We start from the raw sequence: 57671 nt of genomic DNA on the forward strand, positions 1-57671 counted from the left end.
CCTGGAAAAGATAGTGGTAAACCAATAAAAATCCAATTAGGAATACTTAAATAAAGTCCAATAGTGACAATTACCCAATGCCATAAATAGATAGAATAAGACCAAGAACCAATATATTGTATTGGTTTATTATCTAAAAAAACATTTTTTTGTTTGGATATAATGACTAAATAAGTGCCTAATATAGGAAGTAACGTTAAGTAGCTTGGCCATAAATGTACTTCGTTAATAAAAATAGCAGAGGAAAAAATGATAGCGATACCAAACCAAGAAAGCACTTGGTAATTTTTTTTGTTTGATAAAGGATATAAAAAGGCTACGCCACCGATTAGCATCTCCCATGCCCTAGTAGGTAGAAGGAAATAGGATGCCGTTGGTGAAATGTTACTCCATATTATACAAATAATAAAACTAATAAACGTAGTAGTAACAATGAATGCTTTGGCTTTATTTTTACCTAGAAATTTATAAACACCTAGCAAAATTAACGGATAAATAAGGTAAAACTGCCATTCTGCTGATAAAGACCAAGTATGCAGCAACCACTCTTCAGAGGAGGAAGCATCAAAATAACCTTTATCTTTTGCATAAATAAAATTAGATATAAATAACATGCTGTTAAGTATATCATTGCCGACTTGTCGATAATCGGCAGGTGAAAGGTAGTACCAACCAAAGATTAAGAGAAAAAAGCATAAGGCAGCAAGAGGTGGAATGATTCTATTCGCTCTTGATGAATAAAATACTTTAATTGAAAATGTATTATTATTAAGGCTATTAACAATAATCTTTGTCATTAAAAAACCAGAGATGACAAAGAATACATCAACACCAATAAAACCACCTGGAAGTAAATCTTCATTAAAGTGAAATAGAATTACAGCGATAACAGCAAGGGCCCTAAGCCCATTAATATCCGTTCTAAATGTCATTTTATTCTTTATTTATAATTGAAATAGTTTTTGAAATAGCTCCAAGCTCATTTTTTATAAATCCATTATAAATACATGTTAATGTAACGCGAGACTCTTTTTTTATGAGTAGTTCATTAATATACTTTTGAATATCTTTATGTGAGGAAGCTATTTTTATAGCCTCTTGGTTTAAGAGTTTTTCAACAATGTGAGTGAAATTGAAATAACTAGGCCCCATGACAACAGGAATACCAAGAGCTACAGGCTCTAATACATTATGCCCACCAACCTTATCGCCAATTAAGCTACCGCCCATAAAACAGATATCAGAAGCGCCAATCAGGGTTAGCATCTCCCCCATAGTGTCACCAAGATAAACCTGAATATCTGACGTTACAGATTGCTTTGATGTGCGTTTGGTGGTGTTAAAATCAAACGATTCACATAAATCAAAAACAGAGTTAAAACGCTCAGGGTGACGAGGCACCAAAATAAGCAAAGTCTCAGGAATACTTTTTAGTAACTCCTGATGAGCAGCTAAAATTTGCTCATCTTCACCTTTATGCGTACTGGCTGCAATCCAAATTGGGCGATTAGCTCCTAACTCCAAACGAAGTTGCTTTCCTGATTTAACAACCTCGTCAGTGATCTCAATATCAAACTTAACAGACCCAGTAACATGTACTCGCTCTTTATCAATACCTAAAGCAATAAAGCGATCTGCATCATCTTGATACTGGCAGCAAACATGCGTTAAATGCTTTCCTAGCAGGTTAAAAATTGGTTGTATTTTTTTATAGCCTAAGTAGGACTTCTCAGATAATCGGGCATTCAATACAGAAATAGGAATACCAAATTTAGCAACGGTATGCAGAGTGTTTGGCCACAGTTCCGTCTCCATAATCAGCATTTTTTTAGGCTTAGTCGCTTTTAAAAAACCATGAACCGTAAAGCAAAAATCAATCGGCATGTATCTGTGCTCAACTAAATCACCTAGCTTTTCAATCAGCTCAGCACCTGTACTTGTCGTCGTCGTCACCAATATTGGTTGTTCAGGATTCTGTTTTTTTAATGCCTTAATTATAGGTGTAGCAGCAATCGCCTCACCAACAGAAACCGCATGAATCCAAATCGGAGTTTGTGTGTTTTTTAATACAGGAGTACAACCGAAATGTTCTTTCCAGCGAGAGCCAAAAGCTAGCTTTCCTTCTTTTTTCTTGTAAAGAGAATAGAGAAGGAGAGGAGAGAGCAGAGTTATCAGTATCGTATAGAAAAACCGGATCATAGTAATTTCGATAAAACACTAGTTGGTTCTAGCTCTTTTAAGCACTTTAAGTGACCAAGTGGACACTCACGTTTAAAGCAAGGGCGACATTCAATATCTGTACTCACGATATCCACTTCCTCAGCCAACGGTGGAGTATACTTTGGTGAGGTAGAGCCATACACACCAACCACATGACAACCAACAGCAGCAGCAACGTGCATTAAACCAGAATCATTACTTACAACGGTTTTACAAGCGGCAAGTAGGTCAACTGCTTCAATTAAACTAGTGTCACCAGCAAGATTAAAGACAGATGATTGATTATCTGAATCAACAAGAGACTTAATGGCTTCTGTGGTTTCTTTATCTTTAGCTGAACCAAATAACCATACTTGATGGCCTTGGTTAATTATCTCATTAGCCACAGCTGCATAGTGCTCAACTGGCCACTGTTTTGCTGGGCCAAATTCCGCACCGGGGCATAAACCAAGTACAGGTTTATCTGTGGATAGAGAAAACTTAGTTAGGGTTGTTTGTTGAACATCAGTATCGATAGCAAGCTTAGGGCGAGGCAGGGTATCTAGCCCACCTAATGAGCTTGAATCAACCATCTCTGATTTTGGATGAGCCAAAGCAATATAGCGTTCAACCATATACTGGAACGATTTTTTATTTGAACGTAAATCGTTAAGTAAACCGTAACGCATCTCGCCTTTCCAACCGATACGCTTTGGAATACCAGCAAACCAAGGTATCAAGGCCGATTTAGCGGAATTAGGGCAGATATAAGCATGAGTATAATTATTGGCGCTAAGCTGCTTACCTAAACGGCGGCGACCAAACAAATCAAAGGCACCATGACCAAGCGGCATTTCAATTGCTTGGTTCACCTCTGGCATTCTTTCTAAAATAGGCTTACACCATGCCGGAGCCATAACATCAATAACAGCGTCAGGATGTTGTTGTTTTAGTGTGATATACAGTGATTGCGACATCACCATATCGCCAACCCATGAAGGGCCAATGATCAGTATTTTCATGATGGTTTTCTTTGGTTAATCACTAAGGCGCTCAGTATGGCGATGCCAACCGCAAAAAATAAGATGCCTGAGTGGTGTGATAGGTAGTGTTGTGTAAGAGCATAGCCTGCAACCAGTGCGACGTGTGAGGTACCCATTAAAGCCAAAAAGTAGTGTGCGTCTTTGTCTGTATTCGGTTTATCTCGTTTCAGGTTTCTTTTGAAAAAAGCAAAAGGCACCGCAAACATGATAATTAACACTGACAGACCAAGAACCCCTTTGGTTTGTAAATCTTCAAAAAATTGGTTATGAGCTCGTGAGAATGTTAAGACGGTTGAATCTATTAGTCCTTTTTCTATTTGACGTTTTTTCGCCGCTTCCACACCAGAAAATCCTTGACCAAATAGAGGCGATTCTTGTGCGCTATAAAGGGCTGACTTCCACATTTCTAAACGAGCACCAACAGAGGTTGAACTATTATCAACAGAATAATCGGATAAATCCGATTGCATGGCGTCAAAACGCGCTGAAATTTGAGGGTAAGCGGCAGTAAATACGATAGCAATAGCAAATCCCGCGGCAGCAATGATCTTTTTACTAATGAACTCTCGATTTAAAAATAAAATGACCAGAAAAATAAAAGGCGTCAGGACCCAAGCTCCACGAGCCCCTGATAATAGGGTCGCAATATAGCCTAAGCTTGTGGCAATAAAACTGAAGATGGCTAAATGTTGCTGTTGGGTGTTACGGTAATAAAAAAAGGAAATAACTGAAAATGTAGCTAATGAAGCAATAATCCCCCCAATTTGAATTGGCATATAGCCAAAAGTGTCAATAAATGCACGTCCCCCAACATAAAAACTTTGGTAGAGACTGATTAACCCCGCAATAGTCGCTCCAATGGGCGCGGCAAGAAAAATCGGTATTGGATTGGGTTTATAAGTCACTAAAAAACATAAAATGAAAGAGGCCAATACGGTTCGGCTTGGCATGTCTAGTTGACTGGTTTCTCCTCCTGAATAAAGAAGGGATACAATGGTGAGAATAAAATACCCAATCATAGCTAAGCTAATGCACTTAACATCTTTTATTTTAAAGGCCTGATAAGTTTTAGGCAGTAAGAATAAACCAAATAATGCTAATAAGATGGGTGCAACAACGTAAGAATCAGGATAGATAATTGGAGTACTGAAGAACAGAAAGCAAAGTATCGTGGCTATGAAAGGTAAGTGAATTTTTTGCATGTTTATTATGTATCCTGAAGACTAGAGACTGTAAGTTCAAGAGCAGTTGTCGTACTCTTGAACTGGATTTACGTTCTTTCTGAAACCTGAAACCTGAAACCTAGCTCTTATTAGAAGCAAAGCGGTCTAGTCTCTAGTTAGCAAAGCGTATAGTTTCTACTTATTCACAATCGCCATATACTCAGCAACACCATCAGCTACCGACTTAAACTCAACATCACAACCCGCAGCACGCAACTTCGTTAAATCCGCTTGGGTAAACTCCTGATATGCGCCTTTTAAATGCTCAGGGAACGGAATGCTTTGAACTTCGCCTTTACCGTGGTGCTTAATAACCGCATCAGCAACCGCACGGAACGGTTCAGCACGGCCAGTACCACAGTTGTAAATACCCGACACGCCATTTTCTAAGAACCAAAGATTAACTGCAGCTACATCACCTACGTAAACAAAGTCACGTTTGAACTCATCACTGCGTTCAAACAGTTTTGGATCTTCACCTGCATTCATTTGGTTATTTAAATGGAAAGCAACAGAAGCCATCGAGCCCTTATGTTGTTCACGAGGACCATACACATTGAAGTAACGGAAGCCCGTAATTTGAGATAGCGTTTCATTGTGCTCTTCAGCATCAGCCCATAGGCGACGAACATAGTTATCAAACTGCTGTTTAGAGTAACCATAAACATTTAATGCGCCTTCGTACTCACGCTCTTCAATGAAAGTATCAGTATCGCCATAAGTTGCAGCAGATGAAGCATATAAGAATGGGATTTCACGCTCGATACAAAAATGAAGCACTTCTTTCGAGTACTCATAGTTGTTCATCATGATGTATTTGCCATCCCACTCAGTCGTCGCAGAGCACGCGCCTTCGTGGAAAATCGCATCGATAGAGCCAAAGTCATCACCCGCCATGATTTGCGTAATGAAATCTTCTTTATCCATGTAATCGGTGATATCAAGATCAACTAAATTCTTGAATTTTTTGCCATCTTTTAGGTTATCAACCACTAAAATGTCGTTAATGCCGTTGTCGTTTAAAGACTTAACAATGTTGCTGCCAATCATGCCAGCGCCGCCAGTTACAATGATCATTTTGATACCACGATTTATTAAGATAATTACCGCAATTGTAGCAGAGAAGAAAGGTAGGCGCTACGCTTGAGAGCGCTTTGCTTACTTAGGGGCTTAGACGCAACAAGTTGCTAAAGAGCGCTACGCTTAAGACGGACTTCGTCCTTGAGAGGGTAGAAGAGCGGCGGTTAGTTGAATAGATAAAATAGAGCAGCGTTTTACGCTATAACCATCTTTCGTTTTCTTCTAGCAGCTTGCTGTGCCTTAAGCTAAGTACCCTCAAGGCGAAGTCGCCTTTATCTACATTTTAGATGTGACTCGAAGAGCAAGTAAATGGAGTTGATAAAATAAAGTAAAGTCATACGCTATAGGGATTTAGACGCAACAAGTTGCTAGAGAGCGCTACGCTTAAGACGGACTTCGTCCTTGAGGGGGAAGAAGATCAGCGGTAGGTTAATTGGAAAAATAAATCAATCTCACGATATATCCATCTTTTGATTTCCTTTAGCAGCTTGCTGCGTCTTAAGCGAAGCGCTCTCAAGGACGAAGTCCGTCTTTCTTCACCCTGTAAACCAAAGGACCACCAATGCCAACACAATCACAAAACTCAAATATTGACATCACCCTAAAACACCACGGCGGAAAACTCGGCGTCACCGGATCTTGCCACGAACTCCGTATCCATCGCAATGGCACCAAACACGGCATATTAATCGACTGCGGATTATTCCAAGGCAAAGACGCTAAAGATAAAAACGGCAATGACAAAAAACTCGATATCGAATTTCCTATCTCACACCTAAAAGCACTAATCCTCACCCATACCCACATAGACCATATAGGCCGATTACCTTGGTTATTAGCAAAAGGCTTCAAGCAACCCATATACTGCACACCAGCAACTGCAGAGTTAGTCCCATTAATGCTAGATGATGGCTTAAAATTGCAACTTGGACTAAACAAAGGGCAAAGAGAGCGCGTATTAGAGTTAATCAGAAAACAAATAAAACCTATCCCTTACAACCAATGGCATCGAATCTCGTTTTCTTCTGGCTCTTGTTCTAAATCTTCTCGCTCTGTCCTGAAAGCGAAGCGTCCTGAACCCTTAAACCTGCTCTTAAGGTTCCAACCCGCAGGTCATATTCTTGGTTCCGCTTATGTCGAAATCAAACTCCCCAATAACGAAATCATCGTATTCTCAGGTGACTTAGGCCCATCAAATACCCCATTATTACCTGATCCAATTTCACCAAAACGTGCGGACTTATTAGTAATAGAAAGTACTTACGGTAATAAACTTCACGACAGTGTAGAAACCAGAGCCAAAAGATTGCAACAGATAATAGAACACTCACTGCAAGATGGCGGCGCAATCATCATTCCTGCATTTTCAGTAGGTCGAACCCAAGAGCTGCTGTTTGATATAGAACACTTAATCCATCACAACAAAATCGATTCAAAAATCCCAATCATCTTAGATTCGCCACTCGCCAACAAAGTGACTAAGCAATACCGCCGCTTCAAAAAGCTGTGGAGTAAAGAAGCCAAAACCAAACTCAATAACCAACGTCATCCACTTAACTTCGAACAATGTATCACCATCGAAAGCCATAAAGAGCACATTCAAGTTGTCAACCGTTTAAAAAGCACCGCTGAGCCCTGCATAATAGTCGCTGCCAGCGGTATGTGCGCCGGAGGCCGAGTCATGAATTACCTAGAAGCGTTATTACCAGATAAACGCACCGATATTATTCTTGCTGGTTACCAAGCCCATGGAACTCTAGGCCGGGATCTACAAAACCAAAAGCAAACCGTCTGGATAGATAATCAACCCGTCGAAGTAAACGCACAAATCCACACGATGTCAGGCTATTCAGCTCACGCCGATCAAGCAGATTTAATTAAGTTTGTTGATGGGATTGAGGTGGGGAGGAAAGAGGTGGTTGTAGTGCATGGGGAGCGCGAAGCGCGGGAGGCTCTTGAAAAGATATTAGACGCAACAAGTTGCTAGAGAGCGCTGCGCTTGAGACGGACTTCGTCCTTGAGAGGGTAGAAGAGCTGCGGAGAGTTAATTGGAAAAATAAATCAATCTCACCGATATAACTATCTTTTGATTTCCTCTAGCAGCTTGCTGCGTCTTAAGCGAAGCGCTCTCAAGGCGAAGCCGTCTTTGTTTTAGATTTTAGGTATTCCTAGAAAAAATATGAGCAGAATTAGTAAAATAGTTATCCAAAATATACAAGGAATTAAAAATGATTTTAAGGTTTGAGAGATTAGATGTTTGGAAGCGTTCTTGCCGTTTGTCGTGTGATGTATACAAACTAATGGTTAATGTAAAAGATTACGGATTTAGAGATCAAATTACTCGATCGGGTCTATCTATTCCCTCAAATATTGCGGAGGGGCAAGAGCGAGATAGTTTGAAGGAGCAGGCTCGATTTTTCAGTTATGCAAAGGGCTCTGCAGCAGAGCTAATAACTCAAATATTCATTGGTATTGAAATCGGTTATATACCAAAAGCGAGAGGGTTAGAGTTAATTGCTGAAACGAAAGAAATAATAGCGATTATTAAACAATTAATTAAAAATAAGCGCGGATAAGGCTTTTGACTTCCTCAAGCGGAGCGTCTCAAGGACGAAGTCCGTCTTAAGGGAGCTTGCGACCGCTCTTCACCCTAATTAACATTTCAGTTATACTTCCACCTCGACATTTCTCAAGTCAAACCATTAACATAAGGCGCACGTTTCCATGAAAACAAAAGACAGAATAATCCTCGGTGCCTTAACCCTTTTCAACCAAAACGGTGAACGCAATATCACCACCAACCACATCGCCGCACACCTTGAGATCAGCCCAGGCAACCTTTATTACCACTTCCGAAATAAAGAAGAGATCATTAATAGTATTTTTGATAACTACGCGCTCGATCTAAAAACACGCTTTAAACCAATGGCAGAAGAAGACCAATCGAACATGCCTAGCGTGCAAATCATGCTGAGTTACTTAGATTCGATTTTTGAGTTGATGTGGAACTATCGATTCTTCTACGCTAACTTACCGGATATCTTAAGCAGAGATGAAAAACTAAAACAAAAATATACTCAAGCTCAGCTTACACTACACGATAACTTAATAGCGATCATGAATAATTTTCGTGATTCTGGTTTAATCGCACTCGAAGATGATGAGCTACAAGCGTTAACTAAAACTTTGCACTTAGTAGCCTCTTGTTGGATTAATTATCAGACAGCCCTGCTTTCTGACAAAGAGATAACAGAAAATATTATTTATCAAGGCATGTTACAGATGCTAAATGTAGTTAGACCAATGGCAACAGAGCAGGGTAGAGAACAGATATTGGCATTGGAAGCACATTATAGAAGCAGAGTCGCAGCAAGCTGCTAAGACGGCTACGCCTTGAGAGCGTTTCACTTAAGACGCAACAAGTTGCTTGAGGAGATCAAAAGAAATGGAACAAGATACTTTTCCTAGCTCTTGCTCTTCTCAAGCGTAGCGTCTCAAGGACGAAGTCCGTCTTAAGCGAAGCGCCCTCAAGCAATTTATTGCGTCTACTTTTAGAATATCTAGCTATGTACACTAGTATATAATTTTTTAACAAAAACAAAATTTGGAAAAATATGAACAATCAATCACCACAACAGTATCAGCAATACCCTCAGCCACCCTCATTTCAGAATGATGAGATAGACCTTAAAGAACTATTTATGGAGCTATGGGCCGGGAAATTATGTATAATTGGTTTAACAGTGCTATTTGCCGCAGGCGCAACAGTATTTGCCCTAAGTCAACCAAATGTATATGAGACAAAAGCCGTATTAGCTGTTGATGCAGATCCATATTCTGTAGGTTTAAATATTGGACCAGAAGAAAATGACGCTTTAAGCGCTATTACTGGAAAAGAAGTAAAACAGCGTATAGAGAAAATTACGGATGCAACGTTTTCTCAATTAAACGCTTTATCTTTTAGTAAAGAAAAAAGAGGGGTTAATATTACCGTTTCACAACAAGGTCAAGATCCTAGTTTGATCTTCGCTAATGTTCAGGTATTTACTCAAAACATCAATAAAACATTAGTAGAGTTAGAATTAGAGAAAGCTGAACTTGCATTGTTACCATTGCAAGAACTAATTAAAACAACTGATAGCGTAGCGGTTAAAGGTGTTTTATCAGAAAATGCCGCTCAGCAATTATTTAAGATTGCATTACTAAAAAGCCCAAGCACAGAGCTTATTCACGTAATCCAAGAACCCGTGAAAGCAACGAGCCACATTAAACCAAAACGTGCATTGATTGTAGTGTTGGGTACATTGCTTGGTGGAATGCTAGGCGTGGCTATTGTTTTAGTTAGATTTGCGTTTAGAAAAGAAGAGTAGGATCAGGGCTCTTCGCTGCGAGAGCCGAGGATGGACTTCGTTATCGAGGGGTGAAGAGTGAGTAAAACAGTAGATTTACAAAGTAATTTTTGTTGATTTTTTGAGAAGAAGTAAAGATGAATTGTATCTGAAAAATGAGTATAATAAGTTTTTATTTCTCTTCCTAATATATAACTAAATACTATACGCCTTGGGTATGCGTTAGAACCTATGGGCGGTAGCGTGTCTGGAACCTTTCGATTATTAATTGGACCAAAAGAAAATACTAAGAGCTAGGGAAAGAGCAGGAACAAATGTGATGGGTATGTTCATGCGATTTTCATAGAGTACCATTTAAATTCTCAAGAAATTCTAAATTAAATTTTAAGATATAGACATTATGAATAAAAAAAGAATCTTAACGGTTTTTGGTACTCGCCCAGAAGCTATCAAAATGGCACCATTAGTTCATGCATTAGCAAATGATGAACGTTTTGAGGCAAAAGTGTGTGTGACGGCTCAGCATCGTGAAATGCTAGATCAAGTCTTAGAACTTTTTGAAATTACACCAGATTATGACCTTGATCTTATGAAAGAAGGTCAAACGCTTAACGATATAACGGCTCGTATTTTGCTGGAAATTAAGCCTGTATTACAAGAGTTTAAACCTGATGTAGTGTTAGTACATGGCGATACAGCGACGACATTTGCAACGAGCTTAGCTGCATATTATGAACAAATTGATGTCGGTCATGTGGAGGCTGGTCTTAGAACTGGAAATATATACTCACCATGGCCAGAAGAGGCGAATCGTCGGCTTACGGGGGTATTAACTCGATACCACTTTGCACCAACAGAAACATCTGAACAAAATTTAATAAAAGAAAATTTTAATTCACAGAGTGTCTCAGTAACAGGCAACACGGTTATTGATGCTTTGTTGATGGTTAAAAAGAAGATAGACAATAATACTGACTTAAAAAGGGAATTAGCAAGTCAGTTTCCATTTTTAAATTCTACAAAGAAATTAATTCTAGTCACAGGGCACCGCCGTGAAAGTTTTGGAGGTGGTTTTGAGCGTATTTGTGAGGCATTAGCAATTACAGCTAAGCAGCATCCTAATGTTCAGATACTTTATCCTATGCATTTGAATCCAAATGTACGCGAACCTGTAAATAGAATTTTAAGTCACATTGAAAATATATATCTAATTGAGCCTCAACAATATTTGCCATTTATTTATTTAATGGATCGCTCTGATATTATTTTGACTGATTCTGGTGGCATTCAAGAAGAGGCGCCATCTTTAGGTAAGCCCGTTTTAGTTATGCGAGATACAACGGAGCGTCCTGAGGCTGTTGCTGCAGGAACGGTAAGCTTAGTTGGAACCGATGTTGAGAAGATAGTAAAAGCTTTAGATACATTGCTCATGAATGAAGATGAATATAAGAAAATGAGCTTTGCACATAATCCGTATGGCGATGGTCAAGCTTGCCTACGTATTTTAAATGAATTAGCAAAATAAGAAATTTGATTATTTTTAGGTAGTAGATATGTCATTTGAAACAATTTCAGTTGTCGGGTTAGGTTACATCGGTTTACCTACCGCAGCTATGTTCGCTTCTCGCAAGAAGAAGGTTATCGGTGTTGATGTTAATCAGTACGCTGTTGATACGATTAATCAAGGTAAAATTCATATTGTTGAACCTGATTTAGATATGATCGTAAGTGCTGCGGTTACTGAAGGTTATTTGAAAGCAGTAACAACGCCCGAACCAGCAGATGCATTTTTAATTGCTGTACCAACACCATTTTTACCGTGTGAAGAGGATAATATCCCTGCACCTGATTTGTCTTACATTGAAGCGGCGAGTAAAGCTATAGCCCCAGCCTTAAAAAAAGGCGATTTGGTTATTCTAGAATCGACATCCCCTGTTGGCGCAACGGAAAAAATGGCAGCTTGGCTTGCTGAAGCTAGAAGTGATTTGAGCTTTCCTCAACAAGCGGGTGAGAGCGCTGATATTAATATTGCTCATTGTCCAGAGCGAGTATTACCTGGGCATGTGGTTCGGGAGTTGGTTGAAAATGATCGTGTGATTGGCGGTTTAACACCAAAATGCTCACAACGTTCAGTTGAGTTATACAAAGCATTCGTTTTAGGTGAATGTGTTATTACTAATGCTCGTACAGCTGAAATGGCTAAGTTAACAGAAAATAGCTCGCGTGATGTTCAAATTGCTTTTGCAAATGAATTATCAATTATCTGCGATAAATTAGATATTAATGTATGGGAATTGATTTCTTTAGCTAATCGCCATCCTCGTGTGAATATTTTACAACCAGGTCCTGGTGTTGGTGGGCATTGTATCGCAGTGGACCCATGGTTTATTGTTTCTAAAACGCCAGAAGAAGCTCAGATTATTCATACGGCTCGTAAAGTGAATGATGGGAAACCTGAGTGGGTAATTAATAAAGTTAAATTTGCCATTGCTGATTTTCTTCAAGAAAATCCAGAGAAAACAGTTAAAGACGTGACAGTTGCTTGTTATGGTTTAGCTTTTAAACCTGATATTGATGATTTAAGAGAAAGTCCGGCAATGTTCATTACTCAAAGAATTGCTGAAATGCACAACGGTAAAGTATTAACTGTTGAACCTAATATTTCAAAAATCCCAAGTCATTTACATAATGTTGATTTAGTTGAATTTGATATAGCAAGAAAAGACGCGGATATTCATGTGATGTTAGTTGATCATAAGGAATTTAAAAAAGGTTCTTCAATGGTGTCTAAAGTGACTATTGATACAAAGGGAATCTGGTAAATGAATATTTGTATTGTTGGTGCTGGATGGTATGGGTGCCATATTGCATCATCTTTATTAAAGCAAGGTCATGATGTTGTGATTTTTGAAAAATCAAAATCGACAATATCTGGAGCTTCTAAAAAAAATCAAAATAGATTACATCTTGGCTTTCACTATCCAAGAAATCATGAAACAAGAGTTCAATCTAAAAATGGTTTTAATTGGTTTATTGAACACTATGGCCAGCTTTGTAGTTATGTAGATGAAAATATCTATGCGGTAGCTAAAAAAGACAGCTATATCGATTTTGAAACTTTTAAGCTTATTATGGAAGGGACGAAATTAGATTTTACAGAAATTGAGCGTTCAGAGTTTCTCAAGAGGGGGCTAAACCCAGATGTAATAGAAGGGGCTATTTTATGTCAGGAAATGGTGATTAATAATAGCATTGCAACAAAATACTTTGATGACATCCTTTCAAAACATCTTAAATTAGATACTTATGTAGACTTAAAGAATGAAGCGGTTATTAAGTCACTGAAAGATAATTTTGATTACATTATTGATTGTACATGGGGTACATCGGGCACTTTACAAGATGAAGAAATCTTCTATGAGCCATGTGTTTATTTTTACTATAAAACTCAGAAAGAAAAGCGAATCGCTATTACAGTAATGGATGGTGAGTTTTGTTCTTTGTACCCATACTATGACGATATATATACACTAACATCGGTGAAAAATACACCTTTGGGTCAGTTTTCTAGTATCAATGATGCCATCGTTGAATTAAATAACGTAAAACAAAATCGTACTTTAGTTTCAGAAAAAAGAGATAAGTTCGAAGAAGAAATCAAAAGCTTTTATCCTAACTTTAATAATGAATTTGAATTTGTAGGCCCTGAGTTTTCAATGAAAACCAAGATTAAGAGTTCAACTGATTATCGAGGCTGTTTTGTGAAAAAAACGGATAAGCTTATATCGATTTTCTCAGGCAAGATAGATACACTTTATATTGCAGAGAAAAAAATTCAAGAAATTATATCGAGAGAGAATTAATGAGAGTTCTAGTTTCATGCTCAAGCCGAGTAGATCAAGGTTCCGGAATACTTGCATACTCTAAAAATTTGGTTGAGTGCTATTTGAATTCTGGATATGAAGTCGCTTTTGTTTTTGAATCATCAGAGAATCATGAATGGTGTCAGAGAGAAAAACTTACTATATATGAAACCAATTCTTCTGAAGACGATAAAACTGAAACTCAAAATTTGATAAAGTTTATTGAAAGCTATAATCCTGATGTAGTAATTAATAATGATCATTGCTATCTTCAAGCTTTAGCTCCTGTCATTAAAGTCCCGTTTTTGTTTGTACTTCATCTAGGGGCGACTTCTATTTTATCCTTAGCTAAGATAAATCAAGATTATGTTGATGCTTATATAGCGATAACATCGGACATGAAGTTTGATTTTCAGAAGCTTGGTATAAAGTCACACAAAATTCATGTTGTATTAAATGGGCTAAACGCTCCATTTTATGAGAAGCATCAGTCGAACAATGAAGAAATGCATATCCTTTTCTCTGGCGAGAATACAAGAAGAAAAGGCGCAGATAAGTTTATCAAGATGATTAACACAAATAAATTTGATAATTGCGTTTTTCATTGGACTGGCGGAAGTAAAGTTAAAGATAAATATGAAGCTCAGCTGAACCGAAATAATAAAGTTGTTATTTATGATCGCTTGGCTAAAAAAGAATTTTATGAACTGATGTATTCATGTGATGTTTTCCTAATGCCTTCGAGAAATGAAGGTTTACCTATCGCATTATTAGAGGCTATGGGGCATGGATTAGTTCCTATTGCATCAAACGCTCGTGGGGCAATGAAAGAAGTAATTTGTCACAGTGAAAACGGTTATCTATGTGATATTAGTAAGTGGGAATCTGAAGCTGCTGATTTAATGCACTATTTAACTATTAACACTAAGCATTTAGATAGTATGAAAAAACAGTCACTTTTGATGGCAAATCAAAATTATCTAAATGGTATGTATGCGAGTAAGATTTTGGGGGTGGCTAATTCAATTAACAAGGTAGATACGTTAGAGGAGGTTGAGTGTTATTACTGTTGGCATCGTCCTAGCTCTTCTGGTGTTACCAATCTGATTGTTCGCTTGTCTAACTCATTCAAAATTAGGACTGGCTTGATTCTACCTTATAAAGGGAGACGTTGAGAGTGAAAAAGGTTTTGGTTATTGGAGCTTCCTCTTATCTTTCTCAAAGTTTAGCTAGTAAATTAGACCATTGTGATGTGAGCTTTATTGGTAGAAAAACACCAGAAAAGTTAAATGCTCTTAATTTATCTAGCGAATATATAAAAGAAACGATTTCTCTTAATAAAGATATCTACATATTCAATTTGGGGTTGATTCAACCTAAAACCATCTTTGAACAGTCGAGTGAAGAGATTGAACGCTCAATGCGAATTAATCTTCTTTTTGTTGTAAAGTGCTCTGAATATATATTAGATAATAATAGTAAAGCCAAGGTACTTATTATTGGTTCTGAGTCTGGAAAAAAAGGGTCATATGATACGACCTACTTTTTGGCTAAAGCAGGACTAAGGGCTTATGTTAAAGAAAGATACTTATCCAGCCAATATCAGCAATTACTACTTTTTTCACCGTCAACGATTGGGGATTCTGCAATGACGCTTAATCGTAATGATAAAGAAAGATTAAACGAGTATATGCTTAATCATCCGAAGAAACGTTTCTTATGTAATGACGAATTAGCGACTATTATGAGTCAATTTATTAAGGATGATTTTTCTTATATAACTAATACGGAAATAGAAATTAACGGCGGAAAATTCGCTAGAATGAAATATTAGTAGGGTGTTGATTTTATAAAATGGAAAAAAAACAATTATATATTAATTTGGCGTCAAGTGTTTTTTCTTTTTTTGTCTCGTTTGTTATAACGTTTTTCCTGACTCCATATATTATTAATAATATAGGCAAGGAAGCATATTCTTTTTTTCCTATATCAAATAGCATTTTAAATTGCTTTTTTATTGTCTCTATCGCGTTAAATGCGATGCTTGCAAGAAATATATCCATTGTTCGAAGCCGTGGAGATCCTGAGTCTGCATTAAGATATTTTTCTTCTGGTTTTTACTCAAATATAATTCTGATATTGCTATTTGCTCCTTTAATGTCTTTATTTGTTTATTTTGTTGATGTGTTTCTACAAGTACCAACAAAATTGCTTACTGATGTCAGGCTTATGTTTGCATTTGTATTTATGTCAATGCTTATTGGTCTAATAGGAAGTGTTTACAGTATTGCTACTTATACTGAAAACAGATTAGATTTACGTTCTTTAGGCGAGATTATTAGGGGAGGGGTAAGGATTTTTTTGTTTCTCGCTCTTTTTTATTATTTTGAACCCTCGCTATATTTTATTGGTTTGATATCGTTTCTATTAAGTATCTACTTATTAGTATTTAATAAATATATTTCATATCGTTTGGCCCCAGAACTAAAAGTGAACTATTCTAAGTTTGATTTTAGTAAGATAAAAGAGTTATTAGCATCAGGTAGTTGGGTTTCAATAAATACTCTTGGCGCAACATTACTTACCGGTGTTGCTTTGGTATTAACGAACCGATTTATTAGCGTAGAATCTGGTGGTGATGTGGCAATTAGCCTTATGTTACCTGTGTTTATTACGAGTTTTATTTCAACAATGGCATCGGTATTACAGCCTTGGCTAACAAAAGTATATGCATCGAAATCTACGGGTGAGTTTGTAGAGGAAGTTGTATCCGCCCAAAAATTACTAAGTTTGCTTACAACTACACCAATAGTTCTTCTTATCATATTTTCTCCTAGTATATTTAAATTATGGATCCCTGGGGAATACTCAAATGTTCTTGATGGTCTATCTATTCTCTTTCTTTTTCCTATATTAATTCATGGGAATATGTGGATTTATTTTAATCATGGTTTTATCACCGGGAGAATGAAAGAGCAGTCTTTTATTTTACTATTAATGAGTATTATTGTTTGTGGTGTAAGTTTAGTGTTTGTATTACTAGGTGGAAAAAATATATATATAATTCCTCTGATGACAGCTATTGCATCAGTTTTATATTATCTATTTTTTATTCCTATCCAAGTGATTGGTCGAACGGGTGCAAGTATTAAAGAAATTTATTCCCCAATAATAATATCACTCATTTTTTCTGTATTATTTGTCTATTTAAGTCATCTTTTTTTTGATTTTTTCTATGTTGGGAAGTGGATAGGGCTTTTATTTACATTAGTCGTGGTAGGGGTGGTTTTTATCACGATTCATATGTTTTTACTCTTTAACGTTAGAAGCTTAGTTGCCTTTAAGAAAAAAAGATTTGGTTAAATTCTGATATTTATAGAAATAATTAAATCGTTGGTTTTATAAATATATCAATTAGTCTGGCAATCATGTGCTTAGATAGCAAAATTTGGAGATTTTATGTATTTGACAGGTGATTTTGTCAATCCTCAACAAAATGATGTAGTTGAACAGCACTGTAATTTTAATATTTCTCATTCATCCTCTCATGAGATTACTACTAAATTGTATGAAGACGATGATGTTTGTATATACCTCCAAGGAGATGTTTATAAATTAGGATGTGATAAAATAGATTTTTCTTATTTGGCGAATGAAATTTCTCTTATTAATGAGTTGTCTGTTAAGTCATTAAGTGAAATTTTTTATGATGTTGATGGCTATTTTACTTTAGTTTTAGTTGATAAGAAAAAAAGTGAATTATATCTTGTTACCGATAGATATGGGCTTTGGCCTCTTTATACGTATCGAGTCGATAATAACATTAGAGCTTGGTCTACGTTATTGGGGAAAATCAAGGAATGTGACTCTAATTTAGATATTGATAAAGATGCGGTCCTTTCTTTTTTAAATCATTCTTATTTTCTTGGTAATAATACTCTTTATAAAAATGTATCAAGGGTAGAGCCGTCAAAAATCATAAAAATTAGTCAAGATGGTAATATAATTAATGAGTGCCAATACTGGACTTGGAGCGAGATTAAGCCTCGGGAGTTGGACTTTGATAAAGCTGTCGATGAGCTTTATATACACTTCATTAATGCTGTTGAATCTCATTTAGATAGTGGTAAAAAATATTGTCTGACACTTAGTGGTGGTCTTGATTCTAGAGCGCTCTTGGCTGCAGCATGCCGAATTGGAAAGTATGATATTACGTGCTTGTCTTTTGGTTACCCTGAATCTCAAGATGTGAAAATAGCAAGTAAAGTATGTAAAACCCTTAATGTGACACATCAAGTTTCTATTATTGATAGTAATAATTGGTATAAAGATAGGGAGAAAGGCGTTTTTAACACTAGTGGAATGTATAGCTTTTTACATATGCATGGTCTTAATCCTATCGATGAGATAGCCGCAATTAGTACTCAAGTTATTAATGGATATCTTGGTGATATGGTATTAGGTGGTGGTTATTTAGATAAGAAAGATGGTCGATTTTTATCTGTTAAAGAACTAGCTCAAAAAAAATACGGTAAGTTCGCTGAAAGTATAGATTTTAATAACGAATTTGTTAAATGCGATAGCAGTGATCCGTTTTTTATTCTTTATCGAGGTGTTCGTTTCACATCGATGGGCAGCGATATCGTGAATGATCGTGTTGTGAATGTGAAACCATTTATGGACAACAAGTTACTCGAGTTTGTTTATAGTATTAATGATGAATACCGCTACAATGGAAAACTATATCACACCATGTTGCTTAAGTATTTTCCTGATGTTTTTTCTACTATCCCTTGGCAAACCACAGGTAAAGTGATTACAGGAGCAGATCCTGATGGTGGCGTTGAGAAATTTTGGCTTAGCATTAGACCTAAATTAGTTTCAATGATTCGACAGTCTCGATGGAATGCTCGTATTACGGCGTTGTATTCAAAAGTTAAAAATACCCAGGTTTTTGTCGATTATGCGGATTGGGTTAATAAACCTGAGTTCCGAATGTTAGTTGAAAATGTGATTAATAAAGATTCTGCGGTTATGTCTATTTTAGGAAAGAAAGAAATCAATAATATACTGAAAAAAGCGTATACGGACAGAAATGTTGAGCCTCTAGGTTGTTTGCTTAGTCTTGAGATCTATCTATCTAAAATAGATTTGAATGGCGATGCTATTCTTCGCTAGATATTTGTTCTTGAATAAATAAGAGGTGAGAGCAAGGTATGAAGCAACAATTAGTATTTTTGTTATCTAAATTAATTAAAAAGGTACAACTTCCCTCTATTAGGGCTGGAAGCATTGATGTAACCGCCAAGGTTTGTTCAGCTTCGAATTTATTGAATGTAAATCTTGGGCGATATTCATATGTTGGAAATAACTGTGTAATCGTTCACGCAAATATTGGTGCGTTTAGCTCGATTGCAGATAATGTTGCTATTGGTAATGCTGCTCATCCACTTGATAGGGTAAGTAGTTCACCAGTTTTCCATGAAGGTAAAAACATACTTAATAAAAATTTTACTGAATTTCCATTTGAACCTTATCAAGAGACTATTATCGGTAATGATGTTTGGGTTGGTTGTAACGCGCTCATTAAGAGTGGTGTGACTATCGGTCATGGAGCGGTTATCGGTATGGGAGCTGTTGTCACAAAGAATGTAGGGCCTTATGAAGTATGGGGAGGAAATCCAGCAAAACTTATTAAGAAGCGTTTTGATGATAAGACAATTTGTCAACTCTTAGAGTATTGTTGGTGGGACCTAACAGATGCAGAAATTAGCGATAAAGCCAAATATTTTGATGATCCTAAGTTTCTTTTGGAAAAGGTGAAATAACATGAAAGTAGTAATGGTAAAATATTTTTTCGATACAGAAGCAAATTATCAGATTACAGAAATGGCTAAGGCATGGCCAAAGGAACATGAGTTAGTCATAATTACATCAAAGTATCTTGATTATGTGCATAAGCTTTATGATGAGTCACAAGAGTTGAGAGACCGTGTTTTTGAAGCTAAATATGGTGTGACGATTGTACGATTGGATTGTTGGTTTAGGTTGGGCTCGAGAGTTTTTTTTAAAGGGCTCAAGCCAACCGTTGAGAGTTTTTCGCCTGATGTTTTGTTTATGCACGGTATTGGTGATTTTAATGATGTGCTATATCTATATGGTCGTAATAAATATTTAACGTTTCGTGATTGCCATATGTCTTGGATCGCTTCCAAGAATCGCTTTGCAAAACTTTACTACAAATTCTATTCGATATTCTTTGCTCCAATCATTAATAAGTTTCATAAGTATGAGCTTGTATATGCATTAGGTTTAGAGGAAAAAGAATATATTAAGGCAATTGGTATCAATGATGACAGAATCGCTATGCTTCCTCATGGGTATAACAAGAATGCTTATTATTCATCTATTCAGCTTCGTAAATCATTTAGAGAAAGCCTAGGAGTGGCAGATGATGAACTGCTAGTTGCTTATACTGGTAAGTTTGATTATGCAAAATCACCAGATGTGAGTTTAGATATATATGAATCTTTAGGGGACGAGTTTATTGAAGAGAATAAATTGAAATTTGTTTTTATTGGGCCTGCTAATAATACGTATTTTGATGAAGTTTTCATGGATAAGCTTAATCGTTTAGAGTTTAAGAATAGAGTAACTATCTTACCAGCAGTATCTGCAGATGAGCTTGTTGAAGTTTACAACGGAGCAGATTTATGTTTATGGCCTAGAGAAACAACATTGAGTTCGATTCATGCTCAAGTTTGTGGCCGACCAGTTATTATGGAAAACCATGTTTCTAACTTGGAAAGAGTAGTGGATAGGTCTTTTCTGTTTGAGAAAGGATCTTTAGATGATGCGGTACACAAATTAATTAGTTGCATCGAAGATGTAAAGCATGGGCATGTTGTTAATGTTAATAAATTGCATGGAAGAGAATATAATAGGCAAGTAGAGGTGATGATTAATAGTTGGCAAGTTATTATTGATGAAAGAAAACGTAATGCGTCTAAATTATAGTTAGGAAGTTAAATATACATGAGTAGCAACGTGAAACGATTGAATAGAAATAGTCTTTTTAAGAAATCAACTATTTTTATATTCAGCATGTTTTTGATTCTTACACTGCTGTCTGAATACATAGGATTTATGACGAAAAAAGTTGGAGGTGATCTAATATCTTTGAATTTGGACTTTGATTTTAACCGTTCATTATTGATCTATGTAATGTATTTTTCCTTGACTGTTGCTTGTTTTTTGTTTGTGATTTATTGGTCAAAGATTATAACTCCATTAGTAATAGTTTCATCGAATGGTACATTAATCCATCTTGTTTTTCTGTTGATTGCAATTTTTTATTTTGTTTCGATAAATATATTTGGAGTTGGGTCAATTGTTGATGGCAGAGTGAATAGTCGGTTGGTAGAGTTAGTGTATGCCCTTTTACAACCAGTTTTCTTGTTGCCTATATATTTTTTGTACTTTTTCGGAAGAGGTAAGTTGTTATATTTGTTCTCCCTATTTATATATATTATCGCTGTTCTTTTTTCTGGTTTTTCGAATTATTTTATTCTTATATTGCCATTGTTTTTGAGTGTTTTCTTTAAATGTGGTAGAATATTTCAGTTTGGTTTTGTTGTTTTAGGTTTTTTATTGCTTCCTTTGCTCAGAATTGTTAAGTATTGTTTTGTTCATAATCAAAGTTTTAATTATTTTATATCAATGTTGACTTTTGATAATTTAATTGCTTTTGGGCGGGTTATGGTGGATAGGTTTTCTTATCTTCATAATGTTCAATATATGATGGGTAATGCCTCTCAATTTTTATCTTCATATGAATCGTTATCACTACATCCTTTTTTTTCGAACTATATAGGTTCAAAAATATATTCGGCATTCATTAACGATCCTAATGCAGTGGGAAATATTAATAACTTATATAATTATATAATCCTTGGTAGTTGGGGATCCAATACGTATGCGCCGCTATTGTCGCAAATGTTAATCGACCCACTTGGTGCGATTGTTGTTTTTATATTTTATGTTTTTATATTTATGTTTGTTAGTTTGTTGTTGTCTTTTATTTCAGCTGAAAGATGGTTAAGGGTTTATTTGACTATAGTTCCTTTAATATTATATTGTCTTCCTGGCTTCTATTGGGCATATATGAATTTAATTCAATCGATAGTTTTGTTTTTTTTAATTGTTGTTTTGTTTAAAGCATTGAGTGTGCTATTCAATATAAAAACACTACGAAAACCGGAGCGATTGTCTGAAGTGTGATAGTTTTTGTAGAGATATGCTTTCCATCTAGAAACTATGGTTCATTTGTTGATTGTGGAAATTAACGCGAATATGATAGTAGAATGGTTGTCGAGTAAAGAAAGTCTAGCGTAATGTGTTGCATTTCAATATAAGACTTTGCAGTTTGTTGGTATTATTAATACAGTGAGAGGTATATGTTTTCAAATAAAATTCTTTTGATTACTGGTGGTACGGGTTCGTTTGGTAATGCCGTTCTTGACCGCTTTTTAGAAACAGATATTCAAGAAATACGTATTTTTTCTCGTGATGAGAAAAAGCAAGATGATATGCGTAAAAAATATAACTCACCTAAGTTGAAGTTCTATATCGGTGATGTACGAGACTATAACTCAATTCTATCTGCTACTCGTGGTGTTGATTTCGTTTATCATGCAGCTGCTCTAAAACAAGTTCCATCTTGTGAGTTTCATCCGATGGAAGCGGTGAAAACAAATGTCTTAGGTACTGAAAATGTACTTGAAGCTTGTATTGCGAATGAAGTTTCCCGTGTTGTGTGTTTAAGCACTGATAAAGCTGTGTATCCAATTAATGCTATGGGTATTTCAAAAGCGATGATGGAAAAAGTCATTGTTGCAAAATCACGTAATGTTGACTCTAGTAAAACTGTTATATCAGCAACTCGTTATGGTAATGTGATGGCCTCTCGTGGTTCTGTTATCCCATTGTTCTTACGACAAATAATGAATGGCGATGCCATTACCATTACAGACCCTAATATGACTCGTTTTATGATGACATTAAATGATGCTGTAGATCTTGTTTTACATGCATTTATTCATGGTATAAATGGTGATATTTTTGTTCAAAAAGCACCAGCGGCTACAATTGATGTTTTAGTTCAAGCGTTAAAAACCATTACGTCAAAACCTGGTCACGAAGTTAATGTGATTGGCACTCGTCACGGTGAAAAACTATATGAAGCGTTATGTAGCCGTGAGGAGATGTTTGTAGCAGAAGACCAAGGGGGTTATTATCGTATACCTTCAGATAATCGAGATCTTAACTATTCACAATACGTAGAAGAAGGTGAACAAGATTTAGCGTATATTGAAGATTATAATTCTCATAATACAGATCGTTTAGATGTAGATGGTATGATTAAATTACTTCATAAATTAGATTTTATTGCTGATATTGAAGCGGGCAGTTTAATCGTTCCTGAAGGTGTATAATGAAAATTCTTGTAACAGGTGCGAACGGCTTTATTGGTAAGAATCTCTGCTTTCAACTAGAAGAGCAGGGCTTTACTGATATTATTAAAATAGAACGTAGCAATTCTGCTGAAGAGTTAAATGAAGCATTAGAGTCAGCTGATTTTATTTATCATTTAGCGGGCATTAATCGTCCAGAAAACGATGATGAGTTTAAACTCGGTAATGCTGATCTAACGTCTTATATTATTTCTAAATTAAAAGAGTTAAATCGAACAACTCCAATACTTTTAACGTCTTCAATTCAAGCGGAGCAATTGAACGCTTATGGGGTAAGTAAGGCCTTAGCTGAAGATGCGTTGAATAGCTATGCTGAGCTGTCGGGAGCAAAAGTTTATATTTATCGTCTGCCTAATGTTTTTGGTAAGTGGTGTCGTCCTAATTACAACTCCGTAGTCGCTACATTTTGTCATAATGTTGTGAATGATTTACCTCTGACAATTAATGACCCATCAGCGAAAGTGAACTTAGTTTATATTGATACTGTTTGTGAGCACTTTATTCATCATTTAAGTAATGATGAGCAAAGTGGGGAACAATCAATTAAACCGATTTACCCGACAACGGTTGGTGATATTGCTACTGCACTGGAATTATTTAAAGCGAGTAAAACATCGTTAGTAACAGAAAATGTAGGCACTGGTTTCTTACGAGCATTGTATTCTACTTATATCAGTTATTACTCTCCTGAGCAGTTCTCATACACCGTGCCAGCATATACAGACCCTCGTGGTTCTTTCTGTGAATTATTAAAAACGAAAGATGCCGGTCAATTTTCGTTTTTTACTGCACATCCAGGTATTACTCGCGGCGGACATTATCATCATACAAAGAATGAAAAATTTCTGGTAATTAAAGGTGAGGCTAAATTCCGTTTCGAGCATATAGCTACGGGGGAATGCTATGAGTTGGATGTGACGGGTGAAGATTATAAGGTTGTTGAAACTGTACCTGGTTGGACTCATGATGTAACAAATATCGGAGAGTCTGAACTTATTGTTATGTTATGGGCAAATGAGATCTTTGATCGAGAAAAACCAGATACGTTTACGAAACCACTGTAGGAATAAAAAATGAAAAAATTAAAAGTAATGTCAGTGGTAGGTACTCGCCCTGAGATTATCCGCCTTTCGCGAGTCTTAGCAAAGCTTGATGAGCATTGTGAACATATTTTGGTTCATACGGGGCAAAATTATGATTTTGAATTAAATGAAGTTTTCTTTAATGATTTAGGTGTACGTAAGCCGGATTATTTTTTAGATGCTGCAGGTAAAAATGCGGCTGAAACTATTGGCCAGGTGATTATTAAAGTTGATCAAGCCTTAGAAGAAATTCAGCCTGATGCGATGTTAGTGTTAGGAGATACGAACTCTTGTTTGTCGGCTATTCCTGCAAAACGACGTAAGGTTCCAATTTTCCATATGGAAGCGGGGAATCGTTGTTTTGATCAGCGTGTACCAGAAGAGACTAACCGACGTATTGTTGATCATACGGCTGATATTAATTTAACTTATAGCAGTATTGCTCGTGATTATCTTTTAGCTGAGGGTTTACCTGCTGATCGTGTCATCAAAACGGGCAGTCCTATGTTTGAAGTATTAAATCATTATATGCCCCAAATAGATGCATCTGATGTATTATCTCGTCTAGCTTTAAAACAAGGTCAGTTTTTTGTCGTTAGTGCACACCGTGAAGAGAATGTCGATTCACCAAAGCAGTTAGCCAAATTGGCAGAATCACTTAATCGTGTTGCTGAGCATTATAATCTTCCGGTAATTGTTTCTACGCACCCTCGAACTCGTAATAGAATTGAATCTCAAGGTATTGAATTTCATAAAAATATACAGTTGCTTAAACCATTAGGTTTTCATGATTATAATCACCTTCAGAAAAACGCTAAGGTTGTATTATCCGATAGTGGAACCATTAATGAAGAATCTTCTATTATGAACTTCCCAGCATTAAACTTGCGTGAGGCACATGAACGTCCTGAAGGGATGGAAGAAGCATCAGTAATGATGGTGGGGTTAAGTGTTGAGCGTGTAATGCAAGCTCTGCAAATATTAGAATCTCAACCAAGTGGGAATGAGCGCTTACTGCGTCCTGTATATGATTATAGTATGCCAAACGTGTCTGATAAAATGGTAAGAATAATTCATTCTTACACAGATTACGTTAAACGTGTTGTTTGGAAAGAATATTAAAGAAATTATGGGCTTAAATAGCCCATAATTTTTATCTGGAGCTTTTGTGAAAATTCTTGTTGTTAGTCAGTATTTTTGGCCTGAAAATTTTAGAATTAATGATTTATGTGTCGCCTTAAAAGATCGTGGTCATGAGATAACAGTATTTACTGGACAACCTAACTATCCTTCTGGTGTTCTATTTGATGAGTATAAAAAAGAGCCTGCAGCATTTAGTTACTTTCATGATATGCCTATCATCCGAACTCCTATTTATACTCGTAAAAAGGGCAGTATAAATTTATTACTAAATTATCTGTCGTTTGTATTATCGGGCTCACTCTATGGTCCATTAAAGCTAAAGGGTGAAGAGTTTGATGTCATTCTTGTTTGTCAGTTAAGTCCTGTAACTGCTGCAATTCCTGCTATTTCTTTTAAATGCATTAAAAACATACCAATTGTAATGTGGTCTTTAGATCTATGGCCAGAATCATTAGAGGCGGTAGGGATGATTAAATCTAAAAAAGCATTAAATATAGTAGGTAGCTTAGTCTCATGGATATATAAGCGTTGTGATGTGATTTTGGGTCAATCTGAATCTTATTTAAATGCCGTTCGTCGACGTAGTAGCGTTAATACTAAATTAAAGCTTTTTCCTAATTGGGCTGAGGACCAATTTAATATTTGCGGTGAAAGAGATAAGAAGGCTTCTGTACTGACGATTCTTTTTGCTGGGAATATTGGAGATGCTCAGGATTTTGAGTCTATTGTTGAATGCGCTAAATTTTTGAAAGAAAGTAAGGTTAGTGTTGTTTTTTCAATTGTTGGCAATGGGCGTAAGTTTAATTGGCTTCAATCTGAAATAAAAAAACACCAATTAGATGATTTGTTTGTGTTACATGGACAGCATCCTTTGGATATGATGCCAGCTTTTTATTCAAAAGCTGATGTTGCATTAGTCTCTTTAAAGCCAAATGATATTTTTGAACGAACAATACCTGGGAAGATACAATCGTATATGTTGTCGTCTTTGCCTATTTTGGCAATGCTTGATGGTGAAGGAAAAAAACTAATCGATATTGCTAATTGTGGTTTAAGCTGTTCTGCAAGTGATGCTTATTCGCTATATGAAAATATTAAAAAAATTAGCGAAATGCCATCATCTGAAAGGCTGGCTCTAGGTTTAAATGGTAAAAATTATGCGAATTCCTTTTTTAGTAAAGACAAATTGGTTACGCGATTAGAACAAATTTTAAATGATGTCTTAAAGGTTAATTAGTATGAATATTTTATTGTCTGGCGCTACTGGTTTTATAGGGCGTCAGGTGTTACTTCAAGATAAAATGGATTGTATTTCTTGTTGTATAGTCAGGTCATCGCATAAAGATGACTTAACTCGTGAAACATTTGTTGTTGATGATATTAATAAGAATACATTTTGGAATAATGCATTTAATAATATTGATGTAGTGATACACCTTGCTGGTATCGCTCATAATAAATCAGACAGTTTGAATGCTATACTTGAGACTAATACGTTAGGCACATTAAAACTTGCAAGGGATGCGGTGAATAGTGGAGTCACACGATTTGTTTTTGTTAGTACAGCTTCTATTGATGAAAATAAAAGCGTATTTTCAGCGCAAACTAAATCGAAATATGATGCTGAAGTTGGCCTAAAAAAAATAGCAGAAGAGACGGGGTTAGAAGTGGTTATCGTTAGACCAACTTTGGTTTATGGCTCTAATGCTCCTGGGAATTTTGGGTCATTGACTCGTTTAGTAAATAAAATACCAGTGCTTCCATTTGGTTTAGTAAACAATAAGCGTGACTTTATTTCGGTTCAAAATCTCGCAGACTTATTGATTACTTGTGCAAGTGAACCAAAGGCTGCGGGGCATACTTTTTTGGCTTCTGATGGGCAAGCTGTATCTACCAAAGATTTTACTAATGCAATTGCAAAAGGTTTAAATAAACCAATTATTCAGTTACCTATCCCTGTTTGGCTCATGAGATTGGCAGGAAAATTACTTGGTAAGTCTGTAATGGTCGAGCAACTTGTAGGAAATCTAGAGGTTGATTCATCAAATGCGCAAGAAGTGTTAGAATGGGTTCCTCCTTATACAATGCAGCAAGCAATGCATTCACTTTTAGAGAATAATTAATGATACGTATTTTGGATTTTCTAGCCGCTTTCTTTGGTCTGCTTTTTTTGTGGCCAGTTCTGTTGATTGTGATTATGATCGGCATGTTTGACACTGGTTCGCCTATCTTCATTCAAGAACGTGTAGGGCGTAATAAAAAACCATTCAAACTGATTAAGTTCCGCACTATGTCAGTTGAAACCAAATCAGTGGCTAGTCACTTAGCGAATAATGCTTCAATTACAAAGTTAGGTAACTTTCTACGTAAAACTAAAATTGATGAATTACCGCAACTAATTAATGTCGTTAAAGGTGAAATGAGCTTGGTTGGTCCTCGTCCAAATTTATTTAATCAAGAAGAGTTAATTAAAGAGCGTGATGCATTAGGTGTTTATGATGTTTTACCGGGTGTGACTGGTTTAGCTCAAGTTCAAAATATCGATATGTCTACACCACAATTGTTAGCTAAAACTGACAAGCAGATGATTGATAGCCTAACCATTAAAGATTACTTTAAATACATCATAATGACAGCGACAGGCAGTGGCTCGGGTGATGCAGTAAAATAATTTGCGTAAAACAAATTTAAAATCCCAGAAAAGTGATCTATTCACTATAACTTCTGGGATTTTTTGTATCTAATCCGTATCATCCACTTTGCTGATTTTTCTTATAAAAATATAACCGGTTTATTATGTCTAATTTAAACGTCATTTGGTCACTTCCTCGCTATAAAAAACGCTTAATCAGCTTATTGATTGATTTCTTCTTTATCTGTATTTCATTTTATGGTGCTTATTGGGTCCGTATTGGGAAGTTTCAAGCATTACCTTCAGTTGAGGGATTATATGTATTGGTTAGTGCTGTTATTTTAACGTTACTTATTTTTACTAAGCTTGGTCTATATCGAGCTGTATTAAGGTACCTAGGTTTACATGTACTAGCCTTAGTAGGTGTCGGTACGGCTATATCTGCAGTTGCAATGGCTGGATTGGCTTTTTGGTTTGATGCAGCAATACCTCGCTCAGTTCCTATTATCTACGGTGCATTTTTAGCGATTAGTGTTGGCGGTAGCCGCCTTATTGTTCGTAGCTTGGTTGCTCAATCCTCAAATAAAACAGGTAATCCCGTATTAATTTATGGTGCGGGTAGTGCTGGTCGGCAGTTAGCGTTAGCGCTTCGTCAATCTGATAGTCATAAAGTGGTTGGTTTTATTGATGAAGATAAAACACTACAAAACACCATGATGATGGGTTTGTATGTTTACACCGCTGCGTGTGCAGAAAAAGTAATAATAAAGCATGATGTTAAACAGATATTACTAGCGATACCAAGTGCGTCTCGTCGCCGCCGTAAAGAGGTGATTAATACTATTTCATTATTACCTGTTGAGATACTGACGGTTCCTGATATGTCCGATATTGTTGCAGGTAATGCAAGTATTGATGAGTTAAAAGATGTCTCTATTGATGATCTCTTAGGTCGTGATCCCGTTGCTCCACAGCAAGCCTTAATGGAAGCAAACATTAAAGATAAAGTGGTTATGGTAACAGGGGCGGGGGGCTCTATTGGCTCTGAGCTGTGTCGTCAGATTGTTCGTAACAAACCTAAAGCGTTAGTCTTATTTGAGTTATCTGAATTTGGCTTATATCAGATTGATAGAGAGCTATCTTTGCTTGTTGAGGCAGAAGGTTTAGATATTCAAATTATTCCTCTGCTTGGTTCGGTTCAACGTATTAACCGTTTATCAAAAGTAATGGGAAGCTTTAAAGTTCAAACCATTTATCATGCCGCTGCCTATAAACACGTACCATTAGTTGAATATAACGTAGTTGAAGGGGTTCGTAATAACATCTTTGGTACTAACTACACAGCGCGTGCTGCCATTGAAGCAAAAGTGGAGTCGTTTGTTTTAATCTCAACGGATAAAGCGGTACGCCCAACTAATGTAATGGGCACGACTAAGCGTATGGCGGAGTTAGGTTTGCAAGCGTTGGCAGACCAGCAAAATATGATCCGTGCAAAAGATGCAGCAGCAGGGACACGTTTTTGTATGGTGCGTTTTGGTAATGTATTAGGCTCATCTGGCTCTGTTGTACCGGTATTTAAGCGTCAAATTGAAAACCGAGAACCAATCACAGTTACGCATGAAGAGATCACACGTTTCTTTATGACGATTCCTGAAGCGGCACAATTGGTTATTCAAGCGGGTGCGATGGGCAAGGGCGGTGATGTGTTTGTTCTTGATATGGGTGAATCGGTTAAGATTGTGGATTTAGCTAAGAACTTAATTCACCTTTCTGGTTTGGAAGTAAAAGATGAATCAAACCCATACGGTGATATTGAGATTAAATACACAGGCCTACGTCCTGGTGAAAAGTTATATGAAGAGTTATTGATAGGTGACAATGTCGATTCAACCGCACATGAGCGGATCATGACGGCACAAGAAGACTTTTTGTCTCTTGATGAATACAATGTATTGTTGGATAAGCTAGATACGGCGTGTCATGATTTTGACCATGAAGCGATACGTCAGCTGTTATTAGATGCGCCGACTGGTTTTACGCCAGTTGATGGGATTGGTGATTTGGTGTGGAAGGCTGAGCAAGAATAGGACGCTTCGCTGCGAGGAAGAGAAAAATCGAGGATTCAGGTTTCAGGAAGATCAAAAGCGATTACCCCTGAAACCTCTGCGCGTAGCGTCCTGAAACCTAGTTTTTTCGTTTTTATAACCAACCCCTCCCAGCCTCCCCTTATATTGATATTTTTAGCCAAGTGACTAATGCTGATAAAGGGGAGGAGCCAAAAGCGGCTGCGGCACTTGCTTTTGCTTCCATCACCAAACTTGCTATGCTTTTATCCATATTTAGCCATGTTAGATTATTCATCAGTCAGTGAAAGTCGTGGAGGTGGGATGAAAGAGCAAGTTAAAAAACTCATTGAAGAGATAAATAGAATTCACAAAGAGTTTTCAGAGTCTTGCTTTGATCAGGGGATGTTTGAGCAAGTGAAGCTATCTAGGACAATCTCGAACGTTCCTGTCTCTCATATCTATAAATACCGCTTAGTGCTTCATGAAAGCATCAATGATTATCTTATGACTTCCCATATTGAGTTGAAATACTTTTATCGAGTAAAAACAAGAGAAAGTATCGATGATAAAATTGCGCGTTATAGTGAGCGCGACAATCGGTACCCGGTGAACAATTGGCTCAATGATATCTTTGGGGCAAGGATTATCTTAACCAAGCCCGAGATCGAAGAGGTGATGGAAGAGCTGGATAACTGGCAAGATGAACTTGGGTTGAAAAACTGGTATTTGCGCGATAAGGAAGGCTATAAAGGACTTTACCTCTATTTTAAGAATAGAAGTAACTTTTACTTTCCGTGGGAGCTTCAAATTTGGGATAAAGACGATTTGAGGTCGAATGTCGAAAACCATGAGAAGTTTAAGCGAAGCTTTATGTAAGGTTCATCACGGCTACACTGCGAGACTAGAAACGATACGCTGCGCTGACTAGAGACGATAAAAGCAAAAGCGGGTACAGCGTTTGCTTTTGATCTTATAGGAGCGAAGCGGTCTCGTTTCTAGTTAGCGAAGCGTATAGTATCCGTATTTTATTCTTCAATAGATTTTAGTGAGATCGTTGTGATTACAGCGAGTAATATACTGTTCCCTCCCCTTAGTAAGGGGAGGGTTAGGGAGGGGTAATTTCGATAAAGGTAGAATCGAGTGCATAGTTAACTTGATTTACGCGCTGTTCGTTCTTGACCCCCTCCCAGCCTCCCCCTTAGTAAGGGGGAGGAGCTAAGATCAAAAGCGATCACTTCTGAATTCTGCCAGCGTAGCGTCCTGAAGCCTATTTTTTGCTCTTTAATTAACCACAGTATATACTCATATTTACCTGTTTATTCTTACAGTAGGCTTAGCATGACGTATCTCACCGACAAATACCTCAATCCGTTTACAGACTTTGGTTTTAAAAAGCTGTTTGGCTCTGAGGCGAATAAAACCATCCTTATTGATTTTTTAAATACCTTATTAGAAGGCGAAGAGTCCACCATTGTTGATCTTACTTTTATCTCTAATGAGCAGTTAGGTAAGCAAATGGTCGATCGTCGAGCGGTGTTTGATATTTACTGTGAAAACGAGAAAGGCGAGAAGTTTATTGTTGAGTTACAGAAATCCAAGCAAAATTTCTTTAAAGATCGCAGTGTGTTTTATTCGTCATTTCCTATTCAAGAGCAGGGACAAAAGGGTAATTGGAACTTTGAATTAAAGGCCATTTATACCATCGCTATTTTGGATTTTGTCTTTGATGAAGATAAGGAAGACAAAGAAAAGTACTTTTACAAAGTGAAGTTATCAGATGTAGATACCAATAAGGTGTTCTACGATAAGCTCACCTTTATTTACCTTGAGATGCCCAAATTTACCAAGCCGTTAGGGGAGTTGAATACGCATTTTGAGCGTTGGATGTATGTGTTTAAGAATTTGGATTCATTGCAAGCGTACCCTGAGTCACTCACCAATGGTATTTTCAAATCTTTCTTTGCGGAAGCCGAATTAGCACAATTGCCGTTAGATAAACAAAGAGAATATGAGAACAGTTTGAAGTATTACCGTGATTTAAATAATGTAATAGATACCGCGTTTGATGATGGTAAGGAGCTAGGTAAGGCCGAGGGTATAGAGCAAGGTAAGGCTGAAGGGGAATATAATAAATCAGTCGAGATAGCTAAGAATCTGTTGAGTTTGTTAGACAATGAGACAATAGCTGCAAACACGGGTTTGAGTGTCGATATTATTCAGAGTTTGAGAAAGTAAACTCAGTAAGAATAGATCGGAAGCGGGATTCTGAGCTCAGGGAGAGCAAAAGCGAGTACACCTGAAGCCTCTGCGCGTAGCGTCCTGAAACCTAGTTTTTTATAACCAACCCCTCCCAACCTCCCCTTATATTGATATTTTCAGCCAAGTGATTAGTTCGATAAAGGGGAGGAGCTAAGATCAAAAGCGATCACTTCTTAATTCTGCCAGCGAAGCGATCTGAGCTCTAGCTTTTGCTTTCCTCAAGCGTAGCGTCTCAAGGACGAAGTCCGTCTTAAGCGTAGCGCCCTCAAACAACTTGTTGTGTCTGTCTCTTTATAGTTTCTAATATCCATCTTAAATTGCTACAGTGATGGCAATTAAATGAAAAGGTACTATAATATTGTTACTATAGTAACAGTTGGGTTTTATATGCTATCTCTTCATACCGCTTTTGATGTTCAACTTGAGTTAAAAGATTTTATTAAACAACGTCGTAAACAACAAAAACTCAGTGTGGAAGTATTAGCTAAGTGCTCTGGCGTGCCTTATAGCACCATTCGAAAATTTGAAAATACTGGGAATATCTCTTTAAGGCAGTTTCTAATGTTGCTTGAAAGTGTTGGTAGCCTTAACGATATACACAATTTAACAAAGCCATCTAATCAAGAACCGACGAGCATTGAAGAGGTATTAAGAAATGCTTAACACATCTTTAATCGTAAAAAGAACGTTTGCAGATGGGCATCAAGAAAAGTTAGGTCAACTTGCTGAAAATAAAACAGGTATTTACTTTCAGTACGATGAGGCGTATCTAAATCAACATGGGTCTTCAATCGCGCCTTTTAATATCAGAGCAGATCTTAGTTTACAAAAAGCGCCGAGACAGCCACATTATGGACTTCACGGTGTATTTGGTGACAGTCTACCTGATGGGTGGGGGCTGTACTTAATGGATCGAATGTTCAGGAATAATGGCTTCAATCCTCAAATGGTTACCGCGTTAGAAAGACTCGCTTATGTTGGAGACCAATGCTTAGGTGCTCTTTCTTATGAGCCTGAAATGGCATTAGCTGATTCAAGTTCAAGAGATATAGAATTAATCACATTAGGTAAAGAAGCGGTTAAAGAGTTCGAAGGCACAGAATCCTATCTTATTGCACATCTAATGAATGCTGGTGGTTCAGGCGGGGCACGACCAAAACTAAATGTAACTAAATGCAGTGACGGTCAATACTCAACATTACCAAATGCAAAAGGTGAAAAACTCCTCATTAAGCTAACGTCTGATAAGTTTGACTTAAAACATTCAGAAAGCTTAGTTGAATATGCCTATATGAAAATGGCAAGAAACGTAGGGATTGAAGTACCTAATTTTGAATTGGTTGACGCGAGTAATGGTCAATTTTGGTTGCAACAAACACGCTTTGATTGCACGCCAAATGGCGGCCGGCAGCATATGATATCTGCATGTGGTTTGTTGGACGCGCCTTTTAGGGAGCCATCTTTAGATTATGTCGATTTAATAAAAGCAACACGCCAACTTTGTGGTGTTCAAGAAGCACAAAAATTAGTAAAAAGAGCATTGTTTAATTACATCACAGTTAATCAGGATGATCACAGCAAGAACTTTGCTTTTCTCGCTAACGATAATGATAATTGGAGGTTATCGCCATTTTACGACATTGTTTATAGTCCTTCCCCTTATAAAGAACACATGACTTCGTTTAATGGTAATGGTCGGCTACCAACAACTAAAGCGTTAGAATTAATGGCAGGGCATGCAGGTTATGCGAATGTCACACCTCTGATAAATATGATTGAAGAGATCTATCATGAGACTCGGGATTTTAAACAAGAGGCATTAAATCTCGGTATATCAAACGCGTTAATTTCGACGATTGATTCACATATATCTCAGCAATACCGCCAATTCAATAATTGAGGCGAGGAAGATCTCTTGCTTTTGATTTTATAGGAGCGAAGCGGTCTAGCTTCTAGTTAGCGAAGCGTATAGTCTTAAATCATTTATAACCAACCCCCTCTAACTCCCCCTTGTATTGACTCTATCTATCTCATTATTTTAGTGTTTAAGGGGGAGAACCTTCTTTGGTGCTGTTCGTTCAGCGAGTACCCCTGAAACCTCTGCGCGTAGCGTCCTGAAGCCTATTTTTTGCTCTTTAATTAACCACAGTATATACTCATATTTACCTGTTTATTCTTACAGTAGGCTTAGCATGACGTATCTCACCGACAAATACCTCAATCCGTTTACAGACTTTGGCTTCAAAAAGCTGTTTGGCTCTGAGGCGAATAAAACCATCCTTATTGATTTTTTAAATACCTTATTAGAAGGCGAAGAGTCCACCATTGTTGATCTTACTTTTATCTCTAATGAGCAGTTAGGTAAGCAAATGGTCGATCGTCGAGCGGTGTTTGATATTTACTGTGAAAACGAGAAAGGCGAGAAAGGCGAGAAGTTTATTGTTGAGTTACAGAAATCCAAGCAAAATTTCTTTAAAGATCGCAGTGTGTTTTATTCGTCATTTCCTATTCAAGAGCAGGGACAAAAGGGCAATTGGAACTTTGAATTAAAGGCCATTTACACCATCGCCATTTTGGATTTTGTGTTTGATGAAGATAAGGAAGACAAAGAAAAGTATTTTTACAAAGTGAAGTTATCAGATGTAGATACCAATAAGGTGTTCTACGATAAGCTTACTTTTATTTACCTTGAAATGCCCAAATTTACCAAGCCGTTAGCGGAGTTGAATACGCATTTTGAGCGTTGGATGTATGTGTTTAAGAATTTGGATTCATTGCAAGCGTATCCTGAGTCACTCACCAATGGTATTTTCAAATCTTTCTTTGCGGAAGCCGAATTAGCACAATTGCCGTTAGATAAACAAAGAGAATATGAGAACAGTTTGAAGTATTACCGTGATTTAAATAATGTAATAGATACCGCGTTTGATGATGGTAAGGAGCTAGGTAAGGCTGAAGGGGAATATAATAAATCAGTCGAGATAGCTAAGAATCTGTTGAGTTTGTTAGACAATGAGACAATAGCTGCAAACACGGGTTTGAGTGTCGATATTATTCAGAGTTTGAGAAAGTAAACTCAGTAAGAATAGATCGGAAGCGGGATTCTGAGCTCAGGGAGAGCAAAAGCGAGTACACCTGAAGCCTCTGCGGGTAGCGTATAGTCTCTGTATTTTATTCTTCCATAAATTTCAGTGAGATCGTTGTGATTACAGCGAGTAATATACTGTTCCCTCCCCTTAGTAAGGGGAGGGTTAGGGAGGGGTAATTTCGATAAAGGTAGAATCGAGTTCATAGTTAACTTGATTTATGCGCTGTTCGTTCTTGACCCCCTCCCAGCCTCCCCCTTAGTAAGGGGGAGGAGCAAAGATTAAAAGCGATCACTTCTGAATTCTGCCAGTGAAGCGATCTGAGCACTGCTTTTGCTCTCCTCAAGCGTAGCGTCTCAAGGACGAAGTCCGTCTTAAGCGTAGCGCTCTAAACTCTGTTATAGTATCCAAATAAACAACAATAATGGATTGAGTATGATTGATTCTATCGTTAGTTTGGCCAAAATGGATGAGAGTATTGAACTTGTATGGCTATATGGCTCACGCGCTCAAGGCACGCATCATCAAGAGAGTGATTTTGATTTAGCGGTGGCATTTAATGATCATTCGTTATCTACTTTTGCTTTGCGAACTCGTCCTGAGTGTTTGGCCATAGAATGGGCTGAGCATTTGAACCTACCCTTAGATAAAGTCAGTATCGTAGATATTAATCACATACCGATAGCTCTTGCATTTAATGTCATTGAGTACGGGAAACTGATTTATAACAATAATCCTCTTCTGTTTTATAAAGAGCAGAACCGCATTAGTTCAATGTTTGAACATCAATTAATTGAAAGCAAAAGAAGTGCATCGTATGAATAAAGGCCTTGAACTATATCTAGCGGAAGTTGAGTCTCATAAAGCAAAATACCTTAAAGAGTTAAATGAACTTCGTTTTGATCTTAATCAGTCGACCTTAAAAAGTCGTGATTATTTAGCTGCTGAGCGCTTATTGCAGGTTTTTACTGAAATGTGCATTGGGTTATCTAAGCATATGGTAAAGAAAATCCAAAATAAAAGCCCAACGGAAGCCTATCAATCATTTTCTTTGCTAAAAGAGCATGGCCTAATTTCTAGTGATGAGCTGCGTACGTGGAAACAGATTATTGGTATGCGTAATGGCTTGGTGCATGATTATTTAAATATTGATTTACTGATTGTTGAAGATATTTTGCGTGAAGGCCATTATCAAGCTCTCGCCGATTTTACGGAGAAGGCGATTACTTTTTTATTGTCTGAGTAGAGATGTAAGAGCAGAGTTCAGAAGTGATCGTTGTGAAACTAGATATTATGCGCTGTGTTTATTTGATACTGTGAGATTAAAAGCGAGCCCCCCTGAAACCTCTGCGCGTAGCGTATAGTCTCTGTATTTTATTCTTCCATAAATTTCAGTGAGATCGTTGTGATTACAGCGAGTAATATACTGTTCCCTCCCCTTAGTAAGGGGAGGGTTAGGGAGGGGTAATTTCGATAAAGGTAGAATCGAGTTCATAGTTAACTTGATTTACGCGCTGTTCGTTCTTGACCCCCTCCCAGCCTCCCCCTTAGTAAGGGGGAGGAGCTACATTGTGAACGTGGTAATTTTAACGATCACTTCTGAATTCTGCCAGCGAAGCGGTCTCGTTTCTAGTTAGCGCAGCGTATAGTTTCTTGTTATAGCCTATTTATTGATCAAGATTTTAAGGTGTACTTATGAATGAAACAGTAAATGAAACAGGGTTATTTGATTCTTATTGGGCCATTCTTGATACACAGATAGCAACAAGTGCGGATATTTATCAAGTTGAAAAGAATTTAGAAAAAAGAATTGAATCAAATTCAAATAAAATTTTAGCGGTAATAGCGATTGCCGTTGCTTTTTTAGCTTTATTTTTAAGCTAATTTTAAAGAAATAATTTCGAACGTTCCCAGCCTCCCTTTCAGATTCGTGGCTTTTATTCAAATTTTAAGTATTTAATTTTCTTAGACGTCGATTAAAGGTAGAGTGTTGTCATCATTCTCAACCGTATCGCAGCTATGACTACTGTAATTCTTTCTTCTTTAACGACCACGCAATCTACGAAAACCAAAAAGAGTAAGCTTAATCAACTATGGAGCGATGTTGAGAAAAAGCGGCAACGTAATCAACGCTATCAAGCTAAATTAGATGATTTTTATCACTACTTCAAAACGTCCACAGAAGAGCAAGAGCAAGAAGTTTGCTTTGCAACTGAGAAGTGGATCCATCATTTGTTTTCTTTTATCCCACGTAAAACAATTAAAGGGGCGCAACGTGAAGCGCTGTACGATTGGATACAAGAAGAGTTGGCCATTTTAGAGGCGAACCCATTCAATACAGTTAACACGACAGAGTTACGTGATACTTTTACTGAAGCGCTTATGGCTGATTCATCAAACCAACCTGAAACAGATTCGATTACAGATGAGGAGCTAGGTCATTTCCGTGAAGAGATGTCTATGATGCTCGGTCATGATCTTGATCTCAGTGATGAAGAGCTATTGGAGATGGTTAAGGAACCCCAGAAGTTTCATGATTATCTACAAGAATTAATAGCCGAAAAAATGGAAGATGAACACTCAGAAGGAGAGGACGATATTGATTGGGGAGCGGATGATTTTTTCTCTGAAGGGAATGGCCAAGCAAATGTTGACTCGTCACATAATGAGAGCAGTAAAGCGTTTTTCAGCGATAAACAGATAACGAAGCTCTATCGCCAATTGGCAAAGCAGCTGCATCCTGATAGAGAAATGGACGAAGTTAAGAAGTCAGAAAAAAGCATTTTAATGCAGCAGTTATCACAAACCAAGAAAGAGAAAGATGTGATCGCCTTGCTATTGATGGCTCAGCAGTATCTTCCTAATCATGAGATGGTGATGGATAAAGATATGATTGAGCGTTTGCAAGCGACGCTCAAAGAAAAAATTAGGCAATTAAATATCGAGCATCAAGAACTTCAATATGGTAATGATTTAAAGAGTGTTATTTGGCAAAAATTTGGTGGTGGTAGCAAAGCGGCTCGTGAAAAAGAGTTAAGACAGTACCGAGATACGTTACTGAGAGAAACGAAAGCGTTATTTGAAAAGTGCCAAGAGATAAAAACAGTTAAACAATTACAGTTGCATTTAAAAGATCGAGCTAATGCTTCTCGTTTTGAGGCTCAACTTTTGAGAATGGACCCTTCAGAATTATTTGGTTTCGATGACGATTGGTTTTAGTTTATCTGTATTAACTATGCCGATCTTATGACTATAATGTTTAAGGGAGAGAGGATAGCTCTTCCCGTTCTTCAAAAGGATTTTCATGAACTACGACATCTTCAACGGTGACGCTGACGGCATCATCGCACTTCTTCAACTTCGCTTGGCTACTCCTCAAGAATCTACCTTAATCACTGGCGTTAAGCGTGACATTAACTTAGTGACTAAAGTGGATGCCAAAACGGGGGATAACCTCACCGTACTAGACATATCAATGGAAAAGAACATGGTAGCTCTAGAGCTCGCTTTAAGTTCTGGCGCTGAAGTATTTTATGCTGATCACCATCGTGCGGGTGATATTCCTGAGCACGAGAATCTATCTGCTCATATCGATTTAGATGCCAATACCTGTACCGCGCTAATTGTTGATAAGCTATTAAATGGCCAGTTCCATGAGTGGGCAATTACTGCGGCTTATGGCGATAACTTAATTGCTAAAGCGGATGAGTTGGCAAGTGTTGCCGGTTTATCTTGTGAGCAAAAGTCACAGCTAAAAGAGTTGGGTACATTAATCAACTATAATGGTTATGGAGCGAAGGTGGACGATCTGCATTTTGATCCTGCTGCTTTATACCAAGCGTTATTACAATACTCATCACCTTTTGATGTGATTGCCGACAAAACATCGCCTTTTTACCAACTTCAAACAGCCTATCAATCGGATATGGATAATGCGTTGGCGATTGAAGCGCAGCACAAAAGTGAGAAACTGGGGTTGTTTGAGTTACCAAATGAGGCATGGGCACGTCGTATTAGCGGTGTTTATGGTAATCTTTTAGCAAATCAAAATCCTGATTCAGCTCATGCGGTATTAACGCAAAATGCGGATGGCACGTATATGGTATCTCTTCGTGCGCCATTGAATAATAAGCAAGGAGCAGGAGAGATCTGTAGTTCGTTTGCAACCGGTGGTGGACGTGAAGCGGCAGCGGGAATTAATGCGTTGCCGAAAGAGAAAATTGCTGAGTTTATTACGGTGGTTGAGGGGAAATATTAAGAGCAGAATTCAGATCGGTCGCAAGCTCCCTTACAGGGCTCAGGGGTGATCGTGGTTGTAGCAACGATCACAATACAGTTCCCTCCCCTTGATAAGGGGAGGGTTAGGGAGGGGTTGTTTCGATGAAGATAAATCGAGTGCATAGTTAACTTGATTTAGACGCTGTTAGTTCTTGACCCCCTCCCAGCCTCCCCCTTAGTAAGGGGGAGGAGCTAAAAGTCAAAAGCGATCAGCTCTAATTTTCTCTTGAACTCCTCAAGCGAAGCGATCTTCTTTCTATCATTAAAAATTTAAAACGGAGAAAAACAATGAACATATTAGTCACTGGCGGAATGGGTTACATCGGTAGCCACACATGTGTACAAATGATTGAAGCGGGCTTAACGCCGATCATTCTAGATAACTTATACAACAGTAAAGAAGTGGTGCTTGATCGCATTGAAGCTTTGGTTGGCGTGAAGCCTAAATTTTATCAAGGTGATATTCGTGATCCTCAAATCTTAGAAACCATCTTTGCTGAAAACCAAATCGATAGCGTGATCCACTTTGCTGGTTTAAAAGCGGTGGGTGAGTCGGTTGAAAAACCAATCATGTATTACGATAACAATGTATCGGGTACCTTGGTGTTAGTTGAAGAGATGCGTAAAGCGGGCGTGAACAGTATTGTATTTAGTTCATCTGCAACGGTTTATGGTGATCCTGCATCAACACCGATCCGTGAAGATTTCCCTACATCAGCAACCAACCCTTATGGCCGCAGTAAGCTGATGGTAGAAGAGTGTTTAACGGATATTCAAAAAGCACATCCTGAAATGAGTGTGACGCTGCTTCGTTACTTTAACCCTGTAGGCTCTCATAAATCAGGCACTATGGGTGAAGACCCACAAGGTATCCCAAATAACTTGATGCCATTTATCTCTCAAGTGGCTGTCGGCCGTCGTGAGTTTTTATCTGTATTTGGTAATGATTACCCAACGGTTGATGGTACGGGCGTTCGTGATTATATTCATGTGGTGGATTTAGCGGATGGCCACTTAGCTGCACTAAAATACAAAGGCCAACAAGCGGGTCTACATATTTATAACCTAGGTACGGGTAATGGTAATAGCGTGCTTCAAATGGTTGCAGCGTTTGAGAAGGCCTCTGGTGCGAAAGTGCCATATAAGCTTGTCGATCGTCGTCCTGGTGATATTGCCGAGTGTTGGGCTGACCCTGCTAAGGCGCGTGAAGAGTTGAAGTGGGAGGCGAAGTTGTCTCTTGATGATATGACAGAGGATACGTGGCGCTGGCAGTCGAATAATCCAAAGGGGTATTAAGTAAAGGCAGGGTTCAGATCGGTCGCAAGCTAAGCGTCCTGAAACCTAAGTTCTGCACTTGCTTTTGATCTTCTTTACGTCTATTTGTTCAAAGTTTATACTGATGATAATTCCATATTCTTAAAGGTTAATCTATGCCATTACTGATCCCTGAAACTGATTTTTCAGATCAGCTGAGAAGGCCCAGCACGAATAAAGCGGCTGCAAAAAAGTTTTTAGCTAAATATCCAAAACCTTATCATTTAGAAGGTTTTATCATACCTGAAGGCTATCGCTTTGTGACTAATAAGAAAGGCAAACAGATACGATTAATCGATAAAACAGATAGCAGTAATCCTCGTATAATCTATGCCGTTAATATTGAATTATCAGATAAAAAAATAGGCCAACGCTCTTGTACGCAAGTTATGGTTTGGTCTGATCCTGTAGAAGAAGAGCTTACTATCGGGTTACCTAAGAAAGTATTTTCGGCACTGCTTGAAGAATATGTAATCATGATTAGTGATGAAGAGCAAACCAATGATGGTAAGCGATTTTGGGAACGAAGATTAATCCAGTCTTTAAAAAATGGTCATTTTGTTTATTTTTATGATTCTTTTCAGTTGGGTTCGCAGCTTATCCAGATAAATACAGTGGATGAGTTTCTTGAAGAGTATGAACCCTTAGGTTGGGGGCAAGATAATGAGCATAAAGGTAAGATGTTTATTATTAGCAAAATGAAGATTTAAGACTAGACTCTGCGCGAAGCGTCCTGAAACCTAAGATCAAAAAATGCCCACAGGCGACAAACCTGTGGGCATTTTATTATGCATTTGCTCTTATAGAAGCGAAGCGGTCTCGTTTCTAGTCAGCAAAGCGTATAGTTCTATTTAAAAAGAATCTCACCAGACATCTCAGCAGGAATTGCTGTATCAGTCAGAGCTAGCATTGTAGGAGCTAGATCAGACAGTTTACCGCCTTCTTTAAACTCAACCGCTTTGCTACCTACGTAGATAAGAGGGACAGGAAGGTTAGTGTGAGCAGTGTGAACGCCGCCTGTTTCAGGGTCGATCATCATTTCAGCGTTACCGTGGTCAGCTGTGATAAGTAGTTGACCATCGACTTCTTTGATAGCGTCAACCACTTTACCGATACACTCATCTAGAGATTCAACCGCTTTAACTGCTGCATCGTATACGCCAGTGTGGCCAACCATGTCACAGTTAGGGAAGTTACAAACGATAGCGTCGTATTTACCAGATTTGATAGCTGCTACTAATTTCTCAGTTAGCTCAGGTGCGCTCATTTCAGGTTGTAGATCGTAAGTCGCTACTTTTGGAGAAGCAACCAGTTGACGCTCTTCACCTTCAAACTCGTCTTCGATGCCGCCATTGAAGAAGAAAGTAACGTGTGCGTATTTTTCAGTTTCAGAAATACGTAGTTGAGTTTTACCTTCTTTAGATAACCACTCACCATATGTGTTTTCTAGAGACGCAGGCGCGAATGCACAAAGAAGAGGGATGTTTGCTGCGTATTGAGTCAGCATAACAAAATCGATTGCTGGGAATACGTTACGAGCAAAACCATCGAAATCAGGAACGAATGCACGTGTGATTTCACGAGCACGGTCAGCACGGTAGTTCATGAAGATAACTGCATCGCCATCAACGATTGCTGCTGATTCTTCACCTTCTGCTTTGATTTCAGTTGCTTGTACAAACTCATCGTTCTCTTCACGAGCGTAAGCCGCTTCAAGACCTTCAACGGCTGTTGCAAAAGTGAATTCTGCTTTTGCTTCTGTCATTAAATCGTAAGATTTTTGTACGCGATCCCAGTTGTTGTCACGGTCCATTGCGTAGTAACGACCAATTAGAGAAGCAACACGGCCTTTACCTAATTTAGCGAATAGCTCTTGGAAGTTTTTCAGAGAGTTTTCAGCTGAACGTGGTGGTGTATCACGGCCGTCTAGGAAGCAGTGTAGGTAGATTTTTTCTGCGCCACGTGCCGCTGCCATTTCTACTGCTGCGTAGATGTGATCTTCATGAGAGTGAACGCCACCTGGAGACATAAGCCCCATGATGTGTACTGCTTTGTCAGCTTTAACTGCTTTGTCGATAGCGTTAACTAGCGTTTCGTTTTGTTGGAACTCACCATCAGAGATTGCTTTAGTGATGCGAGTAAGATCTTGATATACAACACGACCAGCGCCGATGTTAGTGTGACCTACTTCAGAGTTACCCATTTGACCATCAGGTAGACCAACGTCCATACCTGAAGCTGAAATTAGTGTGTTTGGTTGAGTAGCCATTAGGCCATCAAGAACCGGAGTATTTGCGTTTGTGATTGCGTTATCTGCTTGAGCTTCACGGTGACCGTAACCATCAAGAATAACTAGAGCCATAGGCTTTTTAGCTGACATAAAGGTGTTCCTCGTCAATAACTTAATAAATTCGAATAAATAACTTTGTGTAATTTTACTACAAAGTTTGAAAATGGGCTAGGGGAAGAGCAGGAGGCTTCGCCTTGAGAGCGCTTCGCTTAAGACGCAACAAGTTGCTTGAAGAGGATAAAAAAGCCAGAGTTCAGATCGCTTCGCTTGCAGAATTCAGAGGTGATCGTGGTGGCTACAGCGTTCGCTAAGTATAGTCTCTAGCCTTAACTTAATGTATAATTTTAAATCAATAACACTCATATTCTTCACTATTTAAAATAGAGGTTTATATGCAAAAAGTAGAATTATTTAATACTCATACTTTTATTAAAGCGCTCGTTAAATCTGGTATGGAAGAAAAGACAGCGGAAGTGCTAGCTGAAAACCAACTTGCAATGCTAGAAACTCAAATATCTACAAAGGCAGATATGTATGATGTAAAAGCACATATGACGGATGAGTTATCTACGATTAAAAAAGATTTGGATTGGATAAAAAAGCTGATGCTGGGTATTGGTGTGACGGTATTAATTGCTTCGCTAAAATATATTTTTTCGTAATTAAAGAGCAGAGCTCGCTACGCTTGCAGGTTTAAGGGGTGATCGTAGTGGTTACAGTGATCGCAATACAGTACCTCCTCTTGATGGGTTTATTGTTGAGATTGGAAATAATGTAAATATTGCATAACCAACCCCCTCTAACTCCCCCTTGTGTCGGCTATATCAATCTCATAATCATCAACGTTCAAAGGGGGAGAACCATCTTTGTCGTTACAATTACAGCGACCAGCTCTGAATCTTATTCTTTTGAACTTGAACTCCTCAAGCGAAGCGTCTCAAGGACGTAGTCCGTCTTAAGCGCAGCGCTCTGCTCTTCCTAGCTCTCCGCCTTTCCTCGCCCCTTGAGCGTAGCGTCCTCGAATATCGTTCCTGATCGTAAATACCAAAACGCACTTATCCCACCCATCACATTCCCAATCGCAATCCCTACAAACAATCCTTCCATACCGTAGAAATGACTGCCAATCCACGCCGTTGGCAAAGTAAACACAAACAACCTCATGAAACTCCAACTGAAAGAATGTAACGGTTTTTGCATTGCATTTAGGCTGCTCACAAGCACCATCACAATGCCTTGGAATCCATAACTGAATGGTACACAGATTAAGTACATCCATAAGCCATGTTGTACGGCATCATCTTGGCTAAATAGATGGGATAACGGAATGCTCAGCGGAACAATCAAAATATAGAGAAATAGTTGGAATAATACAGAGAACTTCATCGCTAAGAAGATGGCTTCTTTCACTCGCTCTGGCTGTTTGGCCCCAAGGTTTTGAGCTACAAAGGGACTTAATGAAGACGTAAGTGCCATTATCACCAACAACATTAATGACTCGACTCGTTGTGCTGCTCCATAAGAGGCGACCGCAACCGTACCTTGGCTGGCAAGCATCATCATTAAAATGGCTCCAGAGATAGGGTTTAATGCGTTTGATAGCGCAGCCGGTGAACCGATTTTTAATATCTGATGCCAATCTTGTTTTATCTCTGATGGCTTTGGTGGTGCAAGTAATTTTACTTTTCGGGTGAGTACGTAAAAAGAGGCGCATAAAGCACCAAACCAACTGATGCCACTGGCAATCGCAGCGCCTTGAATCCCTAACTCAGGAAAAGGTCCATAACCAAAGATAAGCAATGGGTCGAGTACGCCATTGATCAACCCTGCCAGCATCATGATTTTTGCCGGAGTGGTGGTATCGCCCGTTGCGCGAATGGCACTGTTACTCGACATTGGAATAACCAGCAGCGGAATAGTGAGATACCAAATAGACATATATTCATGAATAAGAGGCAGCAGTTTGTCTTCTGCACCTAATAATCGAAATAGAGGATCTATGGTAAAAAAACCGATGCTACAAGCAATGAGAATAAGAATGACGGCTAAGATTAATCCGTGTGTCGTTAATTGAGCAGCGTGCTTGCTGTTACCTTGTCCGAGCAAGCGCCCAATCGAGGCAGATAAACCAACCCCAATGCCCATGGTAATGCAGTTGACCGCAAAGGTAACCGGGAAGGTAAAACTCACCGCGGCAAGGGCGTCTGTACCAAGCAGTGATATGAAAAAAGTATCCACCAAGTTGAATAGTAGAATAGCAACCATGCCAAAGACCATAGGCGTCGTGAGTTTACGAAGCACATCGCTGATAGGTTGAGTGAGTAACCCGTGTTTATCGACCATGGTTTTCTCGAGTGGTGGTGGGATGGGTAGTGTAGCAGTAAGAGCAGAGGCGCAACAAGTTGCTTAAGGTTAAAGGGCGCTTCGCTTAAGGAGGACTTCGTCCCAGAGGAGAGCATAGAGCAGAGTTCAGATCGCTACGCTTGCAGATTTCAGAGGTGAATGCTTTTGATTTTAGCTCCTCCCCCTTACTAAGGGGGAGGCTGGGAGGGGGTCAAGAACTTGCAGCGTATAAATTAAGTTAACTATGTATTCGATTTTACCTTCAGCGCAATAACCCCTCCCTAACCCTCCCCTTAGTAAAGGGAGGGGACAGTGCACATTCGCTGTAATCACAACGGTCGCCTCTGAGATCTGCTTTTGATCTTCCTGAAAGCTGAATCCTTGCTTTTGATATTCTCAAGCGAAGCGTCTCAAGGACGAAGTCCGTCTAAAGCGCAGCGCTCTGCTTTTCTCTGCTCTTTCCTTCAAAAATTTAGCCCTAAACCCTTGCAATCCCCCCCTAAAAACCCCATTAATAAACCAAAGCCAAAACATGGCACTTTATTCTTAAATGGAAAATTATCAGGAGAGACGACCAATGAATATCCGTCCTTTACATGACCGTGTGATCGTTGAACGCCAAGAAGTTGAATCAAAATCTGCAGGTGGCATCGTGCTAACTGGCTCAGCGGCTGAAAAATCAACGCGCGGTACTGTTCTAGCTGTTGGCAAAGGCCGCATCCTAGAGAATGGTTCTGTACAACCATTAGACGTAAAAGTTGGCGATTCAGTGATCTTTGCAGAAGGCAATATCAAAGCAGAGAAGATCGAAGGCAAAGAAGTGCTGATCATGTCTGAATTTAACATCCTAGCGATTGTTGAATAATAAACGATATTAAGAAAAGAATTTAAAAAGGAAATTAAAGATGGCTGCTAAAGACGTTAAATTTGGTAACGACGCACGAATCAAAATGCTAGAAGGTGTAAACGTTCTGGCTGACGCGGTAAAAGTAACATTAGGTCCTAAAGGTCGTAACGTTGTTTTAGATAAATCATTTGGCGCACCAACTATCACTAAAGATGGTGTTTCTGTTGCACGTGAAATCGAGCTTGAAGACAAGTTCCAAAACATGGGCGCACAAATGGTTAAAGAAGTGGCATCGCAAGCGAATGACGCGGCGGGCGACGGTACAACAACTGCAACGGTTCTTGCTCAAGCTATCATTACTGAAGGCTTAAAAGCGGTTGCTGCTGGCATGAACCCAATGGATCTTAAGCGTGGTATCGATAAAGCAGTTATTGCTGCAGTTGAAGAACTAAAAGCGCTTTCTGTTCCATGTGCAGATACTAAAGCGATTGCACAAGTAGGTACTATCTCTGCAAACTCTGATTCAACAGTAGGTAACTTAATTGCAGAAGCAATGGATAAAGTAGGCCGTGATGGTGTTATCACAGTTGAAGAAGGCCAAGCGCTGCAAGACGAATTAGACGTTGTTGAAGGTATGCAGTTTGACCGTGGTTACCTATCTCCATATTTCGTAAACAACCAAGAAGCGGGTTCTGTAGATCTAGAAAGCCCATTCATCTTATTGGTTGATAAAAAAGTATCAAACATCCGTGAATTGCTTCCAACGCTAGAAGCCGTAGCGAAAGCATCTCGTCCTCTTCTTATCATCGCTGAAGATGTAGAAGGTGAAGCGCTTGCTACTCTAGTTGTGAACAACATGCGTGGTATCGTTAAAGTTGCTGCGGTTAAAGCACCTGGTTTTGGTGACCGTCGTAAAGCTATGCTACAAGACATCGCGGTTCTAACTGCGGGTTCTGTAATTTCTGAAGAGATTGGTCTAGAGCTTGAAAAAGTCGTTCTTGAAGATCTTGGTCAAGCTAAGCGTGTAACTATCACGAAAGAAACAACAACTATCATTGATGGTTCTGGTGAAGAGACAATCATCTCTGGCCGTGTTTCTCAAATTCGTCAACAAATCGAAGACGCAACATCTGACTACGATAAAGAAAAACTTCAAGAGCGTGTAGCTAAACTGGCTGGCGGTGTTGCAGTAATCAAAGTGGGTGCGGCGACTGAAGTTGAGATGAAAGAGAAGAAAGACCGTGTTGAAGATGCACTTCACGCCACTCGCGCTGCGGTTGAAGAGGGTGTTGTTGCTGGTGGTGGTGTTGCACTTATTCGCGCTGCATCTAAAGTTGCTGGCCTTGAAGGCGACAACGAAGAGCAAAACGTAGGTATCCGTGTAGCACTTCGTGCAATGGAAGCGCCTATCCGTCAAATCACTAAGAATGCGGGCGAAGAAGATTCAGTTGTTGCTAACAACGTTCGTGCTGGTGAAGGTAACTACGGTTATAACGCAGCAACTGGCGAGTACGGCGACATGATCGAGATGGGTATTCTTGACCCAACTAAAGTAACGCGTTCTGCACTTCAGTTCGCTGCATCTGTTGCGGGTCTTATGATCACAACAGAAGCGATGGTTACTGATAAGCCACAAGACTCAGGTTCTGCAATGTCAGATATGGGTGGCATGGGCGGAATGGGTGGTATGGGCGGCATGATGTAATCATCCCCATAAACCAATTCGCTTTATCGCGTTATGTGTTTGAAGAGCCGAGGCAGATATGTCTCGGTTTTTTTATGCGTGTTTTAAGAGCACCCCCTCCCAGCCTCCCCCTTATTAAGGGGGAGGAGCCGATTGCAGTTGTTGTAATTTCAGCGATCACAATACAGTCCCCTCCCTTTACTAAGGGGAGGGTTAGGGAGGGGTTATTGCGATGATGGTAGAAGTTATTCCGATTTTAATTGTTCTATATGCATTAAAATATATTCGAGGACACTATCAATATTACTCATGACATCCTGGTTTGTGAAGCGCAATACTGACATACCAAGATTGTGCATATATTCATTTCGAATAGCATCGTAGTTTTCAGCTTCGGGGGTAAAGTGACTATCACCATCGAGTTCAATGACTAATTTATATTCAGCATTATAAAAATCACAAACATACCGACTAATACCATATTGGCGTCGAAATTTTACATTGAGTTGATTTCGTCGAAGTTTATTCCACAATATACGTTCTGCAGTTGGTACATCAGATCTCAGCTTTTGCCTGAGTGTTTTGTGTTTTGATTTATTATAAATAAGTGTCATTAGAATTCAGGTTTACTTAGTAAATGCTATAAACCATAGAAGTTCTAAATGGTAAAAGATAATGAAGAGTAAAGAGTTTCGATAGAGTTCAAAATTCGTATTTCTGCTCTTATAGCCTCTAGAGCGAAGCGTTCTAGTTAGCGCAGCGTGTAGTACAAAACAAAAAAAGACCACAGGCTAATTAAACCCTGTGGTCTTTTTATTCTCAAGGACGAAGTCCGTCTAAAGCGAAGCGCTCTTAAGCAACTTGCTTGCGTCTTCGTTCTTTAATTAAGCTTTTGCTTTAGCTGCTGCTTTAGCGATAGCTGCAAAGCTTTTCGCGTCAAGCGCTGCGCCGCCAACTAGAGCACCATCGATGTCTGGTTGTGCGAAGTAAGCTTCAGCGTTTTCAGGCTTAACAGAACCGCCGTATTGGATAACAACGTTCTTAGCAACTTCTTCAGATTTCTCAGCAATGTGAGCACGGATTTGAGCGTGGATGCGTTGTGCATCTTCAGCTGTAGCCGCTTTACCAGTACCGATAGCCCAGATTGGTTCGTAAGCGATGATAGCGCCTTCAAGAGCTTCAACGCCTTGAGTGTTGATTACAGCGTCAAGTTGACGTGCACATACTGCAACCGTTTCGCCAGCTTCGTTTTGTGCTTCAGATTCACCGATACAAAGAACAGGAGTTAGACCGTTCTCTTTTAGGAATGCGAATTTCTTAGCAACAAACTCGTCAGATTCAGCGTGGTATTCACGACGCTCAGAGTGACCGATGATGATGTGAGTTGCACCGAACTCTTTAAGCATAGCTGGAGACATGTCGCCAGTGAATGCACCGCTGTTGTTTAGATCAGTGTTTTGAGCACCTAGGATGATTGCGCTGCCAGCTTCAGTAAGTGTACGCTCAGCAAGGTCAACGAAAAGTGCTGGTGGAGCAACTGCAACGTCTACGCCTGTAACGCCTTCAAGTTCAGCATTAAGACCGTTTAGTAGTTCAACAACCATTTCTTTGCTGCCGTTTAGTTTCCAGTTACCCATAACTACAGGATGACGCATAGGATTCTCTCCAATTCAAATTAATGTAAAAAACTTGCGTAAAAATATAACAGATTTTACGACAGATTTAGTGTCTAAAATCATTTTTATGCATAATTTTAGCGCTTTTATTTCGAAGTGCGAAAGATTATTAACTGAATAGATGAGATTTTCGCTCGTTCTTAAGTGTGATTCATTAGGCACTTTTATATTGAGGAGATTGTAACTTACGCGCTTTCACTGAATGATGGAAAAATAATCATTCATTTAACGCAGTATGAAAAGGAAGTAATAATGCCGCACTTAATCATGGAATATTCAAACTCAGCTGAGGATCGTTTAAATACGCAGGGGTTGTTAGAAGATCTGCATCAGGTGGCGATAGAGTCAGAGTTGTTTTCAGTTAATGATGTGAAGTCTCGTGCGATCCGCGTTCATTCTTGGTTGGTGGGTGATAAGGGTAACAGTGCTGATTTTATTCATATAACGGTAGAGTTATTATCGGGAAGAACGCCAGAGCAGAAGCGAGAATTAAGTCGCGGATTAATGGATGTATTAGTAGAGCAAGCCAATCACATTGATAGTTTAACCATCAATGTGAGAGATATGGAGCAAGAGAGCTTTCAAAAAGTAGGATAGAAAACAAAACAAACCCTCTTTTAATGCTTCGTATTATTTGATGAGCGATTATTGGCATTTGGAAATTGAATGACATCTGCCGCTTGATGCTCATCAATGGGTTTATTTAATGAATCAGCAAAACGAACAAACTGCTTACCGAGCTCTCTCCCTAATAAGATGTTGATGTGATTTGGGTTATTGCCTCGTTCGATGATTCGTTCGATGTGACTTTGTTGTGCCAGCAGTGGTCCTTGATGTTCTTCTGGTAAACTGTCAATAAACTCCATACTCAGTTGATGGCGTAATGCTTCTAGTTGCTCTGGGGATCTTTCCGCTAAGGCTTTGAGCTCATCAAATGAGGGGATTTCTATATGATGATATGAATGCGGCATTGGCTAACTCCTTGTCTTTCTGTATCAATAGATTCAGCTTAGTTGGGGTTTTATTATTTTGAGAAAGTGGAATAGGGGATATTGAAACTTTGTCTCACTTTTGAGAGTAAAGAGCAGAATTCAGATCGCTTCGCTTAAAGGGTTCAGAGGTGGTTGCTTTTGGTTACAGCGAACGAAATACAGTTCCTCCCCTTGATTGATATATTGTTGAGTTTAGTGATGTTGATATAAGGGGAGGCTAGGAGGGGTTGTAAGTGATGAATCTTGGTTTATCTAAATAACATAAATATGGTGTAACCAACCCCCTCTAACTCCCCCTTATATTGACTATGTCTATCTCATAACCCTAACGATTAAGGGGGAGAACTGTTCTTTGCTACTCTAACCACAGCAATCATATTCTGAATTTAGTACTCGCTTTTACACTTATAGTTTCTAATTAGCGCTGCGTATAGTCTCTAGTTATGTATAAGCAACCCCCTCTAGCTCCCCCTTGTATTGACTGTATCGATCTCATAGCAATAGTGATTAAGGGGGAGAACCGTTCTTTGTCGCTGTAACCACAATGAGTATCTCTGAAACCTGAACTCCCTAAAACAAAAAAGACCACAGGCTAATTAAACTCTGTGGTCTTCTTATTCTCAAGAACGAAGTTCGCCTTAAGCGAAGCGCCCTCAAGCAACTTGTTGCGTCTAGCTCTTAGCCCTTAAAGAATAATATCTCTAACTTCTTTGTCTTTACGCTCTAAGTAGTGAATCGACTTAATACGACGGATCGTACGACAACGACCACGAATAAGCAGCGTTTCAGTTGTCGCGATATTACCTTGGCGAGTGATGCCTTCTAATAGGTCGCCTTTAGTGATGCCCGTTGCTGCGAAAACAACATCATCACTACGAGCCATATCGCTCATCTTTAAGATAACGTTCGCTTTAACGCCCATTTCTTCACAGCGTTTTAGTTCTTCTTCACCGTGAATGCGGTTTTCTTCAGTATCGCCTTTTACTTCATGACGAGGAAGAAGACGCGCTTGCATGTCACCATCTAAAGCACGAATTACCGCAGCAGAAACCACACCTTCAGGTGCGCCGCCGATGCAGTACATTACGTCAACTTCGCTATCTGGCATACAAGTTAAAATAGAGGCGGCAACATCACCATCTGGCACAGCAAAAACACGAACACCCATTTTCTGCATGTTTGCGATTACTTCGTCATGACGAGGCTTAGCTAGTGTTGTTACAACCAAAGTATCTAATGGCTTACCTAATGCTTTTGCAATGTTTACTAGGTTCTCTTCTAGAGGTAGTGCTAAATCGATAGCGCCTTTTGCACCAGGGCCAACAACCAGTTTTTCCATGTACATATCAGGGGCTTTTAAGAAGCTACCTTTTTCACCCGCAGCTAATACAGCAAGTGCGTTTGATTGGCCCATCGCAGTCATACGAGTGCCTTCAATTGGGTCAACAGCGATATCTACAGCATCACCACCTGTACCTACGTTTTCACCGATGTATAGCATAGGCGCATCATCGATCTCACCTTCACCAATAACAATTTCACCACTGATGTCAGTCTTGTTCAGGAGTGTACGCATTACTTCAACGGCAGCACCATCAGCCGCGTTCTTATCACCGCGGCCAAGCCATTTGTAACCCGCTAATGCGGCACCTTCAGTAACTCGAGAAAAAGCCATTGCTAAATCGCGTTTCATAATTGCTCCGAATAAATCGATGAATAAGTAAAAATCGCGAGGATTTTAGCATAACAAAAAGGGAAACGTTTGCTTTTTGAGTAAAGATTCGATTTTTTTAGAATTCATCCGTTTGATTTATAGAAGAGAAGCCGTGCTTTAACTCAAATAATGAATTGAAAAATCTAGTTTTAGTATGAAGTTCGTTTTAATCTTAAGAAAGAACGTCAGATGTTGGTAAAATGTGCCGTTTTTTTGTTCAAATGATGCATTTTCAGTAATAACACTATGGCAGAATTGCATTTGCTGAGTAGAATAGAAAACATGTTTGTAGTGAGTAGTTAATTCGCTGCATATTCAATGACGAATACAGTTAAGGTGGCAGGAATGTCTTTAGAAATATTAGAACAACTAGAAGCTAAAGTTCAAATGGCAGTAGATACAATCGCACTGCTACAAATGGAAGTTGAAGAATTAAAAGAAACGAACGCAACGCTAACTCAAGATCTTGAGCAAGCAAATAACGGTCGTTCTGAAGTTGAGCAAGAAGCTCAGCGTGCACGTGATGAGCAAGCGCAATTTGAAGCTCGTATCCGTGGTCTGTTAGGTAAGATGGACGAAGTAGAGTAATTCTATTTTTTGAGTCGTAATTCTTCCATCTTCTGTGTTGTCGGTGCTCACTTATTATCATAAGCTCCGCGCCTCCGCCTTAAAGATGAAAGATTTACTTATCAAAAATTGAGAATTGGTTCGCGAAAGAATTTGAAACCGTAGGTGTGAAAGCATCTGCGGTTTTTTTATGCTAGAAGCTATACGCTGCGCTGACTGGAGACTATAAGAGCAAAAAGCGAGGGGTCAGGTCTCAGGTTTCAGGAGGAAATACAGTGTTGCTTTGGCTTTTAGCTCCTCCCCCTTAGTAAGGGGGAGGCTGGGAGGGGGTCAAGAACTTACAGCGTATAAATAAAGTTAACTATTAACTCAATTCAACCTTTATCGGAACAACCCCTCCCTAACCCTCCCCTTATTAAGGGGAGGAGACTGTGTATTTATCGCTGTAATCACAACGATCACCCCTGAATCCAGCAAGGGAGCTTGCGACCGATCTGAACTCTCTCTTCTAACCTCTAAAGGCGAAGCCGTCTGCTCTACACTTCTTCCTCACCCATCTCTTCTAACGGCTCTTGAGAAATAATAATCCCAGTCGAATCCGCATACAGATGATCTTCAGGTAAGAAAGTCACGCTACCAAAGTTAACCGCGACATCCACTTCACCAATGTTCTGTTTTGCAGCACCAACAGGAATAGAGGCTAGAGCTTGAATACCAATATTAATTTCTTCTAGATAATCCACTTCACGAATACAACCGTAGATAACCAAGCCTTCCCAACCATTGTGAGCGGCTTTTGCTGCTAAGTCGGCATCGATCAATGCACGACGTAATGAACCGCCACCATCGACTAATAGTACTCGGCCTTCGCCTTTTTCATCGAGAACGCGGCTAATTAAGCCATTATCTTCAAAACATTTGATGGTCGTAATTTGGCCAGAGAAAGAGGTTTTTGCACCAAAGTGACTAAACATAGGTTCAACAACATCTACAAGGTCTAAATAAATGTCGCAAAGGGCTGAAGTATTATATTCCATGATGATGTCTACCTTTTGGTTGGTGTTAATAGCTTTTAGTAATGACTTAATATACGTGCTTAATAAGTCATTACTATGATGGGTAACAAGTTATGCGAACTTTATGACACTAGACCTCATTCAATATATTGAAGTTCACGTTATATTGATAAATATAGGCCAACAGAGAAGAAGATATTAGTGAATAACGCACATTGCACCACGGTTCCCATCATTGGTCGGATGGCTTCGCCATTAGGCGCGCGCAGTACAGAAATTACATGATAAAGCGCGAATGGGCCTGCTAATAAAAATAACCAACCTACCAGTGAGTGAATTTGGGTGGCACTAAAAATGGCTAGGCAGAGAAAAGCTAACGCCATTAATACCGCGTGATATTTACGTCCCCAGTCACCGCCCATACGAACCACTAATGTCATTTTTCCACACGCTTCGTCGTTCTCAATGTCACGCAGGTTATTGATGTTTAATACAGCGACCGCTAATAAACCACAAGCGATAGCAGGTAAGAAAAGTGCTGAAGAGAGATGACCAGTGTGCAGATAATAAGTACCTGCGACACCCAATAAACCAAAGAAAATGAATACTGAAATATCACCCAAACCACGATAGCCATAAGGTTTATCACCCATGGTGTAGGCAATAGCAGCGCCTATCGCAAGCAACCCAAGAGCAATAAAGCCAATGATATCCATGGTTTGATGTAGCGAAGAAAAGACTAAAACTAGGCCACTAATAATGGTGAGTACAATATTAATACCAATCGCTTTTTTCATCGTCTCCTGAGTAACAAGACCTGATTGCATGGCGCGTTGTGGACCAAGACGATCATCATTATCGGTGCCTTTTACGGCATCACCATAATCATTAGCAAGGTTAGATAAGATTTGTAATAAGGTTGCAGTAACAAATGCCATGAGAGTGATGGTAGCTGAGGCGTGGTTGTTCCAATACGCTAATGCAGAGCCTGTCATAATAGAAGCAAGCGCAAGCGGTAAGGTTTTTGGACGAGCAGCACTGAGCCAAATAGCAAAAGGAGAAGTTTTCATAGCATCGCAAAAATAGTGAATAGAGCCTCTATTATTCACTATTTTTGGAAGAACCCCAAATTTGAAGAGAAAAAGGGAATATCAGTGAAATAAGTTAGCCGATTTTCCCTGTATCAATGAGTTGCTGTAATAGAGGACGAATAATTAATTCCATCGCAAAACTCATCTTTCCACCAGGAACTACAAGCGTGTTATGACGAGACATGAAAGAGCCATCAATCATGGCAAGTAGATAAGGAAAGTCTACATTGCGGATGCCTCGAAAACGGATCACCACAAAGCTCTCATCTAAACTTGGAATGCCTTTGGCATTGAGTGGATTTGAAGTATCAACCGTAGGAACACGCTGAAAGTTAATATGCGTACGAGAAAACTGTGGCGTGATGTAGTTGAGGTAATCGTCCATTGAGCGAACAATTGAATCCATTACTGCTTCTCGTGAATGCCCACGATCACGCGTATCTCGAACGAATTTTTGAATCCATTCCAAGTTTACAATCGGCACCATACCTATCAGTAAATCGACGTGCTGCGATACATCAATATCACCATCCATGACACCACCATGCAGCCCTTCATAAAATAGAACATCGGTATTATCTGGAAGATCTTGCCATGGAGTAAAAGTGCCCGGCATTTGATTAAAAGGAACGGCTTCATCAAAGGTGTGAAGATAGCGGCGATATTGTCCTGTGCCATCTAAACCATATTGGCGGAAGAATTGTTCTAGAGCCGGAAAGTCATTCGCTTGAGGTCCAAAGTAGCTGATGTGCTTACCTTGTTCTTTGGCTTTACGGATCTCAACATCCATTTCAGGACGCGTAAATCGATGAAAGCTATCCCCTTCAAGCCATGATGCTTTGATATTCATCATGTTGAACATTTTACGAAAGGCTTCAGAAGTTGTTGTAGTGCCTGCTCCGGATGAACCGGTAACGGCGATAATTGGATGTTTTGCGGACATGACAAACCCTGTCTGTGATTCTTGGCATCAAAGCCTAATGGCCAAGATGTTATAACAGGGTTGCATTAAATGATACGTTATCGTTTGAAATTTGTGATTGATTGAAAATGATTATTCAAATTCATGATTGGTGAGATTAGGATTAAAACGGGCTTTGGTTTGAATATCGACCGTTTCATGTAATTCTGAAAAAACCACCATCGCTTCACCATTTTTTAGCAATACTTTTATTTGGTCTACTTTTTCTTGATGGCTTATCTCAATTTCACCGTAATCCGTTCCTTCACGAAGAACAAATTCGGAGATCAAATTTTCTAGTGTGTCTGGTGCAATGTCTTGCCAAGGAATGATCATACTGCTTATCTCATCCATTTAATGAATAGCCATGAGTGGCGTTGAAATTATAGAACGTGTTGGAACCACTGATTTACCGTCGTCTCTAACCAGAAGTTTGGTTTGGTTAATGAACCATTAATAAAACCAACGTGGCCACCATGCTCTGTCAGTTGATAGTGTACACAGTTAGGCAAGGGATGAGTAGGGATCACGGCTTCTGTCATGAATGGATCGTCTTTAGAGTGAATGATCCGAGTTGGAATGTCGATGTTTTCTAAAAACTGTAAACCGCTGCATTGTTGATAATAGTCTTGCGCATTTTCATAACCGTGCATTGGGGCTGTGAGTAAATTATCAAATTGCAGTAAATCAGGAATGGCAGCGATCATCTCTTTATTTAAGCCAACAATCGCCTTTCGGCTGCCATTGATTTTTTTTATGCTATTGGTTTTCAATGAGCGTAATAAGTAGCTCTGATAAATTCGTGAGAACCCTTGCTGAATACGCTCCGAGCACGCACTTAAATCAAGAGGGGCTGAGATAACCGTTGCGGCATTGAGTAAGGTGTTAGTACGATATTTGGCGAGATAATTAACCAACATATTGCCACCAAGAGAGATCCCAGTTGCGACTTTGGTTCGTTCAGGGAAACGGTTATCAAGCATTTGGATAAAGAAGCGTGCGTCTTCGGTTTCACCAGAATGATAGGCTCTGGCTAAACGGTTTGGTACATCACTGCATCCTCGAAAGTGCATCATGACACCAAGCCAGCCTTGTTGTTTAGCGGCCGCGAGTAACCCATTTGCATACGGGCTTTCGAAACTGCCTTCTAATCCATGAAACAAGATGAAGAGTGGTTTATTCCCTGCTTTATTTGGGTTTTCACTCCATGCAAGATCAACAAAATCCCCATCAGGTAATTCAAGACGCTGCCAATAGGCATTAAACAGTGGATTTCTGCGTATCAATCGTGGCAGAAGCGTTTGAATATGAGCGTTGGATAAGCCCTGTGCTGGTGTGAA

54 protein-coding genes and 1 pseudogene (1 of these 55 running past the window's edge) are annotated in these 57671 nt (G+C 38.8%); 39 read left to right on the top strand and 16 right to left on the bottom strand.

Annotation, left to right across the window (positions count from 1 at the left end; translation table 11 throughout):
* From PVK70_RS12765 to rfaD, 5 genes are all read right to left on the bottom strand, one after another.
* On the bottom strand, positions 1–932 hold a 932-nt coding region (locus PVK70_RS12765), incomplete at its 3' end, for an acyltransferase family protein (protein ID WP_274441522.1).
* A gap of 1 nt (position 933) precedes the next feature.
* On the bottom strand, positions 934–2199 hold the full coding sequence (gene waaA, locus PVK70_RS12770) for a lipid IV(A) 3-deoxy-D-manno-octulosonic acid transferase (RefSeq protein WP_130049157.1): 1266 nt from the start codon (positions 2197–2199) through the stop codon (positions 934–936).
* Positions 2196–3221, bottom strand: coding sequence for a lipopolysaccharide heptosyltransferase II (gene waaF, locus PVK70_RS12775; protein WP_130049156.1), 1026 nt, complete (start codon positions 3219–3221; stop codon positions 2196–2198). Before waaF ends, waaA begins: the two co-directional genes overlap by 4 nt.
* Positions 3218–4444: an O-antigen ligase family protein gene (locus PVK70_RS12780; protein WP_130049155.1), complete on the bottom strand. Its 1227-nt coding sequence runs from the start codon at positions 4442–4444 to the stop codon at positions 3218–3220. Before PVK70_RS12780 ends, waaF begins: the two co-directional genes overlap by 4 nt.
* Before the next feature lie 156 nt (positions 4445–4600).
* Positions 4601–5542 carry an ADP-glyceromanno-heptose 6-epimerase gene (gene rfaD, locus PVK70_RS12785; protein WP_130049154.1) on the bottom strand — a complete coding sequence of 314 codons (942 nt, stop codon included), beginning with the start codon at positions 5540–5542 and terminating at the stop codon, positions 4601–4603.
* Between the two features lie 565 nt (positions 5543–6107).
* Here rfaD and PVK70_RS12790 point away from each other — a divergent pair.
* The 34 genes and pseudogenes from PVK70_RS12790 to PVK70_RS12950 all read left to right on the top strand — a co-directional run bounded on the left by PVK70_RS12790 (position 6108) and on the right by PVK70_RS12950 (position 41860).
* Positions 6108–7532 (top strand): MBL fold metallo-hydrolase RNA specificity domain-containing protein, encoded by a 1425-nt coding sequence (locus tag PVK70_RS12790; RefSeq protein ID WP_130049153.1) that lies wholly within the window; start codon positions 6108–6110, stop codon positions 7530–7532.
* A gap of 241 nt (positions 7533–7773) precedes the next feature.
* Positions 7774–8121: a four helix bundle protein gene (locus tag PVK70_RS12795; protein ID WP_130049152.1), complete on the top strand. Its 348-nt coding sequence runs from the start codon at positions 7774–7776 to the stop codon at positions 8119–8121.
* A 148-nt stretch (positions 8122–8269) separates the two neighbouring features.
* Positions 8270–8926, top strand: coding sequence for a TetR/AcrR family transcriptional regulator (locus PVK70_RS12800; protein ID WP_130049151.1), 657 nt, complete (start codon positions 8270–8272; stop codon positions 8924–8926).
* 233 nt (positions 8927–9159) lie between these two features.
* Positions 9160–9369: pseudogene (locus PVK70_RS19110) on the top strand (Wzz/FepE/Etk N-terminal domain-containing protein); the annotation flags it as partial.
* Positions 9370–9657: 288 nt separating this feature from the next.
* Complete coding sequence (locus PVK70_RS19115; protein ID WP_422836543.1) at positions 9658–9915, top strand: GNVR domain-containing protein; 258 nt, start codon at positions 9658–9660, stop codon at positions 9913–9915.
* Positions 9916–10294: 379 nt separating this feature from the next.
* On the top strand, positions 10295–11419 hold the full coding sequence (wecB, locus tag PVK70_RS12810) for a non-hydrolyzing UDP-N-acetylglucosamine 2-epimerase (RefSeq protein WP_130049149.1): 1125 nt from the start codon (positions 10295–10297) through the stop codon (positions 11417–11419).
* Positions 11420–11447: 28 nt separating this feature from the next.
* A complete protein-coding gene (wecC, locus tag PVK70_RS12815) occupies positions 11448–12716 on the top strand; it encodes a UDP-N-acetyl-D-mannosamine dehydrogenase (protein ID WP_130049148.1) in 1269 nt (422 codons plus the stop codon).
* Positions 12717–13757, top strand: coding sequence for an FAD-dependent oxidoreductase (locus PVK70_RS12820; RefSeq protein WP_130049147.1), 1041 nt, complete (start codon positions 12717–12719; stop codon positions 13755–13757).
* Positions 13757–14932, top strand: coding sequence for a glycosyltransferase family 4 protein (locus tag PVK70_RS12825; protein ID WP_274441531.1), 1176 nt, complete (start codon positions 13757–13759; stop codon positions 14930–14932). Before PVK70_RS12820 ends, PVK70_RS12825 begins: the two co-directional genes overlap by 1 nt.
* Before the next feature lie 2 nt (positions 14933–14934).
* Positions 14935–15591 carry an SDR family NAD(P)-dependent oxidoreductase gene (locus PVK70_RS12830; RefSeq protein ID WP_165367203.1) on the top strand — a complete coding sequence of 219 codons (657 nt, stop codon included), beginning with the start codon at positions 14935–14937 and terminating at the stop codon, positions 15589–15591.
* A gap of 20 nt (positions 15592–15611) precedes the next feature.
* Complete coding sequence (locus tag PVK70_RS12835; RefSeq protein WP_274441533.1) at positions 15612–17120, top strand: lipopolysaccharide biosynthesis protein; 1509 nt, start codon at positions 15612–15614, stop codon at positions 17118–17120.
* A gap of 96 nt (positions 17121–17216) precedes the next feature.
* Positions 17217–18935: an asparagine synthase-related protein gene (locus PVK70_RS12840; protein WP_130071966.1), complete on the top strand. Its 1719-nt coding sequence runs from the start codon at positions 17217–17219 to the stop codon at positions 18933–18935.
* 38 nt (positions 18936–18973) lie between these two features.
* A complete protein-coding gene (locus PVK70_RS12845; RefSeq protein WP_130049141.1) occupies positions 18974–19585 on the top strand; it encodes a CatB-related O-acetyltransferase in 612 nt (203 codons plus the stop codon).
* A 1-nt stretch (position 19586) separates the two neighbouring features.
* Positions 19587–20774: a glycosyltransferase gene (locus PVK70_RS12850; protein ID WP_130049140.1), complete on the top strand. Its 1188-nt coding sequence runs from the start codon at positions 19587–19589 to the stop codon at positions 20772–20774.
* Between the two features lie 18 nt (positions 20775–20792).
* On the top strand, positions 20793–22037 hold the full coding sequence (gene wzy / locus PVK70_RS12855; RefSeq protein WP_274441535.1) for an oligosaccharide repeat unit polymerase: 1245 nt from the start codon (positions 20793–20795) through the stop codon (positions 22035–22037).
* Positions 22038–22213: 176 nt separating this feature from the next.
* Positions 22214–23251, top strand: a complete 1038-nt coding sequence (locus PVK70_RS12860) for a polysaccharide biosynthesis protein (RefSeq protein ID WP_130049138.1) — start codon at positions 22214–22216, stop codon at positions 23249–23251.
* The gene (gene wbjC / locus PVK70_RS12865) at positions 23251–24354 is read left to right on the top strand and encodes a UDP-2-acetamido-2,6-beta-L-arabino-hexul-4-ose reductase (RefSeq protein ID WP_130049137.1); all 1104 of its coding nucleotides are present in this window, start codon (positions 23251–23253) and stop codon (positions 24352–24354) included. Before PVK70_RS12860 ends, wbjC begins: the two co-directional genes overlap by 1 nt.
* A 9-nt stretch (positions 24355–24363) precedes the next feature.
* A complete protein-coding gene (gene wecB / locus PVK70_RS12870) occupies positions 24364–25494 on the top strand; it encodes a non-hydrolyzing UDP-N-acetylglucosamine 2-epimerase (protein WP_130049136.1) in 1131 nt (376 codons plus the stop codon).
* A gap of 46 nt (positions 25495–25540) precedes the next feature.
* The gene (locus tag PVK70_RS12875) at positions 25541–26752 is read left to right on the top strand and encodes a glycosyltransferase family 4 protein (RefSeq protein WP_130049135.1); all 1212 of its coding nucleotides are present in this window, start codon (positions 25541–25543) and stop codon (positions 26750–26752) included.
* A gap of 1 nt (position 26753) precedes the next feature.
* Entirely contained in the window at positions 26754–27638 is an 885-nt protein-coding gene (locus PVK70_RS12880) for an NAD-dependent epimerase/dehydratase family protein (RefSeq protein WP_130049134.1), read from the top strand.
* Complete coding sequence (locus PVK70_RS12885) at positions 27638–28186, top strand: sugar transferase (RefSeq protein WP_130049133.1); 549 nt, start codon at positions 27638–27640, stop codon at positions 28184–28186. The genes PVK70_RS12880 and PVK70_RS12885 overlap by 1 nt, the downstream gene beginning before the upstream one ends.
* A gap of 125 nt (positions 28187–28311) precedes the next feature.
* The gene (locus PVK70_RS12890) at positions 28312–30234 is read left to right on the top strand and encodes a nucleoside-diphosphate sugar epimerase/dehydratase (protein WP_130049132.1); all 1923 of its coding nucleotides are present in this window, start codon (positions 28312–28314) and stop codon (positions 30232–30234) included.
* Positions 30235–30534: 300 nt separating this feature from the next.
* The gene (locus PVK70_RS12895) at positions 30535–31089 is read left to right on the top strand and encodes a GTP pyrophosphokinase (protein WP_130049131.1); all 555 of its coding nucleotides are present in this window, start codon (positions 30535–30537) and stop codon (positions 31087–31089) included.
* Positions 31090–31551: 462 nt separating this feature from the next.
* Complete coding sequence (locus PVK70_RS12900) at positions 31552–32448, top strand: Rpn family recombination-promoting nuclease/putative transposase (protein ID WP_130060007.1); 897 nt, start codon at positions 31552–31554, stop codon at positions 32446–32448.
* A gap of 363 nt (positions 32449–32811) precedes the next feature.
* Positions 32812–33135: a helix-turn-helix domain-containing protein gene (locus PVK70_RS12905; RefSeq protein ID WP_422836542.1), complete on the top strand. Its 324-nt coding sequence runs from the start codon at positions 32812–32814 to the stop codon at positions 33133–33135.
* Positions 33128–34372, top strand: coding sequence for a type II toxin-antitoxin system HipA family toxin (locus PVK70_RS12910; RefSeq protein ID WP_130049468.1), 1245 nt, complete (start codon positions 33128–33130; stop codon positions 34370–34372). Before PVK70_RS12905 ends, PVK70_RS12910 begins: the two co-directional genes overlap by 8 nt.
* A 292-nt stretch (positions 34373–34664) precedes the next feature.
* Entirely contained in the window at positions 34665–35546 is an 882-nt protein-coding gene (locus PVK70_RS12915) for an Rpn family recombination-promoting nuclease/putative transposase (protein ID WP_130060008.1), read from the top strand.
* A gap of 447 nt (positions 35547–35993) precedes the next feature.
* Positions 35994–36383: a type VII toxin-antitoxin system MntA family adenylyltransferase antitoxin gene (gene mntA, locus PVK70_RS12920; RefSeq protein WP_130049081.1), complete on the top strand. Its 390-nt coding sequence runs from the start codon at positions 35994–35996 to the stop codon at positions 36381–36383.
* Entirely contained in the window at positions 36376–36804 is a 429-nt protein-coding gene (gene hepT, locus PVK70_RS12925) for a type VII toxin-antitoxin system HepT family RNase toxin (protein WP_130049080.1), read from the top strand. Before mntA ends, hepT begins: the two co-directional genes overlap by 8 nt.
* Positions 36805–37253: 449 nt before the next feature.
* On the top strand, positions 37254–37442 hold the full coding sequence (locus tag PVK70_RS12930) for a hypothetical protein (protein WP_130049079.1): 189 nt from the start codon (positions 37254–37256) through the stop codon (positions 37440–37442).
* A 135-nt stretch (positions 37443–37577) separates the two neighbouring features.
* Positions 37578–38777 carry a J domain-containing protein gene (locus tag PVK70_RS12935; RefSeq protein ID WP_130049078.1) on the top strand — a complete coding sequence of 400 codons (1200 nt, stop codon included), beginning with the start codon at positions 37578–37580 and terminating at the stop codon, positions 38775–38777.
* An 85-nt stretch (positions 38778–38862) separates the two neighbouring features.
* The gene (locus tag PVK70_RS12940) at positions 38863–39816 is read left to right on the top strand and encodes a DHH family phosphoesterase (protein WP_130049077.1); all 954 of its coding nucleotides are present in this window, start codon (positions 38863–38865) and stop codon (positions 39814–39816) included.
* A gap of 308 nt (positions 39817–40124) precedes the next feature.
* Positions 40125–41132, top strand: a complete 1008-nt coding sequence (gene galE, locus PVK70_RS12945) for a UDP-glucose 4-epimerase GalE (RefSeq protein ID WP_130049076.1) — start codon at positions 40125–40127, stop codon at positions 41130–41132.
* Between the two features lie 134 nt (positions 41133–41266).
* Entirely contained in the window at positions 41267–41860 is a 594-nt protein-coding gene (locus tag PVK70_RS12950; protein ID WP_130049075.1) for a hypothetical protein, read from the top strand.
* A 137-nt stretch (positions 41861–41997) separates the two neighbouring features.
* Here PVK70_RS12950 and gpmM read toward each other — a convergent pair whose 3' ends face one another.
* On the bottom strand, positions 41998–43530 hold the full coding sequence (gene gpmM / locus PVK70_RS12955; RefSeq protein WP_130049074.1) for a 2,3-bisphosphoglycerate-independent phosphoglycerate mutase: 1533 nt from the start codon (positions 43528–43530) through the stop codon (positions 41998–42000).
* Positions 43531–43832: 302 nt separating this feature from the next.
* Here gpmM and PVK70_RS12960 point away from each other — a divergent pair, with 302 nt between their 5' ends.
* The gene (locus PVK70_RS12960; protein WP_130049073.1) at positions 43833–44102 is read left to right on the top strand and encodes a hypothetical protein; all 270 of its coding nucleotides are present in this window, start codon (positions 43833–43835) and stop codon (positions 44100–44102) included.
* Between the two features lie 316 nt (positions 44103–44418).
* Here the strand turns inward: PVK70_RS12960 and PVK70_RS12965 are convergent, their stop codons facing one another.
* Positions 44419–45783, bottom strand: coding sequence for an MATE family efflux transporter (locus PVK70_RS12965; RefSeq protein WP_130049072.1), 1365 nt, complete (start codon positions 45781–45783; stop codon positions 44419–44421).
* Between the two features lie 577 nt (positions 45784–46360).
* Here PVK70_RS12965 and PVK70_RS12970 point away from each other — a divergent pair.
* Together PVK70_RS12970 and groL are read left to right on the top strand one after the other, a co-directional pair.
* The gene (locus PVK70_RS12970; RefSeq protein WP_060993308.1) at positions 46361–46648 is read left to right on the top strand and encodes a co-chaperone GroES; all 288 of its coding nucleotides are present in this window, start codon (positions 46361–46363) and stop codon (positions 46646–46648) included.
* Between the two features lie 40 nt (positions 46649–46688).
* Entirely contained in the window at positions 46689–48335 is a 1647-nt protein-coding gene (gene groL, locus PVK70_RS12975) for a chaperonin GroEL (protein WP_130049071.1), read from the top strand.
* 224 nt (positions 48336–48559) lie between these two features.
* Here the strand turns inward: groL and PVK70_RS12980 are convergent, their stop codons facing one another.
* A complete protein-coding gene (locus tag PVK70_RS12980; protein WP_130049070.1) occupies positions 48560–48928 on the bottom strand; it encodes an endonuclease domain-containing protein in 369 nt (122 codons plus the stop codon).
* A 270-nt stretch (positions 48929–49198) separates the two neighbouring features.
* The gene (gene tpiA, locus PVK70_RS12985) at positions 49199–49969 is read right to left on the bottom strand and encodes a triose-phosphate isomerase (RefSeq protein WP_130046168.1); all 771 of its coding nucleotides are present in this window, start codon (positions 49967–49969) and stop codon (positions 49199–49201) included.
* A 273-nt stretch (positions 49970–50242) separates the two neighbouring features.
* Between tpiA and PVK70_RS12990 the strand changes: the two genes are divergently transcribed.
* On the top strand, positions 50243–50587 hold the full coding sequence (locus PVK70_RS12990) for a 5-carboxymethyl-2-hydroxymuconate Delta-isomerase (protein WP_130049069.1): 345 nt from the start codon (positions 50243–50245) through the stop codon (positions 50585–50587).
* Between the two features lie 20 nt (positions 50588–50607).
* Here the strand turns inward: PVK70_RS12990 and PVK70_RS12995 are convergent, their stop codons facing one another.
* Both PVK70_RS12995 and glpX read right to left on the bottom strand, forming a co-directional pair.
* Positions 50608–50961, bottom strand: coding sequence for a DUF3135 domain-containing protein (locus PVK70_RS12995; RefSeq protein WP_130049068.1), 354 nt, complete (start codon positions 50959–50961; stop codon positions 50608–50610).
* Between the two features lie 706 nt (positions 50962–51667).
* A complete protein-coding gene (glpX, locus tag PVK70_RS13000) occupies positions 51668–52675 on the bottom strand; it encodes a class II fructose-bisphosphatase (protein ID WP_130049067.1) in 1008 nt (335 codons plus the stop codon).
* 366 nt (positions 52676–53041) lie between these two features.
* Between glpX and zapB the strand changes: the two genes are divergently transcribed.
* Positions 53042–53284, top strand: a complete 243-nt coding sequence (zapB, locus tag PVK70_RS13005; RefSeq protein ID WP_130046164.1) for a cell division protein ZapB — start codon at positions 53042–53044, stop codon at positions 53282–53284.
* Between the two features lie 515 nt (positions 53285–53799).
* Here zapB and rraA read toward each other — a convergent pair.
* From rraA to PVK70_RS13030, 5 genes are all read right to left on the bottom strand, one after another.
* On the bottom strand, positions 53800–54300 hold the full coding sequence (gene rraA, locus PVK70_RS13010) for a ribonuclease E activity regulator RraA (protein ID WP_130049066.1): 501 nt from the start codon (positions 54298–54300) through the stop codon (positions 53800–53802).
* A gap of 140 nt (positions 54301–54440) precedes the next feature.
* Positions 54441–55349: a 1,4-dihydroxy-2-naphthoate polyprenyltransferase gene (locus tag PVK70_RS13015; RefSeq protein ID WP_130049065.1), complete on the bottom strand. Its 909-nt coding sequence runs from the start codon at positions 55347–55349 to the stop codon at positions 54441–54443.
* A 94-nt stretch (positions 55350–55443) separates the two neighbouring features.
* Positions 55444–56313, bottom strand: a complete 870-nt coding sequence (locus tag PVK70_RS13020) for a phosphoribulokinase (protein WP_130046161.1) — start codon at positions 56311–56313, stop codon at positions 55444–55446.
* 111 nt (positions 56314–56424) lie between these two features.
* Entirely contained in the window at positions 56425–56667 is a 243-nt protein-coding gene (locus tag PVK70_RS13025) for a YheU family protein (RefSeq protein ID WP_130046160.1), read from the bottom strand.
* A 47-nt stretch (positions 56668–56714) separates the two neighbouring features.
* Positions 56715–57671, bottom strand: partial view of a hydrolase gene (locus PVK70_RS13030; protein ID WP_130049063.1) — the 3' portion only. It continues 12 nt past the right edge of the window; only the last 957 of its 969 coding nucleotides appear in the window; its start codon lies off the right edge, out of view; its stop codon occupies positions 56715–56717.

Source organism: Aliivibrio sp. A6 (assembly GCF_028765505.1).
GTDB classification, from domain to species: Bacteria; Pseudomonadota; Gammaproteobacteria; order Enterobacterales; family Vibrionaceae; genus Aliivibrio; species Aliivibrio finisterrensis_A.

What these genes read in the sequence shown, in the direction of transcription:
- waaA (WP_130049157.1), bottom strand. Translation starts at nt 2,199, where the DNA reads ATGATCCGGTTTTTCTATACGATACTGATAACTCTGCTCTCTCCTCTC.
- waaF (WP_130049156.1), bottom strand. Translation starts at nt 3,221, where the DNA reads ATGAAAATACTGATCATTGGCCCTTCATGGGTTGGCGATATGGTGATG.
- PVK70_RS12780 (WP_130049155.1), bottom strand. Translation starts at nt 4,444, where the DNA reads ATGCAAAAAATTCACTTACCTTTCATAGCCACGATACTTTGCTTTCTG.
- rfaD (WP_130049154.1), bottom strand. Translation starts at nt 5,542, where the DNA reads ATGATCATTGTAACTGGCGGCGCTGGCATGATTGGCAGCAACATTGTT.
- PVK70_RS12790 (WP_130049153.1), top strand. Translation starts at nt 6,108, where the DNA reads ATGCCAACACAATCACAAAACTCAAATATTGACATCACCCTAAAACAC.
- PVK70_RS12795 (WP_130049152.1), top strand. Translation starts at nt 7,774, where the DNA reads ATGATTTTAAGGTTTGAGAGATTAGATGTTTGGAAGCGTTCTTGCCGT.
- PVK70_RS12800 (WP_130049151.1), top strand. Translation starts at nt 8,270, where the DNA reads ATGAAAACAAAAGACAGAATAATCCTCGGTGCCTTAACCCTTTTCAAC.
- wecB (WP_130049149.1), top strand. Translation starts at nt 10,295, where the DNA reads ATGAATAAAAAAAGAATCTTAACGGTTTTTGGTACTCGCCCAGAAGCT.
- wecC (WP_130049148.1), top strand. Translation starts at nt 11,448, where the DNA reads ATGTCATTTGAAACAATTTCAGTTGTCGGGTTAGGTTACATCGGTTTA.
- PVK70_RS12820 (WP_130049147.1), top strand. Translation starts at nt 12,717, where the DNA reads ATGAATATTTGTATTGTTGGTGCTGGATGGTATGGGTGCCATATTGCA.
- PVK70_RS12825 (WP_274441531.1), top strand. Translation starts at nt 13,757, where the DNA reads ATGAGAGTTCTAGTTTCATGCTCAAGCCGAGTAGATCAAGGTTCCGGA.
- PVK70_RS12835 (WP_274441533.1), top strand. Translation starts at nt 15,612, where the DNA reads ATGGAAAAAAAACAATTATATATTAATTTGGCGTCAAGTGTTTTTTCT.
- PVK70_RS12840 (WP_130071966.1), top strand. Translation starts at nt 17,217, where the DNA reads ATGTATTTGACAGGTGATTTTGTCAATCCTCAACAAAATGATGTAGTT.
- PVK70_RS12845 (WP_130049141.1), top strand. Translation starts at nt 18,974, where the DNA reads ATGAAGCAACAATTAGTATTTTTGTTATCTAAATTAATTAAAAAGGTA.
- PVK70_RS12850 (WP_130049140.1), top strand. Translation starts at nt 19,587, where the DNA reads ATGAAAGTAGTAATGGTAAAATATTTTTTCGATACAGAAGCAAATTAT.
- wzy (WP_274441535.1), top strand. Translation starts at nt 20,793, where the DNA reads ATGAGTAGCAACGTGAAACGATTGAATAGAAATAGTCTTTTTAAGAAA.
- PVK70_RS12860 (WP_130049138.1), top strand. Translation starts at nt 22,214, where the DNA reads ATGTTTTCAAATAAAATTCTTTTGATTACTGGTGGTACGGGTTCGTTT.
- wbjC (WP_130049137.1), top strand. Translation starts at nt 23,251, where the DNA reads ATGAAAATTCTTGTAACAGGTGCGAACGGCTTTATTGGTAAGAATCTC.
- wecB (WP_130049136.1), top strand. Translation starts at nt 24,364, where the DNA reads ATGAAAAAATTAAAAGTAATGTCAGTGGTAGGTACTCGCCCTGAGATT.
- PVK70_RS12880 (WP_130049134.1), top strand. Translation starts at nt 26,754, where the DNA reads ATGAATATTTTATTGTCTGGCGCTACTGGTTTTATAGGGCGTCAGGTG.
- PVK70_RS12885 (WP_130049133.1), top strand. Translation starts at nt 27,638, where the DNA reads ATGATACGTATTTTGGATTTTCTAGCCGCTTTCTTTGGTCTGCTTTTT.
- PVK70_RS12890 (WP_130049132.1), top strand. Translation starts at nt 28,312, where the DNA reads ATGTCTAATTTAAACGTCATTTGGTCACTTCCTCGCTATAAAAAACGC.
- PVK70_RS12895 (WP_130049131.1), top strand. Translation starts at nt 30,535, where the DNA reads ATGAAAGAGCAAGTTAAAAAACTCATTGAAGAGATAAATAGAATTCAC.
- PVK70_RS12900 (WP_130060007.1), top strand. Translation starts at nt 31,552, where the DNA reads ATGACGTATCTCACCGACAAATACCTCAATCCGTTTACAGACTTTGGT.
- PVK70_RS12905 (WP_422836542.1), top strand. Translation starts at nt 32,812, where the DNA reads ATGAAAAGGTACTATAATATTGTTACTATAGTAACAGTTGGGTTTTAT.
- PVK70_RS12910 (WP_130049468.1), top strand. Translation starts at nt 33,128, where the DNA reads ATGCTTAACACATCTTTAATCGTAAAAAGAACGTTTGCAGATGGGCAT.
- PVK70_RS12915 (WP_130060008.1), top strand. Translation starts at nt 34,665, where the DNA reads ATGACGTATCTCACCGACAAATACCTCAATCCGTTTACAGACTTTGGC.
- mntA (WP_130049081.1), top strand. Translation starts at nt 35,994, where the DNA reads ATGATTGATTCTATCGTTAGTTTGGCCAAAATGGATGAGAGTATTGAA.
- hepT (WP_130049080.1), top strand. Translation starts at nt 36,376, where the DNA reads ATGAATAAAGGCCTTGAACTATATCTAGCGGAAGTTGAGTCTCATAAA.
- PVK70_RS12930 (WP_130049079.1), top strand. Translation starts at nt 37,254, where the DNA reads ATGAATGAAACAGTAAATGAAACAGGGTTATTTGATTCTTATTGGGCC.
- PVK70_RS12935 (WP_130049078.1), top strand. Translation starts at nt 37,578, where the DNA reads ATGACTACTGTAATTCTTTCTTCTTTAACGACCACGCAATCTACGAAA.
- PVK70_RS12940 (WP_130049077.1), top strand. Translation starts at nt 38,863, where the DNA reads ATGAACTACGACATCTTCAACGGTGACGCTGACGGCATCATCGCACTT.
- galE (WP_130049076.1), top strand. Translation starts at nt 40,125, where the DNA reads ATGAACATATTAGTCACTGGCGGAATGGGTTACATCGGTAGCCACACA.
- PVK70_RS12950 (WP_130049075.1), top strand. Translation starts at nt 41,267, where the DNA reads ATGCCATTACTGATCCCTGAAACTGATTTTTCAGATCAGCTGAGAAGG.
- gpmM (WP_130049074.1), bottom strand. Translation starts at nt 43,530, where the DNA reads ATGTCAGCTAAAAAGCCTATGGCTCTAGTTATTCTTGATGGTTACGGT.
- PVK70_RS12960 (WP_130049073.1), top strand. Translation starts at nt 43,833, where the DNA reads ATGCAAAAAGTAGAATTATTTAATACTCATACTTTTATTAAAGCGCTC.
- PVK70_RS12965 (WP_130049072.1), bottom strand. Translation starts at nt 45,783, where the DNA reads ATGGTCGATAAACACGGGTTACTCACTCAACCTATCAGCGATGTGCTT.
- PVK70_RS12970 (WP_060993308.1), top strand. Translation starts at nt 46,361, where the DNA reads ATGAATATCCGTCCTTTACATGACCGTGTGATCGTTGAACGCCAAGAA.
- groL (WP_130049071.1), top strand. Translation starts at nt 46,689, where the DNA reads ATGGCTGCTAAAGACGTTAAATTTGGTAACGACGCACGAATCAAAATG.
- PVK70_RS12980 (WP_130049070.1), bottom strand. Translation starts at nt 48,928, where the DNA reads ATGACACTTATTTATAATAAATCAAAACACAAAACACTCAGGCAAAAG.
- tpiA (WP_130046168.1), bottom strand. Translation starts at nt 49,969, where the DNA reads ATGCGTCATCCTGTAGTTATGGGTAACTGGAAACTAAACGGCAGCAAA.
- PVK70_RS12990 (WP_130049069.1), top strand. Translation starts at nt 50,243, where the DNA reads ATGCCGCACTTAATCATGGAATATTCAAACTCAGCTGAGGATCGTTTA.
- PVK70_RS12995 (WP_130049068.1), bottom strand. Translation starts at nt 50,961, where the DNA reads ATGCCGCATTCATATCATCATATAGAAATCCCCTCATTTGATGAGCTC.
- glpX (WP_130049067.1), bottom strand. Translation starts at nt 52,675, where the DNA reads ATGAAACGCGATTTAGCAATGGCTTTTTCTCGAGTTACTGAAGGTGCC.
- zapB (WP_130046164.1), top strand. Translation starts at nt 53,042, where the DNA reads ATGTCTTTAGAAATATTAGAACAACTAGAAGCTAAAGTTCAAATGGCA.
- rraA (WP_130049066.1), bottom strand. Translation starts at nt 54,300, where the DNA reads ATGGAATATAATACTTCAGCCCTTTGCGACATTTATTTAGACCTTGTA.
- PVK70_RS13015 (WP_130049065.1), bottom strand. Translation starts at nt 55,349, where the DNA reads ATGAAAACTTCTCCTTTTGCTATTTGGCTCAGTGCTGCTCGTCCAAAA.
- PVK70_RS13020 (WP_130046161.1), bottom strand. Translation starts at nt 56,313, where the DNA reads ATGTCCGCAAAACATCCAATTATCGCCGTTACCGGTTCATCCGGAGCA.
- PVK70_RS13025 (WP_130046160.1), bottom strand. Translation starts at nt 56,667, where the DNA reads ATGATCATTCCTTGGCAAGACATTGCACCAGACACACTAGAAAATTTG.